Origin of the sequence: Rhodococcus sp. Leaf225 (assembly GCF_001426145.1) — a bacterium.
Taxonomy (GTDB): Bacteria; Actinomycetota; Actinomycetes; order Mycobacteriales; family Mycobacteriaceae; genus Rhodococcoides.
In genome coordinates this window covers 629,244-686,553 of sequence record NZ_LMRN01000007.1, presented here as the reverse complement: position 1 = coordinate 686,553, position 57,310 = coordinate 629,244, and the positions used below count along the sequence as shown (strand labels likewise).

General features: G+C 69.6%; 57 protein-coding genes (2 of these 57 only partly in view). 24 read left to right on the top strand and 33 right to left on the bottom strand.

All coding sequences use genetic code 11. The features are described 5' to 3' along the window. Positions 1–1,764: the 3' portion of an ABC transporter ATP-binding protein gene (locus ASG69_RS03415; RefSeq protein WP_056447438.1), read on the top strand. 42 nt of this gene lie to the left of the window's left edge; only the last 1,764 of its 1,806 coding nucleotides appear in the window; its start codon lies off the left edge, out of view; its stop codon occupies positions 1,762–1,764. Beyond that, on the top strand, positions 1,757–3,568 hold the full coding sequence (locus ASG69_RS03410) for an ABC transporter ATP-binding protein (RefSeq protein WP_056447436.1): 1,812 nt from the start codon (positions 1,757–1,759) through the stop codon (positions 3,566–3,568). Before ASG69_RS03415 ends, ASG69_RS03410 begins: the two co-directional genes overlap by 8 nt. A 15-nt stretch (positions 3,569–3,583) precedes the next feature. Here ASG69_RS03410 and ASG69_RS03405 read toward each other — a convergent pair whose 3' ends face one another. The 9 genes from ASG69_RS03405 to ASG69_RS03365 are packed head-to-tail and all read right to left on the bottom strand — an operon-like array spanning position 3,584 to position 12,909. Beyond that, complete coding sequence (locus ASG69_RS03405) at positions 3,584–4,768, bottom strand: lipase family alpha/beta hydrolase (RefSeq protein WP_056447435.1); 1,185 nt, start codon at positions 4,766–4,768, stop codon at positions 3,584–3,586. Between the two features lie 16 nt (positions 4,769–4,784). Continuing rightward, a complete protein-coding gene (locus ASG69_RS03400) occupies positions 4,785–5,801 on the bottom strand; it encodes an NADP-dependent oxidoreductase (RefSeq protein ID WP_056447434.1) in 1,017 nt (338 codons plus the stop codon). Positions 5,802–5,812: 11 nt separating this feature from the next. Further along, positions 5,813–7,210, bottom strand: coding sequence for an acyl-CoA synthetase (locus ASG69_RS03395; protein WP_056447432.1), 1,398 nt, complete (start codon positions 7,208–7,210; stop codon positions 5,813–5,815). 13 nt (positions 7,211–7,223) lie between these two features. After that, the gene (locus tag ASG69_RS03390; protein WP_056447430.1) at positions 7,224–7,436 is read right to left on the bottom strand and encodes a hypothetical protein; all 213 of its coding nucleotides are present in this window, start codon (positions 7,434–7,436) and stop codon (positions 7,224–7,226) included. A gap of 56 nt (positions 7,437–7,492) precedes the next feature. Then, positions 7,493–8,032: a DUF6584 family protein gene (locus ASG69_RS03385; RefSeq protein ID WP_056447428.1), complete on the bottom strand. Its 540-nt coding sequence runs from the start codon at positions 8,030–8,032 to the stop codon at positions 7,493–7,495. A gap of 8 nt (positions 8,033–8,040) precedes the next feature. Beyond that, positions 8,041–9,129 carry a succinyldiaminopimelate transaminase gene (gene dapC, locus ASG69_RS03380; RefSeq protein WP_056447426.1) on the bottom strand — a complete coding sequence of 363 codons (1,089 nt, stop codon included), beginning with the start codon at positions 9,127–9,129 and terminating at the stop codon, positions 8,041–8,043. Positions 9,130–9,182: 53 nt separating this feature from the next. Further along, on the bottom strand, positions 9,183–9,506 hold the full coding sequence (gene fdxA, locus ASG69_RS03375) for a ferredoxin (RefSeq protein ID WP_027503879.1): 324 nt from the start codon (positions 9,504–9,506) through the stop codon (positions 9,183–9,185). Positions 9,507–9,517: 11 nt separating this feature from the next. Further along, positions 9,518–10,345 carry a hypothetical protein gene (locus tag ASG69_RS03370; protein ID WP_056447425.1) on the bottom strand — a complete coding sequence of 276 codons (828 nt, stop codon included), beginning with the start codon at positions 10,343–10,345 and terminating at the stop codon, positions 9,518–9,520. Continuing rightward, entirely contained in the window at positions 10,342–12,909 is a 2,568-nt protein-coding gene (locus tag ASG69_RS03365; protein ID WP_056447631.1) for a bifunctional FO biosynthesis protein CofGH, read from the bottom strand. Before ASG69_RS03365 ends, ASG69_RS03370 begins: the two co-directional genes overlap by 4 nt. Before the next feature lie 60 nt (positions 12,910–12,969). On the opposite strand from ASG69_RS03365, the gene ASG69_RS03360 reads away from it, so the two are divergent. From ASG69_RS03360 to ASG69_RS03350, 3 genes are read left to right on the top strand one after another with little or no spacing between them, the layout of a single operon-like run. Then, positions 12,970–13,488 (top strand): PH domain-containing protein, encoded by a 519-nt coding sequence (locus ASG69_RS03360; RefSeq protein WP_056447423.1) that lies wholly within the window; start codon positions 12,970–12,972, stop codon positions 13,486–13,488. Continuing rightward, complete coding sequence (locus ASG69_RS03355) at positions 13,485–14,999, top strand: PH domain-containing protein (RefSeq protein WP_056447421.1); 1,515 nt, start codon at positions 13,485–13,487, stop codon at positions 14,997–14,999. The genes ASG69_RS03360 and ASG69_RS03355 overlap by 4 nt, the downstream gene beginning before the upstream one ends. Next, positions 14,996–15,754: a uracil-DNA glycosylase gene (locus ASG69_RS03350; protein WP_056447629.1), complete on the top strand. Its 759-nt coding sequence runs from the start codon at positions 14,996–14,998 to the stop codon at positions 15,752–15,754. Before ASG69_RS03355 ends, ASG69_RS03350 begins: the two co-directional genes overlap by 4 nt. Here the strand turns inward: ASG69_RS03350 and ASG69_RS03345 are convergent. The 5 genes from ASG69_RS03345 to typA form a co-directional block, all read right to left on the bottom strand. Beyond that, a complete protein-coding gene (locus ASG69_RS03345) occupies positions 15,727–16,128 on the bottom strand; it encodes a hypothetical protein (protein WP_027503883.1) in 402 nt (133 codons plus the stop codon). The genes ASG69_RS03350 and ASG69_RS03345 overlap by 28 nt on opposite strands. A 28-nt stretch (positions 16,129–16,156) precedes the next feature. After that, on the bottom strand, positions 16,157–16,309 hold the full coding sequence (locus tag ASG69_RS22710; protein WP_162246780.1) for a glycoside hydrolase family 6 protein: 153 nt from the start codon (positions 16,307–16,309) through the stop codon (positions 16,157–16,159). Positions 16,310–16,438: 129 nt separating this feature from the next. Beyond that, positions 16,439–17,320, bottom strand: a complete 882-nt coding sequence (mshB, locus tag ASG69_RS03340) for an N-acetyl-1-D-myo-inositol-2-amino-2-deoxy-alpha-D-glucopyranoside deacetylase (protein ID WP_056447418.1) — start codon at positions 17,318–17,320, stop codon at positions 16,439–16,441. Next, positions 17,317–19,071 (bottom strand): ABC transporter family substrate-binding protein, encoded by a 1,755-nt coding sequence (locus tag ASG69_RS03335; RefSeq protein ID WP_056447417.1) that lies wholly within the window; start codon positions 19,069–19,071, stop codon positions 17,317–17,319. The genes mshB and ASG69_RS03335 overlap by 4 nt, the downstream gene beginning before the upstream one ends. Before the next feature lie 2 nt (positions 19,072–19,073). Next, positions 19,074–21,005 (bottom strand): translational GTPase TypA, encoded by a 1,932-nt coding sequence (gene typA / locus ASG69_RS03330; RefSeq protein WP_037183854.1) that lies wholly within the window; start codon positions 21,003–21,005, stop codon positions 19,074–19,076. Positions 21,006–21,183: 178 nt separating this feature from the next. On the opposite strand from typA, the gene ASG69_RS22830 reads away from it, so the two are divergent. Beyond that, entirely contained in the window at positions 21,184–21,354 is a 171-nt protein-coding gene (locus ASG69_RS22830; protein WP_200933710.1) for a hypothetical protein, read from the top strand. Here the strand turns inward: ASG69_RS22830 and ASG69_RS03320 are convergent, their stop codons facing one another. Then, positions 21,355–21,747 carry a (deoxy)nucleoside triphosphate pyrophosphohydrolase gene (locus ASG69_RS03320; RefSeq protein WP_321163726.1) on the bottom strand — a complete coding sequence of 131 codons (393 nt, stop codon included), beginning with the start codon at positions 21,745–21,747 and terminating at the stop codon, positions 21,355–21,357. Positions 21,748–21,756: 9 nt separating this feature from the next. On the opposite strand from ASG69_RS03320, the gene ASG69_RS03315 reads away from it, so the two are divergent. After that, the gene (locus ASG69_RS03315) at positions 21,757–22,041 is read left to right on the top strand and encodes a 4a-hydroxytetrahydrobiopterin dehydratase (protein WP_056447409.1); all 285 of its coding nucleotides are present in this window, start codon (positions 21,757–21,759) and stop codon (positions 22,039–22,041) included. Here the strand turns inward: ASG69_RS03315 and ASG69_RS03310 are convergent. After that, positions 21,989–23,218 (bottom strand): mannosyltransferase, encoded by a 1,230-nt coding sequence (locus tag ASG69_RS03310; protein ID WP_056447407.1) that lies wholly within the window; start codon positions 23,216–23,218, stop codon positions 21,989–21,991. The genes ASG69_RS03315 and ASG69_RS03310 overlap by 53 nt on opposite strands. A 350-nt stretch (positions 23,219–23,568) precedes the next feature. On the opposite strand from ASG69_RS03310, the gene ASG69_RS03305 reads away from it, so the two are divergent. Continuing rightward, positions 23,569–24,336, top strand: coding sequence for an Rv1157c family protein (locus tag ASG69_RS03305; RefSeq protein WP_156380417.1), 768 nt, complete (start codon positions 23,569–23,571; stop codon positions 24,334–24,336). A gap of 158 nt (positions 24,337–24,494) precedes the next feature. Here ASG69_RS03305 and ASG69_RS03300 read toward each other — a convergent pair whose 3' ends face one another. The 8 genes from ASG69_RS03300 to ASG69_RS03265 form a co-directional block, all read right to left on the bottom strand. After that, positions 24,495–25,232 (bottom strand): DUF1906 domain-containing protein, encoded by a 738-nt coding sequence (locus ASG69_RS03300; protein WP_056447405.1) that lies wholly within the window; start codon positions 25,230–25,232, stop codon positions 24,495–24,497. Between the two features lie 140 nt (positions 25,233–25,372). Further along, a complete protein-coding gene (locus ASG69_RS03295; RefSeq protein WP_056447403.1) occupies positions 25,373–26,146 on the bottom strand; it encodes a site-2 protease family protein in 774 nt (257 codons plus the stop codon). Positions 26,147–26,164: 18 nt separating this feature from the next. Further along, entirely contained in the window at positions 26,165–27,499 is a 1,335-nt protein-coding gene (locus tag ASG69_RS03290) for a wax ester/triacylglycerol synthase domain-containing protein (RefSeq protein WP_056447402.1), read from the bottom strand. A gap of 1 nt (position 27,500) precedes the next feature. Further along, positions 27,501–27,980, bottom strand: a complete 480-nt coding sequence (locus ASG69_RS03285; RefSeq protein WP_056447400.1) for an SRPBCC family protein — start codon at positions 27,978–27,980, stop codon at positions 27,501–27,503. Positions 27,981–28,003: 23 nt separating this feature from the next. Next, positions 28,004–28,369, bottom strand: a complete 366-nt coding sequence (locus ASG69_RS03280) for a VOC family protein (protein ID WP_027503894.1) — start codon at positions 28,367–28,369, stop codon at positions 28,004–28,006. A 9-nt stretch (positions 28,370–28,378) separates the two neighbouring features. Next, a complete protein-coding gene (locus ASG69_RS03275) occupies positions 28,379–28,993 on the bottom strand; it encodes a class I SAM-dependent methyltransferase (protein ID WP_056447398.1) in 615 nt (204 codons plus the stop codon). Beyond that, positions 28,990–29,280: a hypothetical protein gene (locus ASG69_RS03270; protein WP_027503896.1), complete on the bottom strand. Its 291-nt coding sequence runs from the start codon at positions 29,278–29,280 to the stop codon at positions 28,990–28,992. The genes ASG69_RS03275 and ASG69_RS03270 overlap by 4 nt, the downstream gene beginning before the upstream one ends. Before the next feature lie 10 nt (positions 29,281–29,290). Beyond that, a complete protein-coding gene (locus tag ASG69_RS03265) occupies positions 29,291–30,529 on the bottom strand; it encodes an acyl-CoA dehydrogenase family protein (protein WP_056447395.1) in 1,239 nt (412 codons plus the stop codon). A 108-nt stretch (positions 30,530–30,637) separates the two neighbouring features. Between ASG69_RS03265 and ASG69_RS03260 the strand changes: the two genes are divergently transcribed. Further along, entirely contained in the window at positions 30,638–31,804 is a 1,167-nt protein-coding gene (locus ASG69_RS03260; RefSeq protein WP_082544616.1) for a lipase family protein, read from the top strand. Here the strand turns inward: ASG69_RS03260 and ASG69_RS03255 are convergent. Beyond that, positions 31,801–33,711, bottom strand: coding sequence for an alpha-amylase family protein (locus tag ASG69_RS03255; RefSeq protein ID WP_051612929.1), 1,911 nt, complete (start codon positions 33,709–33,711; stop codon positions 31,801–31,803). The two genes, ASG69_RS03260 and ASG69_RS03255, sit on opposite strands and share 4 nt — an antisense overlap. A 73-nt stretch (positions 33,712–33,784) precedes the next feature. Here ASG69_RS03255 and ASG69_RS03250 point away from each other — a divergent pair, with 73 nt between their 5' ends. Both ASG69_RS03250 and ASG69_RS03245 read left to right on the top strand, forming a co-directional pair. Further along, complete coding sequence (locus ASG69_RS03250; RefSeq protein ID WP_037183861.1) at positions 33,785–33,979, top strand: antitoxin; 195 nt, start codon at positions 33,785–33,787, stop codon at positions 33,977–33,979. Between the two features lie 8 nt (positions 33,980–33,987). Continuing rightward, positions 33,988–34,953: an SDR family NAD(P)-dependent oxidoreductase gene (locus ASG69_RS03245; RefSeq protein WP_231476100.1), complete on the top strand. Its 966-nt coding sequence runs from the start codon at positions 33,988–33,990 to the stop codon at positions 34,951–34,953. 182 nt (positions 34,954–35,135) lie between these two features. On the opposite strand, the gene ASG69_RS03240 is transcribed toward ASG69_RS03245, so the two are convergent. Next, entirely contained in the window at positions 35,136–35,489 is a 354-nt protein-coding gene (locus tag ASG69_RS03240; RefSeq protein WP_056447622.1) for a VOC family protein, read from the bottom strand. A gap of 60 nt (positions 35,490–35,549) precedes the next feature. Here ASG69_RS03240 and ASG69_RS03235 point away from each other — a divergent pair, with 60 nt between their 5' ends. Next, a complete protein-coding gene (locus ASG69_RS03235) occupies positions 35,550–37,052 on the top strand; it encodes a DUF222 domain-containing protein (RefSeq protein WP_056447393.1) in 1,503 nt (500 codons plus the stop codon). 7 nt (positions 37,053–37,059) lie between these two features. Here ASG69_RS03235 and ASG69_RS03230 read toward each other — a convergent pair whose 3' ends face one another. After that, positions 37,060–37,494 carry a VOC family protein gene (locus ASG69_RS03230; protein WP_056447390.1) on the bottom strand — a complete coding sequence of 145 codons (435 nt, stop codon included), beginning with the start codon at positions 37,492–37,494 and terminating at the stop codon, positions 37,060–37,062. Between the two features lie 71 nt (positions 37,495–37,565). Here ASG69_RS03230 and ASG69_RS03225 point away from each other — a divergent pair, with 71 nt between their 5' ends. Beyond that, a complete protein-coding gene (locus ASG69_RS03225) occupies positions 37,566–38,585 on the top strand; it encodes an LLM class flavin-dependent oxidoreductase (protein WP_056447388.1) in 1,020 nt (339 codons plus the stop codon). Between the two features lie 9 nt (positions 38,586–38,594). Here ASG69_RS03225 and ychF read toward each other — a convergent pair whose 3' ends face one another. Next, positions 38,595–39,674 carry a redox-regulated ATPase YchF gene (ychF, locus tag ASG69_RS03220; protein ID WP_056447386.1) on the bottom strand — a complete coding sequence of 360 codons (1,080 nt, stop codon included), beginning with the start codon at positions 39,672–39,674 and terminating at the stop codon, positions 38,595–38,597. A 37-nt stretch (positions 39,675–39,711) separates the two neighbouring features. Then, complete coding sequence (locus ASG69_RS03215; protein WP_235578827.1) at positions 39,712–40,146, bottom strand: CD225/dispanin family protein; 435 nt, start codon at positions 40,144–40,146, stop codon at positions 39,712–39,714. 199 nt (positions 40,147–40,345) lie between these two features. Between ASG69_RS03215 and ASG69_RS03210 the strand changes: the two genes are divergently transcribed. From ASG69_RS03210 to ASG69_RS03195, 4 genes are all read left to right on the top strand, one after another. Further along, positions 40,346–42,619, top strand: a complete 2,274-nt coding sequence (locus ASG69_RS03210) for a carbon starvation CstA family protein (protein ID WP_056447384.1) — start codon at positions 40,346–40,348, stop codon at positions 42,617–42,619. Between the two features lies 1 nt (position 42,620). Then, the gene (locus ASG69_RS03205) at positions 42,621–42,812 is read left to right on the top strand and encodes a YbdD/YjiX family protein (RefSeq protein ID WP_051612930.1); all 192 of its coding nucleotides are present in this window, start codon (positions 42,621–42,623) and stop codon (positions 42,810–42,812) included. A gap of 12 nt (positions 42,813–42,824) precedes the next feature. Then, a complete protein-coding gene (locus tag ASG69_RS03200) occupies positions 42,825–43,736 on the top strand; it encodes a DNA-3-methyladenine glycosylase family protein (protein ID WP_056447382.1) in 912 nt (303 codons plus the stop codon). A gap of 98 nt (positions 43,737–43,834) precedes the next feature. Next, a complete protein-coding gene (locus tag ASG69_RS03195; RefSeq protein ID WP_082544615.1) occupies positions 43,835–45,130 on the top strand; it encodes an AI-2E family transporter in 1,296 nt (431 codons plus the stop codon). A 4-nt stretch (positions 45,131–45,134) separates the two neighbouring features. Here the strand turns inward: ASG69_RS03195 and ASG69_RS03190 are convergent, their stop codons facing one another. Beyond that, positions 45,135–48,116 (bottom strand): AAA family ATPase, encoded by a 2,982-nt coding sequence (locus ASG69_RS03190; RefSeq protein WP_082544627.1) that lies wholly within the window; start codon positions 48,114–48,116, stop codon positions 45,135–45,137. Beyond that, complete coding sequence (locus ASG69_RS03185; RefSeq protein WP_056447378.1) at positions 48,113–49,297, bottom strand: exonuclease SbcCD subunit D; 1,185 nt, start codon at positions 49,295–49,297, stop codon at positions 48,113–48,115. Before ASG69_RS03185 ends, ASG69_RS03190 begins: the two co-directional genes overlap by 4 nt. A gap of 79 nt (positions 49,298–49,376) precedes the next feature. On the opposite strand from ASG69_RS03185, the gene ASG69_RS03180 reads away from it, so the two are divergent. Then, positions 49,377–50,555, top strand: coding sequence for a DNA recombination protein RmuC (locus ASG69_RS03180; RefSeq protein ID WP_027503918.1), 1,179 nt, complete (start codon positions 49,377–49,379; stop codon positions 50,553–50,555). A gap of 20 nt (positions 50,556–50,575) precedes the next feature. Continuing rightward, positions 50,576–51,409, top strand: a complete 834-nt coding sequence (locus tag ASG69_RS03175; RefSeq protein ID WP_235578826.1) for a DUF6542 domain-containing protein — start codon at positions 50,576–50,578, stop codon at positions 51,407–51,409. Between the two features lie 19 nt (positions 51,410–51,428). Here ASG69_RS03175 and ASG69_RS03170 read toward each other — a convergent pair whose 3' ends face one another. Next, the gene (locus tag ASG69_RS03170) at positions 51,429–52,475 is read right to left on the bottom strand and encodes a 4-hydroxy-3-methylbut-2-enyl diphosphate reductase (RefSeq protein ID WP_051612934.1); all 1,047 of its coding nucleotides are present in this window, start codon (positions 52,473–52,475) and stop codon (positions 51,429–51,431) included. An 87-nt stretch (positions 52,476–52,562) separates the two neighbouring features. Here ASG69_RS03170 and ASG69_RS03165 point away from each other — a divergent pair, with 87 nt between their 5' ends. The 3 genes from ASG69_RS03165 to ASG69_RS03155 are packed head-to-tail and all read left to right on the top strand — an operon-like array spanning position 52,563 to position 54,690. Continuing rightward, positions 52,563–53,186: a lipid droplet-associated protein gene (locus ASG69_RS03165; protein WP_027503920.1), complete on the top strand. Its 624-nt coding sequence runs from the start codon at positions 52,563–52,565 to the stop codon at positions 53,184–53,186. Positions 53,187–53,199: 13 nt separating this feature from the next. Then, positions 53,200–54,441, top strand: coding sequence for an exodeoxyribonuclease VII large subunit (gene xseA, locus ASG69_RS03160; RefSeq protein ID WP_056447374.1), 1,242 nt, complete (start codon positions 53,200–53,202; stop codon positions 54,439–54,441). A gap of 39 nt (positions 54,442–54,480) precedes the next feature. After that, entirely contained in the window at positions 54,481–54,690 is a 210-nt protein-coding gene (locus tag ASG69_RS03155) for an exodeoxyribonuclease VII small subunit (protein WP_027503922.1), read from the top strand. 9 nt (positions 54,691–54,699) lie between these two features. Here the strand turns inward: ASG69_RS03155 and ASG69_RS03150 are convergent, their stop codons facing one another. Continuing rightward, complete coding sequence (locus ASG69_RS03150) at positions 54,700–55,272, bottom strand: DUF4245 domain-containing protein (RefSeq protein ID WP_027503923.1); 573 nt, start codon at positions 55,270–55,272, stop codon at positions 54,700–54,702. Between the two features lie 193 nt (positions 55,273–55,465). Between ASG69_RS03150 and glpX the strand changes: the two genes are divergently transcribed. Beyond that, on the top strand, positions 55,466–56,506 hold the full coding sequence (gene glpX / locus ASG69_RS03145; protein WP_027503924.1) for a class II fructose-bisphosphatase: 1,041 nt from the start codon (positions 55,466–55,468) through the stop codon (positions 56,504–56,506). Between the two features lie 44 nt (positions 56,507–56,550). Next, positions 56,551–57,310, top strand: the 5' portion of a protein-coding gene (locus tag ASG69_RS03140) for a class II fumarate hydratase (protein WP_027503925.1). It continues 641 nt past the right edge of the window; 760 of the gene's 1,401 nt are visible here — the first part of the coding sequence; the start codon lies at positions 56,551–56,553; its stop codon lies beyond the right edge, outside the window.

The following is a 57,310-nucleotide window of genomic DNA, read 5'->3' as shown; positions in this document are numbered from 1 at the left end:
GAGGCGTCCTCCGCGACGGTGACCTCGTCGCTCCGCCGCTTCGCCCCGTTCCTGGCGCCGTATCGCTGGTACTTCGTCGGGTCCATCGTGGTCTCGCTGATCGCCACGCTCACCGGCCTGGTGATCCCGCTCGTCATCCAGAGCATCATCGACGGCCCGATCACCCGCGGCGACGTCGCCGGCGTGTGGTGGCCTGCGGCACTGGTGCTGCTGCTGGGAACGATCGATGCCGCCGGCATCTGGATCCGTCGCTACCTGGTGTCGGGGCCGTCGAGTCAGTTCGAGATCACGGCCCGCGCGCACGTGTTCGCGAAGCTGCAGCACGTGTCGGTGGCCGCGCACGACAGCTGGGAATCGGGCCAACTGCTCTCCCGCGCCATCTCCGACCTCTCCGCGCTGCGCCGCTTCGTCGCCTTCATCGGACCGTTCATCATCATCAACGCGGTGACCCTCGTCGTGGGTCTCGGTGTCCTGCTCTCCCGCGCATGGCAGTTCGGCGTCATCATGCTCGTCGTGGCGATTCCGCTGGTGTGGGCGTGCGTCCGGTTCGAGGAGCTCTATCGCGTCGTCGCACGCGACGCCCAGGACCAGGCCGGCGACGTCACCACCACCGTCGAGGAGTCCATCCACGGCATCCGGGTACTCAAGGCGTTCGGCCGCAGCGCCCACCTGGGACGCCGCTTCCTCGCGCAGGCCGCGACGCTCCGCACGACCGAGCTCACCAAGGTCCGATACCTGGCGATCCTGTGGACCGTCATCGTCGGACTGCCACCGGTGGCCGTCGGCGGCATGCTCGCCTACGGGACATACGCCATCGTGACGGGGACCCTGACGGCCGGAACTCTGGTGGCGACCATGGCCGTCGTCGCTTTCCTGCTGTGGCCCATCGAGTCCTTCGGTTTCCTGCTCGCCGAGCTGAACAACGCGCGGACGGCGGCGGATCGGTACTGGGAGATCATGGACACCCCGGACACCATCGTGGATCCGGTCTCCCCCGTTCCCCTGCCCGACCCGGTGCGGGGGCACATCCGCGTCGACCACGTCTCCTTCGCATTCCCGGACGCATCCGACCACCTCCTGCACGACGTCACGTTCGAGGTGCGTCCGGGCGAGACGGTGGCTCTCGTCGGCAACACCGGAACGGGGAAGTCCGTCCTGACGACGCTGATTCCTCGGCTCTTCGACGTCGACGGTGGCGCGATCACTCTCGACGGTGTCGACGTCCGGTCGATGCGGCTGGCGGATCTGCGCTCGGTGGTCTCGGTCGCCTTCGAGGAGCCGGTGCTGTTCTCGGCCAGTGTGCGCGAGAACGTCGCGCTGGGCCGCCCCGACGCGACGGACGAGGACGTCGCGGAGGCACTCGAGATCGCGCACGCGACGGATTTCGTCGAGAAGCTGCCGTGGGGCCTCGACACCCGGATCGGCGAGCAGGGACTGAGCCTGTCCGGCGGTCAACGCCAGCGTCTGGCGCTGGCGCGGGCGGTGCTCGGCCGGCCCCGCGTGCTCGTGCTGGACGATCCGCTCTCCGCACTCGACGTGGACACCGAGGCGACGGTTCAGCGCAGGCTGCGCACCGTGCTCGCGCACTCCACGACCGTGCTGGTGGCACACCGCCCCTCGACCGCCGCGCTCGCGGATCGCGTCGTGCACCTCGGCCACGGCACGGTGATGGAGACCGGGACGCACGAGCACCTGCTCGCCACCTCGGCGGCGTACCGCGACGTGATGGGCTCGATGTCGGGAGCGGAGCGAGATCATGGCTGACACCGACTGGCGCGGCGTCGGCGGTGAGGACACCGACGTGGACCGGGCAGGCAACCTCGTCCTGGCCGGTCGTTCACGTCGACTGCTCCTCTCGCTGCTGCGCCCGCACCGCCGCCGCACGGTCCTCGCGATGGCGATCATCTTCCTGGACAACCTGGCGTTCGTCGCCGGACCGCTGTTCATCGCCCACGCTCTCGACACGGGCGTCGCCGCTGCCGTCGACGGACGCTGGGCGCCGCTGGTGTGGACCGTGGCGGGATACGTCGTGGTCGGGTTCCTCGGCGCCGCCACGACGTACGCGTTCCTCATGGTCTCGGGCCGCCTGAGCCAGGACATCCTGTTCGATCTGCGCGAGCGGGTGTTCCGCCACGCGCAGGCACTGTCGCTGTCCTTCCACGAGAAGTACACGTCCGGCAAGGTGATCTCGCGACTGACCAGCGACGTCGAATCACTGCAGACGCTTCTCGAGAGCGCGCTCAACGATGCGTTGACCGCGATCCTGTCGATGGTCTCGATCGCGATCATCCTGTTCTGGCTCGACGTTCCGCTGGCCCTCGTCGTGCTCGCGGGATTCGTTCCGCTGCTACTGATCACACGCTGGTCGCAGCGCCGCCAGCGCCGCGCCTACCGACGCACCCGGGTGTCCATCGCGCGCGTCGTGGTGCACTTCGTCGAGTCGATGGTCGGCATCCGCGCCGTCCAGGTGTTCCGCCGCGAGCGCCGCAACGACGCGATCCTGCTCGCGGAGGACACCGAGTACCGGGACGCCACCACCACCGCGCTGCGCGGAATGGCGAGCTACACCGGCATCGTGCGCTGGATCGGCAACGCCACCCTCGCCGTCATCGTGGTCGTGGGCAGCATGCGGGTCATCGGCGGTGCCCTCGACATCGGCGTGCTCGCCGCCTACGTGCTGTACCTCCGCCGCTTCTACGGGCCGCTCGACGAACTCGCGCAGGTGTTCAACGCGTACCAGTCGGCCGCGGCGGCGCTCGAGAAGATCTCGGGCGTGCTCGAGGAGGAACCGACGGTGGCGCCTCCCACCACCCCGGTGCCGATCGGAATCGCGGCCGGCGACGTGGAGTTCGACCGGGTCTCGTTCGGCTACGCCGCGGACGCGCTGGTGCTGCAGCCCTTCTCGCTGCACGTGCCGGCCGGACAGGTGGTCGCCATGGTCGGCGCCACCGGTGCCGGCAAGTCGACGGTGGCCAAGCTCCTCGCGCGGTTCTACGACCCCACGGACGGCCGGATCCGTCTCGACGGCATCGATCTCCGCGACCTGGCCGACGACGACCTGCGTCGCAACGTCGTCATGGTGACGCAGGAATCGTTCCTGTTCTCCGGATCGATCGCGGACAACATCCGCCTCGGCCGACCGTCCGCGACCGACGACGAGGTGCGGGCGGCCGCCGACGCCGTGGGCCTCACCCCGTTCCTGGCCGCACTGCCGCGAGGCATCGACACCGACGTGCGCAAGCGCGGTGGACGTCTGTCCTCCGGACAGCGACAGCTGGTGGCCTTCGCGCGGGTGTTCCTCGCCGCACCGTCGGTGATCGTGCTCGACGAGGCCACGTCCAGCCTCGACATCCCCGGCGAGCGCCTGGTCCAGCGCGCCCTCGAGACGATCCTGCACGGCCGGACCGCACTGATCATCGCGCACCGCCTGTCGACGGTCGCGATCGCGGACCGCGTTCTCGTCATGGCCGACGGACGGATCGTCGAGGACGGCACCCCGGAGGCCCTCGTCGCCGGCGACGGCAGGTTCGCGCACCTGAACACGGCGTGGCAGGAGAGCCTGGTCTGACGCGGGACGGTGGTCTCAGGCCACCGTCTCGTCCGGCTCGGTGACGTCGTCGATCTCTGCCGGTGTCGCGTCCGCCATGAGTTCGGTGAGGACGTCGAGCACCCGCGGATCCGACAGCAGCGCGAGGTGCCCGGTGCCGACGAGCGTGTGCAACTCCGTCATCGGCCCCCGTGCGCTGCGCAGCGTCACCAGTCCGTCTCCCACGGCGTCGGCCCACCAGGCCGTGTCGTCGGCGGCCAGGGTGGCGGCGACCGCGACGTGCCGGATCCCGGGGGCGAGCGCCACGTCCGTGGCCAGTCTCAGGTCGTCCACGCCGCGGCTGCGGACGTCGAGCAGGTCCGCCCACACCGCCGTCTGCCGCACCTTCCGCAGAGCACGGGAGAGGTGGTACACGCCCGTCGCGAGCGGTGCGCCCTCGTGCGGGGTGCCCAGGTAGCAGGCCGTGCGCACCAGCGGCAGCCAGGTCGCCCTGCTCGCCTCGACCGCACAGGCACGCCGCACCACGAGCCCGCCCATCGAGTGCCCGACGAGGTCGATCCGCTCGACGGGGACGGGCCAGACCGCGATCAGCTCGTCGAGGAGGCCGGCCAGTGCCGCCCCGTTGTCCTCGATCCCGGCGCCCGTGTTGTACCGCAGACAGACCGCGCTGATGCCGTGCGCGGCCAGCGCCTCGCCGTAGCTGCCCCGCCCGTCGTGGCGGTAGTACCAGGCCTGCTCGGTCTCCCCCAGCCCGTGCACGAGCACGGCGACGTGACCCGTGGCCTTCGGATACGCGGTGGTCAGCATCGCGGTGTCGTTCCCGACGATGCGGCGCTCGTGATGCGGCCCGAGTTCCACCGTCAGGTCGTTGCCCTCGGCGGCGAGCCGGTCGCCCAGCAGACCGTTGACGGCGCCGACCACGACCGATCCGGCCGCGGTGGACGTGACCGCGTGGGACACGCGGTCCTCGGGCAACAGCCGGGACACCGCGGTGACAGCCTCGGCGGCCGCCACACCGCCCCCGCGCACGGCCTCGTAGACCAGGTCGGCGATGCCCTCGTTCAGGATGCGCACGGGTGCCGCGGAACGGCCCAGCACCCCGAACACCACGTCGTTGATCGCGCGGTGGGTCCCCTGGACAGGGCGGCTGAGGATGTCGATGGCCGTGGCCACGACGTCGGCAGCGCCCGCTACTTCGTTCCGATCGCGATTCGAGTGCACACGTGTACTCTAACCGTCACGCCACCTTGACGACGAGCTTGCCGAAGTTCTTGCCCTCGAGCAGCCCGAAGAACGCCTCGGGAGCGTGTCCGAGACCCTCGACCACGTCCTCCCGGTAGCGGAACGACCCGTTGTCGATCCACTCGGCGACCTCGCGCAGGAAGTCCTTGTAGAGCTCCGGGACGAACTCGCTCTGGATGAAGCCGCGGATTGTCAGGCTCTTCGTCAGCACGCGCGTGAAGAAGCCGGGCAGCCGATCCGGGCCCTCCGGTGCCTGCGTGTCGTTGTACTGCGCGATCAGACCGCACACCGGCACACGTGCGTAGAGGTTGAGCCGCGGGAGCACCGCCTTCGCGACGGCGCCGCCCACGTTCTCGAAGTAGACGTCGATGCCGTCCGGAGTCGCGGCCTTCAACTGATCCTCGAAGTCCGGGGCGCGGTGATCGACGGCGGCGTCGAAGCCGAGCTCGTCGATCAGGTACGCACACTTCTCGGGACCGCCGGCGATGCCGACGGCGCGCGCACCCTTGATCTTCGCGAACTGGCCGACGGCCGAGCCGACGGGCCCACTGGCCGCTGCGACCACGACGGTCTCCCCCGGCTTCGGCTGCCCGATCTTCGTCATGCCGGAGTACGCGGTGAAGCCCGGCATCCCCAGCACGCCCAGCGCGGTGGACACGGGCGCCTTCTCCGGATCCAGCACTCGCACGGTCGACGCGTCGACCACCGCGTGCGACTGCCACCCGGTGTAGCCGAGCACCACGGCGCCGACCGACACGGCGTCACTGCGGGACTCGATCACCTCGGAGACCGTGGCGCCCACCATCGTGTCGCCCACCTCGACGGGCTCCGCGTACGACTCGGCGTCGCTCATCCGGCCGCGCATGTACGGGTCCAGCGACAGGTACAGGGTCTTCAGCGAGACCTGACCGTCACCGACCTCGGGGAGATCGACCGTCTCGGTCCGGAAGTTCTCGGCAGTGGGTGCGCCGGTGGGACGAGAGGCCAGGACGATGCGAGTGGAGGAGGTCATGCCTCCCGACGCTACTCCAACAGGTTCTTGCGGACCTTGCCCATCCCGTTCCGCGGCAACGAGTCCACCACGCGTACCTCACGCGGGCGCTTGTGCACCGAGAGCTGTTGTGCCACAGAGTCTACGACTGCTCTCGGCTCCACCTCGTCACCCACGACGAACGCCACGATGCGTTGGCCGAGATCGTCGTCGGGCAGTCCCACGACCGCCACCTCACGCACTCCGGGAACACCGAGGATCGCCGTCTCCACCTCGCCCGCGCCGACGCGGTACCCACCGGTCTTGATCAGGTCCGTCGACTCCCGGCCGACGATCCGATGGAAGCCCGCCGGGTCGATCGCCGCGACGTCTCCCGTCCGGAACCACCCGTCGTCCGTCCAGCAGGCCGCGGTGGCCTCCGGCTTGTTCAGGTAACCGTCGAAGAACCGGCCGCGCACCTCCAACGAACCGATGGACTCCCCGTCGCGTGGGACCTCCGACCCGTCCTCACCGCGCAGCCGAGTCTCGATGCCGCGCACCGGAACTCCGACCCAACCGGGTCGTCGCTCACCGTCGGCGCGCGTACTCAGCGTGATGAGGGTCTCGCTCATGCCGTAGCGCTCGATCGGCTCGAGACCCGTGAGAGCGGCGATCTTCTCGAACACCGGCACCGGCAGCGGGGCACTGCCCGAGATCAACAACCGAGCGTGCGACAGCGCCGCGGCGGACTCCGGGTCGGCCGCCACTCGCGACCACACGGTGGGAACCCCGAAGTACATCGTTCCCCGCGCCGCGGCGTACCGCTCCGCGGAGGGCTTGACGGTGTGGATCACTCGACTGCCGAGTCGCAGCGGACCCAGGACTCCCAGCACGAGCCCGTGCACGTGATAGAGCGGGAGTCCGTGCACCAGAGTGTCGTTCGCCGTCCACCCCCACGCCTCGGCGAGCGCGTCGATGCCGGCGGCGAGCGCACCGCGGCTGAGGATCACGCCCTTCGGAGGGCCCGTGGTTCCCGAGGTGTAGAGCACGAGACCGGTCGCGTCGTCCGACGGCTCCGCGTAGCTGTGCCAGGACCGTGCGTGCATGCGGACCGGGACGACGGGCAGACCGCCGTCGTGCTCGGGCGCGACACCCAGCCACCCACGGGCACCGGAGTCCGCGAGGATGTGGTCGAGTTCGGTCGGCCCCGAGTCCGGGGGCACGGGCACCACGGCCACTCCGGCGATGAGCGCACCGACCACGGCGACGACGGTGCGGGCGGTCGGTTCGGCGAGGACGGCCACCCGGTCGACGCCCATGATGCGCTCGGCCACCGACGTGGCGGCCCCGAGCAGATCGCTTCGAGAGAGGACGACGTCACCGACGGTGACCGCGTCGTCGGCGTCGCCGCCGTGGGTGATCGCGTACGAGTTCAGAGACCGGAGCAGCACACCGAGCAGTCTCTCACGACGCCCGCAGCTGCTCCGTGACCTCGATGCACGTGCAGCCCCCGGCGACCGCGGAACAGTCGACGACGAGGGTGTGCCGGACGGCGTGCAGCAGAACACAGGCGTCGTCGGTGCACTCGACCGCACCGTGCAGGTGGACGACGAGCGTGCCGTGACAGTGGTCGAGAGCGCCGAGACACTCGACGCATCCGGTCAGCGAATCCTTCATGACTCCATCTGTACCACCGGCCCCCGACACGTCCTCGGCCTCGCGGCGGCGCGTCGTCAGAAGAAGACGGTGAGAACGGTCGCGATGGACGCGGTGCCGATCATGGCGACCACGAGGACGGCGGCGACCATCTTCACACCGGACCGGGACGCGGCGGGAGCGTCCGACCACTCGTCGAACGCCTCGACGTCGACGCCCTCCTGCGCGAAGTAGTGCACTTCGCCGGGCGGCTCCCACTCCTCGCCGCTGGCACGCACCCGCGACTCGAGCACGGCCAGCCGCTCGCGCACGCGGGGCGGATAGGCCCGCGACGGCGCGTTGATGGGCAGCCGACGCGCGAGCACCAGCGGCGTCGGGCACGCGGCGACGAACGAGTCGAGCGCGTGCCGCACCAGCGGGTCGGCGTCGTCTCGATCGGTGAGGAACCAGGCCGCACCGGCACCGGCCGGGTCGTCCATCGCCAGGCACGCGTAGCCGAGGAGGTCGAGCGCGGGTTGCGAGGCGGCGTCCTGATCCAGCAGCGCTGTCAGGCGCTTGCGCGCACTCCATGGCTCCCCGCGGGCCAGATCCTCCTGCGCACGGTCGAGCGCTCCCACGGCCGGGCTCAGACCGTGAGACGGGCGACGGCAGCGGCGATGCGCTCGTCGGTCGCCGTCAGCGCGATGCGGACGTGGGTGCCGCCGTCGGGACCGTAGAACTCCCCCGGAGCGACGAGGATGCCGCGTTCGGCGAACCAGCGCACGGTGTCCCGGCACGGTTCACCGCGCGTGGCCCACAGGTACAGGCCGGCCCCGGAGTGATCGATCGTGAATCCGGCCGCCACCACGGCGGCGGCGAGCGCGGTCCGACGATCGCGGTAGCGCTCGCGTTGCACGTTCTCGTGCTCGTCGTCGCTCAGCGCCGCGGTCATGGCCGCCTGCACCGGAAGGGGAACCATCATGCCCGCGTGCTTGCGGACCGCGAGCAGTTCCGCGACCAGGGCGGGATCGCCGGCCACGAAGCCGGCGCGGTAGCTCGCGAGGTTCGACGTCTTGGACAGCGAGTGCACGGCCAGCAGGCCTGTGTTGTCCCCGCCGCACACCTCGTCGTCGAGGATCGAGACGGCGCGTCCCTCCCAGGTGAGTCCGAGGTAGCACTCGTCCGACACGACGATCGTGCCGCGTTCGCGGGCCCACTCGACCACCTTGCGCAGGTGGGCGACACCGAGCACCCGGCCACTGGGATTGGACGGCGAGTTGACGAACATCAGGGACGCGCGTTCGGGACCGAGACGCGACACCCCGTCCGCGCGCAGCGTGCGGCATCCCGCGAGCAGCGCCCCGACCTCGTAGGTGGGGTACGCCAGTTCCGGGATGACGACGAGATCGTCCGGGCCGAGCGCGAGCAGGGTCGGCAACCAGGCGATGACTTCCTTGGTTCCGATCACCGGCAGGATCGAGCGTTCGTCCAACCCACCGATGCCGTAGCGGCGTGCGAGCGCACTGACGGCGGCCGCCCGCAGCTCGGGTGTGCCCACTGTCGTGGGGTACCCCGGCTGCGCGGAGGCCGCCGCGAGAGCGTCACGGACGACGTCGGCGACCGGGTCCACCGGCGTACCGACGGACAGGTTCACGATGCCGTGCGGATGCGACCGCGCCAGCGCGGTGACGTCGGCCAGCGTGTCCCACGGGAACTCGGGCAACAGGCTCGCCACGGATCGACGAACAGCGGGCGACCGACGCGAGACGACGGGTGCGTCCGTCACGCTCAGTTCTCACCCATGGGGGGCAGAGCCTTGATGAACGGCGGGTCGTAGTCGGTCTTGCCGACCTTGGCCGCGCCACCGGGTGAGCCCAGTTCGTCGAAGAAGTCGACGTTGGCGCTGACGTAGGCGGACCACTGCTCGGGGACGTCGTCCTCGTAGAAGATCGCCTCGACGGGGCACACCGGCTCGCAGGCACCGCAGTCCACGCACTCGTCGGGCTGGATGTAGAGCATGCGTCCACCCTCGTAGATGCAGTCGACAGGGCATTCCTCGATGCATGCCTTGTCGAGGACATCGACGCACGGTTCAGCAATCGTGTACGGCACTGAGGTTCTCCTTAGCCTTTCCGAACTCTGAGCGTGTCGCGGCCCCGCGGGGACGCGTTCAACGCGGACGTGCTGTTCTGCTCGACCCACCGGCGCCCCAGCTTCGCAGCTCGGGACAGTGCGCCGCGTTCGCCGAAGTACCCGGCGACCGCACCGACCACGGGCAGGTTACCGAGCCATCTGTAAACGGTACGGCTGCGGGGCCGCTTGTCCAATTCGTCGGTGACGGCCTTGAGGATCTTGGTGACCGACCACAAGGTCGACAGCAACGCGAACGGGGACCGGGACAAGCGACCGGACGGCTCGGTGACACGGCTGTCGTCCGTGACGCCGTCGACGTCGGGTTCGGGCGCGTGGATGCTGGCACCCTTCGGCAGCTCGCGGTTGCACAGCACCGATGCCAGCAGGCGGACCTGCTCGTCCTGCTCGGTGATGCCGTACTCGCGGGCGACGGCCACCAGGACGATGGCCTGGTTCGCGAACCCGAGGACGTCGCCGAGCGGGAGTCGGCGAGCGAGCACACCGAAGATGCCGGGGAACGCCACCGCCACGGTGCCGATCCCGCCGACGCGGCCGACCCACCACGAGACGCGCTGGTCGACGGTCATCGACTCCCACGCCTTGGTTCCCGGTGTGTCGGCGGCGTCGAACACCGACGCGACGGCGTTCAGCGCCGCGTCGACCTTCGTGCCGCTCGCGTCCGCCTGCTCGCGGAACGTGCGCTTCTTGAGGCCGAGCGGGTCACGGTCCGCGAGCAGTTCGAGGACCGGCACGATCACGCGCACCGCGGCCTTGAGAACTCCGGCGACGCGCTCGTCGCCCAATCGATCAGCGCTCATGCTGCTTCCGTCCGGTCTGCGTAGGCGGTGGTGCGCTCGACTGCGCGTCGTCCGATTCCCTCGGCGATCGCGTGTAGTTCCTCGACGGTCTTCTCCGATCCGTGCTGCGATCCCGCCATCCGCGAGATCGTCTCCTCCATCAGCGTGCCACCCAGGTCGTTGGCGCCGCCGTTCAGCATCACCCGAGTTCCCGTCACGCCGAGTTTCACCCAGCTCGTCTGGATGTTGTCGATGCGGCCGTGCAGCATGATCCGCGCCAGTGCGTGGACGGCCCGGTTGTCGCGCTGCGTCGGTCCGGGTCGTGACGCCCCCGCCAGGTACAGCGGCGAACTCTGGTGCACGAACGGCAGCGGCACGAACTCGGTGAAACCCCCGGTGCGGTCCTGGATCCGCTTGAGCACGTTCAGGTGTCCCACCCAGTGCGAGGGGTTGTCGACGTGGCCGTACATCATCGTCGAGCTCGACCGCAGTCCCACCTCGTGCGCCGTGGTGACGACGTCGATCCACGTCTGGGCGGGCAGCTTGCCCTTGGTGAGCACCCAGCGGACCTCGTCGTCGAGGATCTCCGCCGCCGTCCCGGGGATGGTGTCCAGCCCGGCCTCCCGCAGTTCGGTCAGCCAGTCGCGCACCGACTGGCCACCGCGCGAGGCCCCGTTGACGATCTCCATGGGCGAGAAGGCGTGCACGTGCATCGACGGCACCCGCGCCTTCACCGCGCGCACCAGGTCGGCGTATCCGGTCACGGGCAGCTCCGGATCGATGCCGCCCTGCATGCAGACCTCGGTGGCGCCGAGGACGTGCGCCTCCCAGGCCCGGTCGGCGACCTCGCTGGTCGACAGCGAGAACGCGTCGGCGTCGCCCTTGCGTTGGGCGAAGGCGCAGAAGCGGCACCCGGTGTAGCAGATGTTGGTGAAGTTGATGTTCCGGTTCACGACGTACGTGACGTCGTCGCCGACGACGTCGCGGCGCAGCTGATCGGCGAAGGCGGTCACCGCGTCGAGCGCCGCACCCTCGGCGGTGGCCAGCGCCAGGTACTCCTCGTCGGTGCAGTTGCCGGGATCCTTCTCCGCGGCGCGGAGGGCGGCGACCACGTCGCGGTCGACGCTGTCCAGGGTCGCGAGGTGCGCCACCTGCTCGCGGATGGACTCCCAGTCGCCGAACGCGCTGCCCATGTCGCTGCGCGTCTCGGTGTTGCGACCCTCGGTGTCGATGCCGGTGTGGAGGTCGACGCGGCCGGTGGACTCCCACACCTCGTCGGGTTCCTGCCACGGCAGACCGGACGGGATCGTCTCGGGCACCGCCAGCCCGGTCGCGTCGTCGGCGAGCGCACGCACGTGCGCCGAGATCCGCGGATCGATCCACGGTGAGCCCGCCAGGACGTACCGCGGCTGCACCGCCGTGCGTTCGGTCAGCGTGAAGCCGGCGTCCGCGGACAGCTGCGCGAGAGTGTCGAGGTTCGGCCACGGCCGCTCGGGATTGACGTGATCGGGGGTGAGCGGCGAGACACCGCCCCAGTCGTCGACGCCCGCGGCGAGCAACGCCGCGCACTCCTGCGCGGACACCAGATTCGGCGGCGCCTGGATGCGCATGGCCGGGCCGAGAAGGATGCGGGACACGGCGATGGTGGCGAGGAACTCCTCCAGGCCGGCATCGGGTGCGGACCGCATCGCGGTGTCGTCCTTGGCCAGGAAGTTCTGCACGATCACTTCCTGCACGTGACCGAATGCCTTGTGCGACTTCCGGATCGCCATGATCGACTCGGCGCGGTCACGGATCGTCTCGCCGATGCCCACGAGGATGCCGGTGGTGAACGGAACGGTGAGACGACCGGCGTCGGTGAGCACGCGCAGACGCACCTCGGGGTCCTTGTCGGGGCTGCCGTAGTGGGCCTGCCCCTTCTCCTCGAACAGTCGACGCGAGGTGGTCTCGAGCATCATGCCCATCGACGGTGCGACCGGCTTGAGGCGCGACATCTCCTCCCAGCTCATCACTCCGGGATTGAGGTGCGGGAGCAGACCCGTCTCCTCGAGCACGCGGATCGACATCGCCCGCAGGTAGTCCAGCGTCGAGTCGTAGCCGCGCGCGTCCAACCACTCCTGCGCCTCGGGCCAGCGGGCCTCGGGGCGGTCGCCGAGCGTGAACAACGCTTCCTTGCATCCCAGTTCGGCACCGCGCCGCGCGATGTCGAGCACCTCGTCGGCCTCGAGGAACATCCCGTGCCCCTCGGCGCGCAGCTTGCCGGGGACCGTCACGAACGTGCAGTAGTGGCACGTGTCCCGGCACAGCCGGGTGAGGGGAATGAACACCTTGCGCGAGTAGGTCACCGTGCCGGGGCGGTTCTCGGCGAGCAGTCCCGCGTCCCGCACCCGCGCCGCGGACGCGCACAGATCGGTCAGGTCGTCGCCGCGGGCGTGCAGCAGCGTGGTCGCCTCGTCGACACTGATCACCACACCGTCGCGGGCACGGCGCAGCGCACGCCGCAGCGCCGATGCGGTCGGTGCCGGGCTGTCGGGAGGCGTCACTCGGGTGTCGGCGCGCGCGGGAGTACTCGGATCGGGCAACATCGTCACCGTTCGATCATGCGCCCTCCGGCCGGAGGCGTGCCACAGCAGGGGTGATGCGACGTGTCCGACAACAGTCCCGGTGTGGTCCTCACCGATCCCGCGCATCGCCCCGATCCGCGGGCGAAGATTCTGTGGGCCGTGGCAGCCGCCCTGCTGTGGCTCCCGGTGGTCGTCGCCGTGATCGTGTGGGCCGTGGTGCTCGCGGTGAACGTCGAGCGCCCGTCCTGGACGCCCGTGGTGGCCGCTGCCGTCGCCGTGGTGGTCCTCGCGGGAGCGCACGTGACCATCGCGCCGCAGTGGCGCTATCGGGTGCACCGCTGGGAACTGAGCGACACCGCCGTCCACACGCGCACCGGCTGGGTGACTCAGGAACGGCGCATCGCTCCCCTGTCCCGAGTGCAGACCGTCGACACCGAGCGCGGGCCGCTCGACCGGGCACTCGGACTGGCCACCGTGACGGTGACGACCGCGTCCTCCGCGGGAGCTCTGGAGATCGCGGGGCTCGACCTCGCGACCGCCGATCGCACCGTCGCCGCCATCACCGCGGCGGCCGCACGCTCACGAAGCGACGCCACGTGACGCAGGACGCCGGCCTGCGCGTCGACGAGTTGCCGTGGCTGCGACTCGACAAGCGCATGCTCCTGATCCACCCGGTCACCGAGCTGGTCCGCCTGCTGCCGGTGCTCCTGGTGTCCCTCGTCCTCGGATCGCAGAGCGGCACGCACGTCTGGGGCCTGATCGTCGTGGTCCTCCTCGTGGGCGCGGCGATCCTGCGCTGGTTCACCACCGGGTACCGCATCGGCTCGGACGACGTCCAGCTGCGCCGCGGGCTCTTCCAGAAGAAGGTGCTCTCCATTCCGCGTGGTCGCATCCGCAGTGTGGACGTGCGAGCCGGGCCGCTGCACCGACTGCTGGGACTGTCGATCCTCACCGTGGGCACCGGTCAGCAGAAGTCGGACAAGGCCGACTCGTTCGAGCTGAACGCCCTCGCCTCGAACCTGGTCCCCGCCCTGCGTGAGGAGTTGCTGGCGGGCACCGGCCGGACGGTGGGAGTGGATCCGGTCGCAGTGACCGAACCCGCCGTGACGCCCGAACGTGAGATCGCCCACTTCCGCACCGGCTGGGTTCGATTCGCCCCCTTCACGGCCACGGGCATCGTCGTCGTCGGTGCGGGATTCGGGCTCGTGTTCCAGTCCGGGTTCGCCGGTGACATCGCCTCTTCGCCGGCCCTCGACGACACCTATCAGGCCGTTCTGCGCCTCGGCATCGTGGTCGCGGTGGTCGTCGCCGCGGCCCTGCTGCTCGTCGTGTCGAGCATCGTCTCCGTGGTGCGCTACCTGGTCGTCTACGGCAACCTCTCCGTGACCGACGACGGCACCAGGCTCCGCGTCGGCCACGGACTGCTGTCGACGCGGCACACGACGCTGGACCGCGACCGCCTCCGCGGCGCGACGCTGCGTCGACCGCTGGTCCTGCGGTGGGCGCGCGGAGCACGCCTGGATGCCGTCATGACCGGGGTGTCCGCTTCGGAGAAGGAGTCGTCGCTGCTCCTGCCACCCGCTCCCCTGCCGGCCGCCCGCCACACGATGGACGACGTGCTGGCGGGTCTGCCGGAGAGCGCGCCGGCCACGGTGACACTGCAGAAGCACGGACCGGCGGCTTTGCGGCGCAGGCTCACCCGCGCCGTCGGGCCGGTCCTGCTGGTCGCTGTCGCACTCCTCGTGGTCCGGTCGACCGGCCGGGACGTCCCGATCGCCGCGTGGATCGGCGTCGCGCTCCTCGTAGTGGCCGCCGTCGCCCTGGCGCTCGATCGGTACGCCGCCCTGGGCCACCGTGCCCACCCGGGAGTTCTGATCACCGAGCACGGCAGCCTCGACCGGCGACGCGTCGTCCTCGACACCGACGGCGTGGTCGCCTGGGGTGTCCGGCAGACCTTCTTCCAGCGACGGGCCGGTGTCGCGACCATCGTCGCCGCCACCGCGGCCGGCACGGGCCGCTACACGGTCCTCGACGTACCCGCCGACCACGCGTGGTCGATCGTCGAGAGCGCTCAGCCCGGTGCCGGCGACGTGTGGGTCGAGCGCCCGTGACACCCGCCTCCGGTACACCCCGGAGCATCCCCGAACTCGATGTGGCGGTGTCGGAGTGCCGCGCGTGTCCGCGCCTGGTGGAGTGGCGTGAGCTGGTGGCGCGCGAGAAGCGTGCCGCGTTCCGTGACGAGACCTACTGGGGCCGACCGGTTCCGGGTTTCGGCCCCGTGGACGCTCGGCTGCTGATCGTCGGCCTGGCGCCGGCGGCTCACGGCGCGAATCGCACCGGGCGGATGTTCACGGGCGACCGCAGCGGCGACGTTCTCTACGCGGCCATGCACGCCGTCGGCCTCGCCACGCAGCCCACGGCGACCCACATCGCCGACGGCCTCGAGTTGATCGGCACGCGCATCACGTCGCCGGTGCACTGCGCTCCCCCGGCCAACAAGCCGACACCGGAGGAGCGCGACCGGTGCCGTCACTGGTTGGAGACGGAACTGCACATCCTGGCGCCGACCGTTCGGGCCGTGATGGTCCTGGGCGGGTTCGGCTGGCAGGCACTGCTTCCGGTCCTCGACGGCGCGGGGTGGACGATCCCCCGACCGCGCCCGAAGTTCGGCCACGGTGCGCACGTCGTGCTGACGTCACCCGAGAAGGAGTTGCCGGACCTGCATCTGTTCGGGTGCTTCCACGTCAGCCAGCAGAACACCTTCACCGGACGGCTCACGCCGGCCATGGTGGAGCAGGTGCTCGCCGCGGCGGCCGACGCCGCCGGAATCGACAGGAGTCAGCCGCGTCCGAGTTCGGCGAACTGACCCATGCGCAACGCGAACAGTTGCACCACAGCGGGAAGCAACCCGCCTGCCACGAGGACCAGGGTGCGCCAGTCGGCCACGACGAGCACGTCTCCACCCGGTCCCCCCAGCATGGCCAGCACCAGACCCACGAAGAATCCCGCGACCGGGAGAGCGGCGCGGGAGACGTTGTGCGTCACCGAGAACGCGACCCGCACGAGGATCACGTTGACGATGCCGGCGAGGACACCACTGACGGGGAACGGAGTGCTTCCGAGATACAGCGGGAGGAACAGCACTGCGGTCACGGCGCACAGGAACCCGTCGAGCACCAGTGCGCCGACGATCGACGCCTTGATGCCGGACACCACGCCCTCCCCGGCGTGGCCCGTCATCGCGCCGATCCTGTCGGCGCCGTGAACGTCAGCGAGGAGGGAACCCGATCGACGTGAGGTAGTTGCTCACGAACGTCGCGAAGCCGCCCACGGAGTTCAGGTAGATCTCGCGCTGCAGATCGGCTGTGGGTCGCAGGGAATCCACGAACGCCACGATGGCGTACTGAAGATCGAAATTCATGGGAAGAGCTCCTTCGAGTCGAACTCACCGGGTACGTCCGACCCCGTCCGGTGATGCCGCTCACAGCATAACCCGGCACCGAGCCCGGTTCGGACCCGCACACCGTCCCCGGGCAGACACTGGGGGCCGTCACACGATCCCCGCGAACAGGTCGGTCTCGCGCCCCGACGAGTCGACCGGTCCGAGATCGCCGCGGACGAGGATGTACTGCTCGTCCTCGAGGACTGGCTGCGCGATGTCGTTCGACAGGGCGTAGACCCGACCGGACTCCGCGACGGTGACCTGAGTTCGGTGCGCGCGCAACGCGAGTCGTTTGAGATCGAGCACCGGGCGGACGTCGACGGACGTGGTGATCGTGTCGTCGGGCACGCTCGGCAGCTCGCCCTCGACAGGCATGCGCCACTGCTGGGGGACGTCGCCCAGGTCGCTCAGGCCTGCGGTCAACTGATGCAGACCGGTGACCGTCCAGTACATCTTGTCCACCGACCAGGCCGGCCCCGTCTCGGCGAACCGGGCAGGGTCCTCCGCCGCCTCGACGGCCAGTCCAGCCAGCCGGTGCACCTGCATGTGGTCCGGGTGGCCGTAGCCGCCCTCGGGGTCGTAGGCAACGAGGACCTGCGGGCGAACGTCACGGATGACCTCGACCATCGCGCCGATGGCCTCGTCCGGGTCGGCGTTGACGAAGGCACGCGGGTGGCGTGCCGCGGGGGTTCCGGCCATGCCCGAGTCGCGCCAGTGCCCGGCACCGCCGAGAAACCGCGGCGGCCGGCATCCGAGCGCCTCGAGCGCCACGGTCAGCTCGTGGATGCGGTACCCGCCCAACTGATCCGCGCGATCCGCGACCAGTCCGGCCCACGTCTCCCCGATCACCTCACCCTCCTCGCCGAGCGAGCAGGTCAGGACCGTCACGTCCACGCCCGCCCGGACGGCGCGGGCGATGGTGCCGCCGGTGGTGATGGTCTCGTCGTCGGGGTGCGCATGGACGACCAGCATCCGGGGCCGCTCCGTCACGGCGTCACCCGCATCCAGTCGTCCGCGTCGCCGAAGACACCGAGTTCGACGGGCCCCGCGAGCGTCGCGCCGCTCACGCCGGGACCCACGGCGACGACGGAACTGTCCTGCGCGATGGGGAGCACGGTGTGCAGGTTCCACAGCTGCGGCTGCGCCGCGATGACGGCCTCGGTCGGGTTCACGTCGCCTCTCAGGCTCTGGTCCATCACCGGCTCGAGCGACGGATCGCAGACTCCGGACAGGTTGCTCGCCGCCACCGGGTCGGCGTCGGAATCGGGTGCCGTCGTCGTCGACGTCGCGAGATCGGTTGCTGCACATCCGTAGCGCGACGACCAGGCGGTGGCCACATCGGTACCCACGTGGCTCCACCCGACGACGGCGTCGACCGTGCCCTCGAGCAGCGCGGTGCCGTACAACTCCTCCGGATCGGTGGGAGCGACGCTGGCGTCGACGCCCGCGTCGCGGAGTTGATCGGCGGCCGTGTTGGCCACCGCGACCGCGACCGCGTCGTTCTCGGGAGCGCCGATCACGACGGTCAGCGCGCGCGTGCTACCCGGCACCGGCGTCGTCGTCGCGGTGGGTTGGCCCGAGGTGGGAGCCAGGGCCGGCGGCAGCGGCACCGGCACGAATCCCGCGTCGGCGAGCAGCTGCAGTGCCTCGTCCCGCGGGAGAGTCTGCGGAGCCGTGGGGACGTAGCCGGGCTGGGACGGCGAGAGAACCTGCGCGCGAACGGTGTTCGCGGCCGTGCCGGTGCCCGACGCGACGGTGGACAGCAGGTCCACGTCCAGCAGACCCATGACGCCGCGGCGCACGTCGGCGTCCGTGAGCTCCGGCACCCGGCCGTTCAACGTCAGTTCGAGGGTCCGCGAACGGAACCGGGTGTCCGTACGGACGTTGGGGATGGCGCCCAGTTGCGCCAGTGTCGCCGAACCGCCACGCACCTCGGCGATCTGCGCGTCGCCGGAGCGCATCGAGTCGGCGAGCTGGGCGTCGCTGCCCCCGCGTCGGAGGAGGATCTGATCGGGCGTGGAGGGTGACCCCCAGTAGCGGTCGTTGCGCTCGAGCAGGATCTCGTCGCGGCCACGATCGATCGACTCGATGCGGAAGTGTCCGCCGGAGACGGACACGTTGTCGCGCAGTCCGCGCTCGAACCCGCCCAGCGAGTCCTTGAGCAGATGGGAGGGCAGCAGATTCTCGAAAAGCTCGCGCCACGCGGGGTACGGCGTCGCCATCGTGACGGTGACGGTCTTGCCGCCGTCCGAGGACGCGATGTCGTCGATCGCTTCGTAGCCTGCGGGATCCACCACGCCGGGCGCGTCGATCATCTGTTGCCACAGGTAGCGGAAGTCCTCGGCCGCGATGGGCGCACCGTCCGACCACTGCGACTCGTTGCGCAGCCGGTAGGTGATGGTGAACGGGGCCTGCGACGTCACCTCGGCCGAGAGCACCAGCGACGCGTCGGGCAGCCACTCGACTCCTGTCCCCACCGACGCGGGGCGGAAGGGGCTGGGGAACACCAGTGTGGACACCGCGGTGTTCGCGGGCGACTGGTCGGCCAACAGGTGCGGGTTGAATCCCGTACCGACGTCGTCGATGGCCACCACGACCGGATTACCCGTGGCCGCCGGCGCTGCGGGAGGCGTCGTCGTGGCCGTCTCGGTGCTCTGGATCGGCGGCGGTGGATCGGCCGTGCACGCGGACAGCGCGAGCAGGGCAGCGGCCAGCGCCGCACCCACCCGCGCCACCGACATGATTACAGAGCAGCCTTGTCACGCGACTTGCTGCGCGAACGCTCGCGCGCACGCTCGTTGGAGTCGAGGTGCACCTTGCGCACGCGGACGACCTCCGGCGTGACCTCGACGCACTCGTCGCCGGCACAGAACTCCATCGCCATCTCGAGGTCGAGCTTCTTCGGCTTGGCGAGGGTCTCCATCACGTCGGCGGAGGACTGACGCATGTTGGTCAGCTTCTTCTCGCGGGTGACGTTGATGTCGAGGTCCTCCTGGCGGGGGTTGATGCCCACGACCATGCCCTCGTAGGTGTCCGCACCGGGCTCGACGAAGAACGTGCCGCGGTCGGCCAGCTGGATCATGGCGAACGGGGTGACGCTGCCCTGACGGTCCGAGACGAGCGAGCCGGTGTGGCGCGCGCGGATCTCGCCGGCCCACGGTGCGTAACCGTGGAAGACGGCGTTGGCGATGCCGGTGCCGCGCGTGTCGGTGAGGAAGTCCGTGCGGAAGCCGATGAGACCGCGCGAGGGGACGATGAACTCCATACGAACCCAGCCTGCGCCGTGGTTCGTCATCTGGACCATCTTTCCCTTACGGGCGGCGAGCAGCTGCGTGACGCCGCCGAGGTACTCCTCGGGAGTGTCGATGGTGAGCTCCTCGAAGGGCTCGTGCAGCTTGCCGTCGACCTGGCGGGTGACCACCTGCGGCTTGCCGACGGTGAGCTCGAAGCCTTCGCGGCGCATCTGCTCGACCAGGATGGCGAGCGCGAGCTCGCCACGACCCTGGACCTCCCACGCATCGGGGCGACCGATGTCGAGGACCTTGAGCGAGACGTTGCCGATGAGCTCCTGGTCCAGACGCGACTTGACCATGCGGGCGGTCAGCTTGTGGCCGCTCACGCGTCCCACCAGGGGGCTCGTGTTGGTACCGATGGTCACCGAGATGGCCGGCTGATCGACGGTGATGCGCGGCAGGGCGACCGGGTTCTCGAGGTCGGCCAGCGTGTCACCGATCATGATGTCCGGGAAGCCGGCGACGGCGACGATGTCACCGGCGACACCCTTCTGACCGGGAACGCGCTCGACACCGATGGTGGTGAGCAACTCGGTGATCTTGGCCTTCTGGACGACGGGCTCGCCGTCGACCTCGCGCATCCAGCTCACGGTCTGACCCTTGTTGAGCTCACCGTTGTGGATGCGGACCAGGGCGAGACGGCCCAGGAAGGCGGAGGCGTCGAGGTTGGTGACGTGAGCCTGCAGCGGCGCCTCGACGTTGCCCTTCGGTGCCGGGATGTAGCTGAGCAGGATCTCGAACAGCTCGTCGAGGTTCTCCGCGTCGGGAGCGTGTCCGTTCTCCGGCTGCTTCGTCGACGCCTTGCCCTCACGGCCGGAGGCGTACAGGACGGGGAGGTCGAGGGCCAGCTCGGCAGCTTCGGAGGCTTCGTCGTCGAGGTCCGACGCCAGGTCGAGGAGCAGGTCGTGGCTCTCGGAGACGACCTCCTCGATGCGCGCGTCGGGACGGTCGGTCTTGTTGACCACGAGAATGACGGGCAGCGACGCGGCGAGCGCCTTGCGGAGCACGAAGCGCGTCTGCGGCAGCGGGCCCTCGGAGGCGTCGACGAGCAGCACGACACCGTCGACCATGGACAGGCCGCGCTCGACCTCGCCACCGAAGTCGGCGTGGCCGGGGGTGTCGATCACGTTGATGACGGTGGTGCTGCCGTCGGCGTTGCGCTTGTGCACGGCCGTGTTCTTGGCCAGGATCGTGATGCCCTTCTCCTTCTCCAGGTCACCCGAGTCCATCACGCGGTCGATGGCCTCGGCGCGTTCCTCGAAGGCACCGGACTGGCGCAGCATCGCGTCGACGAGCGTGGTCTTGCCGTGGTCGACGTGCGCGACGATGGCGACGTTGCGGAAGGTGGTGGGTACGGTCTGACTGGCGGTGGGGCTGGTCACGCGTGAAATCTCCTGGGTCGAATGCGGGGTGAAGAGCGAGCGGCTTCCTCTCCCAGAGAGCGCGCTGCGTCGCCGACGAGAAGCGCGACCGGATCAGTTTACTCGGTCGGCTCGGGTGACGGCGGTCACGCAGGCCGGGACGGTCGGCACGGGCTCCACCTCAGGGTACCCTCACCCGATGTCCTCGGCATCGAAGGTCGCTCGCGGCAAGGCCAAGAAGAAGTGCTGCCGCAGCAAGACTCGCTGTCTGACGTGTCCGGTGGTGATCATGCGGATGAGGGAACTGGAACAAGCAGGTGTCACGGGCAAGGACCTGAAGAAGGGTCTGAAGAAAGCCCGCGCGGCCTGACTACAGCAGCGCCGCGAGATCCGGCAGCCACGCGGCGTCCGCCGGCACCAGATCGACTCCGTGCAGATCCGCCGCGTCGACCCAGCGGAGGGCTTCGTGCTCGAGTGCCGTCGCCGTCCCGGAGAACCGTGTGACCGCGTAGGCGCGCAGTGTCAGCGTCGCCGAGAGTGCGACGTCGACACCGACGGGCTCGCCGACGGTCACCTCGATACCCAGTTCCTCGCGCAGTTCCCGGACCAGTGCGTCCTCGGGGGTCTCGCCGGGGTCGACCTTGCCGCCGGGCAGTTCCCACAGTCCCGCCAGTTCCGGCGGGGAGGCGCGACGCGCGAGCAGCAGGCGCCCGTTCTCCACGAGGGCGCCCGCGACCACCAGCGCGGGCTCGGGAACTGGCACCATCGCAGTATGGCCGACTTGCTGAACGACACGGAGATCGACGACGCACTCACCCGCCTGAGCGACTGGCAGCGAGACGGGGACACCCTGGTCCGCACCGTCGAGTCGGCGAGCTTCCTCGAGGCGATCGACCTCGTCCGGCGCGTCGCGGAGGAGGCAGAATCGGCGGATCATCATCCGGACATCGACATCCGATGGCGGTCGGTGACCTACCGGCTGTCGACGCACTCCGCTGGTGGACTCACCGGGAAGGACGTCCTGCTCGCGGCCGCGATCGACCGCCTGGCGAGGTGACGCGGCGGCCCACCACCGCGATCCAGACGAACAGTGCCAGGGTGCCGACGGCGTAGACCGATCCCGCCAGAGCGAGTGGCCACGGGCGCGAGATGTCCCAGATGGACGGTTGTTCGAAGCTGAGGATCCACGGCACGCCGATCAGGGTGACCACGAGCCAGTACCCCGCGAGCACGCGCGCTCCCGGCGCACCCGACAACGGACCGTGCATCAGCCAGATCGACATGGGCACCACCCAGACCCAGTGGTGGGACCAGGAGATCGGCGAGATCATCAGGCCCACGAACGAGACGACGACGAGCGTCCCCAGGCGATCGTCGCGTGCCAGCGTCCGCCAGGCCAGGAATGCCGCGGCCAGCACCACGGCCGCCGCGACCAGCCACACCGGCCCCTGGCCGACGTCCTGCCCGGCCACGCGTGACAGCGTTCCGCGCAGGGACTGGTTCCACACCGAGCCGACGGGACCGATCCGGTCCGCGTCGCCCAGCAGGGTGGTGAAGTACGTCGTCGCGGCGGACCCCACGAGCAGGAAGCTGATCGCGACCGTCGCCGCGAAGGCGACGGCGGAGAACGCGGCGGCCGCCCACCGACGCTGGGCCAGGAAGTAGAGGCCGGTGATGGCGGGGGTGAGCTTCACGCCTGCCGCGACGCCGACCAGGGCACCCGACAGCCACCAGCGGGCGCTGCGGGCCGCGAGCATCGCCAGCAGAACCAGGAACACGTTGACCTGGCCGTAGTCCAGGGTGGTGCGCATCGACTCGGTCCACAGGCCCACCGTCGTCCAGAGCAACGCCGCCCGGTGTCCGGACCAGAGGCCCGACCCGACCATGCCCTGTGCGAGTCGGACCACCGCGTACAGCGCGGCGATCGTGGCGATCATCCAGGCAGCGCCCACCACCGGGAACGGCAGGAAATGCAGCGGATAGAACACGAGCGCGGCGAACGGTGGGTACGTGAAGGGCAGGGGGAAGTCGGGAGTCTCCTCCGAGTAGGTGAAGTCGTAGAGGTCGCCGCTGAACAGGCGGGCCGAACCGTCGACGTACACGTGGAGATCGACCCAGTTGCTGCCGTTGGGGGTGGCGACGGTCCACACCACACGCAGGATCAGCGAGATCACGAACAGGGCCGGTGCTGCTGCCAGCAACGTGCGCCCGGCCGATCGCCGTACTTCACTCACGAGTGTTCTTCCGATCGACGGGGGTCGCAGCCAGAGCGCAGCCTATCCGCACCGTGCGACGTGACTCTTCTGCACCACGGAGCCGCCGCGTTGTCACGCGACACGGCTCACAGCAGTAACGATCGCATCACTGTTCACTCTGACAACACCAGACACTCTATTAACAGACTACCGTTCGAATCGGAGCGAGCGACACGGGTCGATCGACCGGTGAGCTGCTGTACAACCGTCACTCCGTGTACATAGAGTGACCCCGCGCCCGACTGCCTCGCACGGCGGTGACGGGCAGATAGTGCATCGTGGGTCGCCTCGGATCGGTTCGAGGCGGCCGGAGGAGAAACGGGGACATCATGCGGGACATCGGGACAACGGGAACGCGCGTCGCAGCGCGACGTGTTCTGGGCGGAGTGGCCGTCGCCGCCGCCTGCGCCTTCGTCGCACCCGCTGCGGCAGGCGCGGCACCCGCCCCCGTCCTGCCGCTGCCCGCCGAGGTTCCGGTGGTGCCGGGCTACGAGGCACTGGCCGCCCTGGCCCCCACCCTGCTCGACGCCGCGGAGCGCGACGCAGCGTCGCCGCAGAGCGATCTGCTGGTGCGCGCGAAGGCGCTGCTGGCCACGGCCCCGCTGTCGGACCAGGCGAAGCGCATCCTCACCAGCATCATCACGTTCCTCGACGGCAGCGGTGGTGGCGGCCCCGAGATCCCCGAGAACGGCCCGGTCATCTCGCAGTTCTTCTACCCCACCGTCGGCAAGGGCTGCATCTCGGCCACGGCCGACTCCGTCGCGAGCGCGCTCGCGGTACCCGGCCCGGCACAGTTGCCGCCTCCCGGACCCGCAGCCGGTCAGGCCGGCTTCGTCTTCACGGCACTCGGCACCGCACCGCTCGCCGACGTGCAGGCAGCGCCGCTGACGGCGAACTGGGTCAACGTCGACACGGGTCGCACCGGAGCGACCGTGCTCACGGGTGCCGCGGGGATCAACCCCGACGGCCCGGCCACGCTCTCGGCACTCGCGGACACCGGGACCGGTCGCGTCCTGGCCGCCGTCTCCGGGTCGATCAGCACCGAGGCCGGCATCACGTGCAGCTTCCTGCCGACCATCGGCGCCTTCATCGTCTGACGATCGGGACGAGACCGGCGTTCAGGAACCGAACGCGGTCGAGATCTGGGTGTAGATCGCTCCGGCGATCGCGTACAGGTAGTCGATGAACTCCATGGTGGTGCCTCTCCGTAGGTGTGACTGCTGTGACAGGTGTGTCGTGCGAGGTCGCCGCCGCGTTACGCGGACAGGCTCCACTGCCCGTAGTCCTCGCGCAGCACGGTGTTGACGTCCACACCCACTCCGTCGATCGCTCGCTTGTCGATCTCGATCTGATGCAGGTGGGCAGCCGGGTTCACGTAGCCCTTCGGCGTCCCCCAGTTGTGCTGCCAGTACCAGGCACCGAGTCCCGCTGCCGCCGCGAGGTCGATGGTCGGCGAGTTGGCGTACACGCCCGTGTTCTCGGCCCCGACCACCGACTGCCAGCCGAGCAGGTACGGCGCGATCATCGCGGCGAACTCGACCGCGGTCGGGTTGTCGTCGATCGACGCGTAGATGGGTCGGTCCGCCGGTCCGCCTGCCTCCGTGTGCAATTCGAGGCCGCGCGTCGCGTGCTTCACGCCGGCGGCGAATCCGCCACGCCAGTCGGCCGTCGCCCCCTTGCCGAACTGGTAGCACGACACCACCTGGAGACCGGCCGCGGTGAGCTCGTCCGCCTCGGCGGCGGTCATCGGCTTGCCCGTCATCCAGGCGGCACCGGGTCGACGGTCCGAGACGTAGCGGATGGCGCCCAGATGGCCGGCGGCGGCGATGGCAGAGGCAGACGGCACTCCCCCGGCGTAGTCGATGATCGTGCCCAACGCTGCGGGTGCTGCGGGCGCGGCAGAGGCGACGCCGCGAGCGGCGACACCGGTGACCCCGACCGCGACGGAACCGGCGGCGGCATAGCGGAACAATTGACGACGCGACACGTGCACTGGGGTCTACCTCTCGATTCGCCCGGCGCGCCTTCCTCGACATGGCGGCCCGGGCTGGTAACTTCTCACGATTTCCGGCGCTATTGCACCACAGACCTCAGGGACCCCGCTAGTCCCGTGAGTCCCCTCGTCCCCAGCGATCAGTACCACTGCGTCCAGAACCGCGTGAGCACGCCGCCGCTCTGGGCCCACCCCGCGGGGACGCCGGACAGCTCGTACAGGGAGTACACCGCTTCGAAGAAGACGCGGTTGACCTGCGGCACGAACAGCAGGGCCACCACGATGAGAACCCCGTAGGGCCCGATCTGCGCGAACGACCGCCGCGCACCGGGCGACAGGTAGGGCTCGATCGCCCCGAAACCGTCCAGGCCCGGCATCGGGATCAGGTTCAGCACCACGGCGACCACCTGCAGGAAGGCGAGGAAGCTCATGCCGAACCAGAAGGAGGCGTGCTCGCTGCCCGGTGCCCACACCGCGACGATCGCCAGAAGGATCACCGCGAGAACGAGATTGGCGAACGGGCCGGCCAGGGACACCGTCGTCCGCTGCCGCCTGGGCATACCGCTGGTGTTCAGCCACACGGCGCCGCCCGGCAGACCGATCCCGCCCAGCGCGACGAAGATCAGCGGCAGCACGATCGACAGTCCGGGCACCGTGTACTTCAGGGGGTTCAGCGTGAGATAGCCGCGCGCGGCGGTGTCGTGATCACCGAAGCGCCAGGCCGTCACCGCGTGGGCGAACTCGTGGAGACACAGGGACACCACCCATCCACCGATGACGAGGACGAAGACACCGGCGTACGACAGGACGTCGCCCGGCCTGGTCGAGTTCCAGGCCAGAACACCGCCGATCACGGCGACGGCGACGACCGCGAGGAAGACGGGGCTGGGTCGTACCGACGTGGACAGTGCCATGTCAGCAGCGTAGGCGGGTCACCTGAGCGCTTCCCGCACTCGATAGACGGCCTCCCGCAGGCAGTCGGTGTACGCGTCGGCGTCCATGACGTCGTCGCTCGTCACGATCGAGAGGGTCACCACGTCGCCGATTCCGTGCACTCCGTGCGTGACGCCGACAGTCGGCGAGAGGGCCGGGAACCCGGCGCTCAGCACGACGGGCCGACCGCTCAGCGTGAGGTCGGCGACGCCTCGGTTCACACTGGAGACCACGGTGTGACCCGCCACCGTCGTCGGCGCCACCGACAGGTCGGCGCGGTCGACGTCGCGCCGGACGATCACCGCGGGAACGGTCTCCGTCGCACGATCGCCGACCCCGAACGCGGGGTGTTCCAGCCGTCTTCGCCGATCTTGCAGGGAGTCGTCGATCGCCCGCGCCCGCGCGCGGAGATCCTGCACGGACGGGTGCAGATCCACCCCCGCGTTGTGAAAAGCATTGGCAGCAGCGGTGGTTCGACTCTCCCCCGGTATGGCGATCATGACCTCGGCCCCGAGGTCGTCCGGAACCGGCTCGCCCAGGGACGCGAGATGCCGACTCATCGCGTCCGACACCACGACGAGCGCGGCCACGGTGACACTGACGGTGTCGGTGCGGAGGTCCGACGCCGGGCACACCACGCACCGGATGCGGGTGGTTCCGCCTGCCGGGCGGGACAGCAGCGTCGGCGCTCGGGGAAGCGGCGGGCCGGGGATGACGCCGGCCGCCGTGTCGGCCGTGCGCCGACGATCGGCCACCACCGCCTCACGTGCCCGACGCACCATGCCGATCACCCGTGCGGGAAGCTCGACGGCACCACGCGCGACCGCGAGGGGCGCCGGCACCACCACCGTGCGCACCGCCGCTGACGGCTCGTCCGACAGCAACGCGCGAGCCAGCGCCGACACCCGCCCGCCGTCCCCGAGAGCGTGCGCGATCTGCAGGACGAGCACCGTCGCCGACCCCGTCGTGCCGGGCACCCCGTGGACGCACGGGTACAGATGCACGCGCCACGGCTCGCGGCGCGGCTCGACCTGATCCCCGAAGGTCTCCGCCACCCGGTCGAGGCAGTCCTGCCACGTCCCGCCGGCGTGGACGCGGACCCGGTCGCGGGTCACCCCCGTGGGCACCCAGTAGGGGTAGTCGGCCGTCCACCGCGTCTCGCGAAGACGGACCGACAGCCCGTCCACCACACGCGCCCGACGCACGAGTGCCGTGGCGACGGCGTCCGGGTCGTCGAGCACACCGTCGAACGCGTAGAGCAGGAACTGGTCGCTCGGCAGGCGCCGCGACAGCCAGTACATGCGGGCGTCGGTGGCCGTGAGCCGACCGGTCACGTCAACGGTCCTGCTGCTCCGCCTGCAACTTCAGCGCGGCGAGTCCCTTCTCGAAGTCCCTGCCGATGAACCTGTCCATCGGCACGATCCTGCCGACGAGACGCGCGACGAGGTTCTGCTGTCCCGTCATCCGCCACGTCACCTCGGTGCCGCTTCCTGCCGGCGACAGCAGGAATATGGTCACGTTCGTGGCCTTGAACGGTTTCGTGAACAGCAGATCGAGCACGACACGATCGTCCGTCGAATCCACGACGGTCATCGACCCGGCACCGGCCTTGCGATTACCCGACCAGGCGTAGGACGCCCCGACCCCGGACTCCGAGCCGCTGTAGGTGCGGGACAGATCGGGGTCGCTGCCCTCCCACGGCGACCAGGACGTCCACCGGTGCAGATCGTCGAGGAAACCGTGCACGGTCGACGCTGGAGCGTCGACGAGGACGGAACGTTCGATCACGAACTCGTGGACCCTGTCGGTGGTCATGGGGTGATGGTAGGGCGCAGCAGTCAGTCGCGCCTGCACAGGCAGAAGAGGTGACCGACGGGATCCTGCAACACGCGGAAACCCGGGTGTTCGCCGTCGTCGTCCAGCACGCGGGCACCCTGCTCCACAGCGAAGGCCTGCGCCGCCTCCATGTCGTCGACCACGAGATCGAGGTGGATGCGGATGCCCTCCCGGGGCCAGTACAGCGGGACGAAGTCGGGCGCCTTCTGGAAGGCCAGACGCGAGCCGCCGGTGCCCTCGATCACGGTCCAGTCGGGATCGTCCTGCACCACCTTCCACCCCAGCAGAGCGGTGTAGAAACGCCCGAGCGCCACCGGATCGGGACAGTCAAGAACCGTGTAGTCCATGTCGATCGTGGGTCGTGTCATGTCCGAATTCTAGCCAGGCGTGCCGATGCCCGAGAGACTTCCCGCTTGTCGGTACCCGGTCAGGACAACCCATTCCGCACCCTCGCGCCACGGTGCCACCGACCAGGTGGAGAAGCGCTGCACGGCCGTGAAGCCGGCGTCCCGGACGTCTCGTTCGGCCCGGTCGGCGGTGTACTCGCGGTCCGTCGCGAACCCCAGGATCACCACCCCGCCCGGGACCACCGCGTCGTGCCAGCGCCGGAGCACCGTCGGCTCGGTGCCCGGGGCGAGGAAGACCATGACGTTGCCGGCGGCCACGATCGCGTCGAACGACTGCGGTTCCAGATCCATGGTCGCCAGGTCGCCCTCCACCACCGTGATGCCGTGCTGTCGACGCGCCTCCTCGACCAGGACCGAGTCGAGATCCACGGCGGTCACCGTGTGTCCGCGCCGCGCGAGTTCCGCGCCCAGTCGTCCGGTTCCGCATCCTGCGTCGAGGACACGCGCGGCCCGGGGCAGCACGGCGTCGACGAAGCGGGCCTCCCCGTGCATGTCCGCGCCCGACGCCTCCAGTTCCCGGAAGCGCGCGACGTAGGCGTGCGAGTCCTCGGCGCTGCGCTCGGCCGACCACCGCGTAGCGGTCACCGGTCGAGGTAGAAGCGCGCGGTCTCGGTCGCCACGTCGGACACCGCGGACGCCAGCCCGGGCTCGAGATCCAGGGCATCGGCGAGTTCGCTGCCGCGCAGCCCCTGCGAGCGCAGCAGGTCCCAGGCCTTCTCCACCAGACGTACCGACGTCGCGTGATCGAGTTCCGGCCGGTTCGAGCGCAGGGCCGTCGCCGCCCAATCCGCGTCGAACGTGCCGTTGGGCGGACCGAACACCCGCTCCCCCGTGGAGTAGGGCTTCGGGTCGGTGCCACCGGCGTGTGTCATGCCCGTGACGCTATCCCCTGCCGGTAGCGGGCGCCGCGATGCTCGTCTTGTTCCCCGCCGACCAGGCGTAGGGCAGGTCATCGCCGTTGAGCACGTGAGCACCCACCGAGCGCAATTTGTAGAGCACCGGGTTGTGCACGGAGATGGTGCGCGCGTTGCGCCAGTGCCGGTCGAGGGCCAGGGTCTCCGACACGATCGATGCTCCGCCGACCTCGAACAACTGCGTCGTCGCGTCCAGCACGAGGTCGACGACCACGGCCTGGGCGTGCGACGTGCTCAGCTCGGCCCGGTCGAGCGATGCGTCGTCGCCCACCTCGACGGCGCTCTCGACGTCCGCGGCCGCCGACAGGACCAGGGCGCGGGAGGACCAGGCGGCAGCTTCGAGCCGCCCGATGAGCTGCTGCACCACCGGATCGTGTCGCGGCAGGTCGGCGGCGGCGTGGGTGTAGCTGCGGGTGCGGGCGCGGACCCACGCGGTGATGTCGTCGGCGGCGCGGCGCGCGATGCCGGCCAGGACCGCGAGCTGGACCAGCTGCAGGTACGACGTCGCGTACGTGCGTCCGGGTGCGCCGTACCCCGGTCCGAGCAGGCGCGACTCGTCGACGGCGACGTCGGTGAACGTGGTGGTGCCGCTGACGGTGAGCCGCTGCCCGAAGCCGTCCCAGTCGTCACGCTGCACGACGCCGGGAGCGTCCGAGTCGACGAGCACGGACACCCGCTCGCCGTCGAGGTCGGCAGCGACCAGGATGTGGTCGGAGTAGAGACTGCCCGTGCTGTAGAACTTCTCGCCGTTCAGACGCAGACCGTCCGGGCCGCGCGTGACCGTCGTGCGGTAGTGGTCCACCGCCCCGACACCCGGCTCGGTGATCGCGTTGCCGACGAGAGTGCCGTCGGCGATCGCCCGCAGCCACGCGTCGCGGTCGGGTCCCGGTTCTGCCGCCACCTGGTCCTCGACGAAGCTCCAGTGCACGCGCAGCGCCTGCGGCAGATTCGACTCGGCGGCCGCGAGATCGACCAGCAGCGAGAACAACTGCGTCACCGAGGCGCCGGAGCCACCGTGCTCGACCGGCACGCGCAGTGCGCCGAAGCCGGCCTCGCGCAGCAGCGCGATCTCGTCGTGGGCGAGCCGTCTGTCCTTCTCGCGGGCCACCGCGCCCTCGGCGATGCGGTCGAAGACGGGCTGGAAGCGGGCGCGGAGGGCCTCGTCGGTCGCCGGGCCGTCGGTCACTCGGTCGTGTGTCGTCGTCACGGGAGACGAGACTGCTCGTCGGCGCCGTCGGCCGACACCGTTGGACTCGAGGAGATTCTTGCCACGCCCGCTGCCCGAGGCAGTACGGTGACCCGAACGGGGGGAACCATGGCGCTGTCGCGCAGCATGAATCGACTGATCGCGGGGCGGATCACACCGGAGATGGCGGCGGATCCGCACGCCGCCATCCTGCCGACCCCCATCGCCGACGACTCCTTCTTCGACACGCCTGATCACGACCTGTCACCGGGTGTCCTCGTGCGCCACCGCGATGCGACGGGATGGTTCCCGCGACCACGAACCCGCCTGCGCCAGTTCATGGTCGGCTCCACCGACGCTCTCGGTCGTTCGGTGCCCGTCACCGCCACGCTGATGGAACCGAGGAGGCCGTGGCGCGGGTCGGGTACCCGGCCCGTGGTCGTGCACAACGTCGCGATCGACTCGCTCGGCACCCGGTCGACACCGTCGTATCGCATCGTCCACGGCGTCGGCCAGGACTTCCCCACGGTGGTTCCGCTCTGGCTTCAGCGCGGGTACGCGGTGCTGATCCCGGACCATCAGGGACCGCGTATGGCCTACGCCGAGGGGACCATGGCAGGGCACGCCGTGCTCGACAGCATCCGCGGACTCGTCGCGCTCGACCCGTCCTACGCGACGAGCCCGACCGCCCTCTACGGCTACAGCGGCGGTGCCATCGCGACGGCCTGGGCCGCGCAACTGCACCCCTCCTACGCGCCCGAGCTCGTCCTGCGCGGCGCCGTGGCCGGAGGATCACCGGTCGACGTCGGCTTGCTGCGCGGGACCATGAACGGCACTCTCGGAGCCGGCCTCTTCGGGGCGGCGATCATCGGCATGGCTCGCGAACACCCAGCCCTGGTCGAGCAGTTCAGCCCCACCGGCATCGTTCTCGCGTCGATGATCAAGGACCTGTCCGTCGTCCCGCTGGCCTTGTCCGGGCTGGCGCGGTTGCGACTGGAACGGCTGTCCGTGGACCCGGGCGTGTTCGAGTCCGCCACCGCGCGCGCCGTCATCGAGGCGAACACTCCGGGGGCGGACGCGCCCGTCGTACCCGTGGCGTTCTATCACGGTGCTGCGGTGCCCCGGTTCGCCGATCGGTGGATCCCCGAGCAGGGCGTCCTGAACCTGGTCGACGCGTGGCGCGGACGCGGCGCGGACGTGGAGTACCGGCCCGTGTTCGGCGACCACTTCGTGGGCGCGCTGTCCGGTCTGCCGTTCGCGATGCGGTGGATCGACGCGAGGTTCCGGGACGGCTAGCCGTCCACCACCCACCAGGCGGCGTACGGCGGGAGCCAGACGGTGTCGTCGTCGACCGACCCGACGCCCGTCAGCACCTCCCGAGGAGCGACGATTCCCGAGCGGCCGAGGACGGACACCGCCACCGGGCGGTGTGTGTCGCTCACGTTGAACAGGGCGACGAGTGTGCCGCTCGGGTGCCGACGGCGGACACCCAGCACTCCGTCGTCCAGATCGCCCAGAACGTCGACCGGCGCCTCGGCATGCAGCATGGGCAGATCCGACCGCACGCGGGCGATGTGCGCGATGCCGTCGAACACCCGCTGCGCGTCGGAGCCCTGCTCGTGGCGTCGCGCCCTGTCGGCGTCGGTCACTCGCGGTCGGTGCACCCACCGGTTATCGTCCTCGTGGCCGGGTTCCGCCGCCCAGTCGGGATCACCCGGCGAGCCGATCTCGTCCCCACTCCACACCACGGGGATCCCGCCCCAGACCGCGACGAGGGCGTGGGCGAGGAACAGCCGGGCGAACGCGCCGTCCGGATCCCGTCGCTCCGCACCGAGGCCCGAGAGCGCCGCCGCCGTCCCGCTGATCCGACGGTCGCCGGTGTCCGGATTGTGTTGGAACACCAGACCTTCCGCCCACGACTGCGGGAACTCTCCGGAATACCAATCGGCGAGGAAGTGTCGGTGGCCGGCGCCGGACAGACCCATCGCGGCCGCGTCGCCGTCGTCGATCGCCCATCCGATGTCGTCGTGGCACCGCACGTACGTCACCCACGTCCCGCCGGGCGGAGTCGGTGGCAGTGTCGACAGGGCGTGGCGCGCCAGCTCGGTGCTGCCCGAGGCCAGCATCGACCACACCTGGACCATGAGGCTGTTGTGGTAAGCGATGTCGGACACCCGACCGGTGTGCGATCCGGTTCCCAAGTAGGGCAACAGATCTCGTGGTCCGACGATCGCCTCGGCCTTGAACAACAGCGCAGGCGAGGCCATGCGCGCCGTCGCCCGCAGGATCTGCGTGATCGCGTGCACCTCGGGCTGATTCTGACAGTTGGTTCCCAGCCGCTTCCACAGGAAGGCGATGGCGTCGAGACGGACCACCTCGATGCCCAGGTTCGCGAGAGCGGCGACGATGTCGACGAACTCGACCAGCACCGCGGGATTGGCCCAGTTCAGATCCCACTGCCACTCGTTGAAGGTCGTCCAGACCCAGCCGTCGACGCCGTCGTCCCACGTGAAGTTCCCCGGTGCGAAGTCGGGGAACACCTCGGGCAGCGTGCGCTCGTAGGCGTCGGGCGTCGACCTGTCGGGATGGATGTGGAAGTAGTCGCGGTGGACTGCGTCGCCCTGTTGCGCCAGTTCCGCCCACTCGTGTTCGCGAGCAACGTGATTGAGGACCAGGTCGATCACGGGACTGATCCCGCGCTCGCGCAGGGTGGTGGCGAGCGCCCGCAGATCGTCGACCGTCCCGAGGTCCTCCCGCACCGTGCGGTAATCCATGACCGCGTACCCGCCGTCGTTGTCGCCCGGACGCGGCGTGAGCAGCGGCATCAGGTGCAGGTAGGTGACACCGAGATCCGTCAGGTGGTCCAGCCGATCCGCCAGACCGGACAGAGTGTCACCGAAACGGTCGACGTAACAGGCGTACCCGAACATGGTGGGCTGCTGGAACCAGTCCGGCTCCAGCAGACGCCGCTCGTCGAGCCGGTGCAGCTCGTCGGGCCGGTCCGCGAACGCGTGTGCCGCGCGCTCGACGAGGGTGCGCGCCACCGCATCGGGCTCCGCGTACAGGGCGGTGACGGCCTCGTGGAGATCGGGCCACCAGCGCTCGACACGGAGAGTGAAGGTGTCCCGCCGGTGCGGCGGGAGCGGGGCGAGTGCCGCACCGATGATGTCGTGGATCGCGTCGGGTACGGCGGTGCGCGGCATGGTCGGGATTCTTCCACGCCCGGCAGTGGGTAGCCTCGAACTGCAGCTCACACGATCAACGAGAGGACGACCGATGGTGAACTTCGGCGAGATCAAGCGCAAGCTCGACCAGAACGAGGAGAAGGTCGAACAGGCACTGGACAAAGCGGGCGACGCGGCCAAGAAGAAGTTCGCCGGGCACGACTCCCAGATCGACGGCGCGCTGGACAAGGCCAAGGACGCCATCGGCGAGAAGAACAGCGACCGCACCGACGGTCCTCCCGCCTAGTGGTCGCGGTGGGGAACTTTCTGACAGGAGTGCTGGACGAGGCGCTCGACCGGACGGTCGTGCCCGGCTACTCCCGTATCGGGTCGGCCGTCCGTCGTCGATTCTGGGCGGCCGATCCGGCCCCGTTCCCCGCCCCCATCGACGTGATCGTCACCGGCGGCAGCTCGGGTCTCGGCGCAGCTGCCGCCCGACAACTGGCCGTCCTCGGTGCGCGGGTGCACCTGGTCGGGCGTTCGGCGCGGCGGCTCGACGCCTCCGCGACCGAGATCCGCCACACCGTGCCCGGCGCCGAGCTCGTCGCGCACGAGTGCGACATGAGCGACCTCGATGCCGTGGCTGCGCTGGTCACCACACTGACCGCTCAGCTGACGTCGATCCACGCGGTGGTGCACTGCGCCGGCGTCATGCCGCCCGAGCGCACCGAGACCGCACAGAAGCACGAGATGGCCTTCGCGACCCACGTGCTCGGGCCCGTCGCGCTCACGGTCGGGCTACGCGAGCTGTTCGACGCGGGGTCCCGCGTGGTGTTCGTCTCCAGCGGCGGCATGTATCCGGTTCCGCTGCAGACCACCGACGTCGAGTTCGCTCACGGCGACTACTCGGGCCTCACCGCGTACGCCCGCACCAAGCGCATGCAGGTGGTGATCACCGAGCAACTGGCGGAGCGCCTCACCGGGCCCGACGATCCCGTCGTGCACAGCATGCACCCGGGGTGGGCGGCCACACCCGGTGTCACGGACTCCATTCCGATGTTCGGCTCGGTGATGAAACCCATCCTCCGCACCGCCGACGACGGAGCCGACACCATCGTGTGGCTCGCAGCCGCCGATCTGCCACTCGCGTCCACGGGGATGTTCTGGCACGACAGACGACCGCGCCCCACGCACTACCCGTCCTGGCGGCGGGACTCGCCGGAGGCACGGGACGCACTGTGGGGCGCGGTCGTGGAGGCCACGGGTATCGACCTCGGCTGACGTCTCCGTCAGAGGAGATCGGTCAGGTTCGACACGATCGAGGACCAGACCCACGGTTGATTCCAGATCCAGAGCGAAAGCATGGCGGTAGTCCTCACTGCAGGGAACATCTGTCCCCGACAGTCAAGACGCGTCGTTGCAGGCGTGCACCTCGGACGGCGGATGTCGGTGACGAGTCACTGTCACGCTCGGTGCATCACGACATTCACGACGTTTCCGTCAGGAGCGCGCACGAGGAATCGTCGGACTCCCCACTCCTCCGTGGTGAGCGGATGCACGATCTCGTGACCGCGACGGACGGCCTCCTCGTACGCCGCATCGACGTCGTCGACGTGAACCGACATCGCCGACTCCACCGGACTCGTCGCATCTCGCGTCACCAGTTGTACGTGCGCACCGGTCTCCGGTGACGTGAAGCGGGCGACCCAACCGAGATCGAACTCCTCGACCGCGAGTCCCAGGAAATCGGTGTAGAACGACTTCGCGTCGGCGATGTCCTCGACCGGCAGGTTGGTGGTGATGCGCTCGACTCGCATGGTGCGCATTCTGCCCCTCTCGGCCTGTTCGTGTCGGTGCCCGCTGCTACCTTCGCACACATGTTCGAACAGGGGTGGGCGACGCGCGATCCGGAGGCCATGGGCCTACCCGGACACCTCGCCGACGTCACGGTCGACGGCGTCCTCGGCGCACTCACCCACGCCACCGCCGGCGCCGCGTACCTCGAATGGACCCGCTACCGGGCCGCGGCGGAACTGCACACCCGACTGGTCGCGCCGCTGGACACCGCCGACCGCCGCCGATTCGACGCCACCACTCACTGCGCCGCCCGCATCGCCGCAGTCCTGTCGATCACCCAGGGCGCAGGCGAGGGCATCCTCACCCGTGCCGTGGCCCTGCGAGATCGTCTGCCCGACGTTGCCGCCTGCCTCCGCGACGGCCTCGTGACCCCGAAGTACATCCACACCATCATCGCCCGCACCGACCTCGTCGACGGCACCGACCATGCCCACCTGGTCGATGCCGAGATCGCGGCGGCACTACGGCGACGCGGCTCCTGGTCAGTGGCCCGGATGCGCGACATGGTCGACCGCATCGTCTACCGCCACGACCCCGACGCCGTCCGCGAGCGTCGCACTCGCGCGAAGGACGACCGCGGCTTCTGGATCGACCCCGCACCCGACGGCATGGCTTATCAGTGCGCCACCATGCCCGCCGAGAACGCCGTCCTCGTCGCCGCTGCTGTCGACGACCTCGCCGGACGCGTCTGCCCGAAAGACCCGCGCAGCGCCGGCGCCCGACGCAGTGACGCCCTCTTCGCCCTCGCCACGCGCACCCCCTTCGAATGCCAGTGTGACCGTGACGACTGCGACGCTCCCGGCTGGACCGGCGAGGACGGTCTCCTGACCACCGTCATCGTGCACGTCGTCGCCGACGCCGCCACCGTGAACGGGGACACCGCCTCCGCGCAGCAGGGCAACCCGGGTTTCCTCGCGGGCCACGGCGTCATCTCCGCCGACCACGTCGCCGACCTCGCTGCGCGCCCCGACGCGGTTCTGAGGCCTGTCGCCGCCACCAACCCCGCCTCGCAACCCGCGGATCCCTACCGCCCGTCCAGTGCCCTCGACACGTTCGTGCGCATCCGCGATCAGTACTGCACCTGGCCCGGCTGCAGCAACGCCGTCTGGACCGGCGACCTCGACCACATCACCGAGTACGACCACGACGATCCCGCGGCCGGTGGACAGACGACCGACGTCAACCTCGGCGCCAAGTGCCGCTTTCACCACAACCTGAAGACGTTCGGCGACTTCGTCGACGACCAGTACCTCGACGGAGACACCGGACGAGTCGTCTCCACCATCGCCACACCCGAGGGACGCGTGATTCCGGGCCCGGCGCACAACGGGTACGACCTGTACCCCGGACTCGCCGACATCACCTTCGAACAGCCGGCGCAGGCCCCACCGGATGCCCCGCGCACATCACCGACCAGGCGAAGAACCCGCCTGGCGGACAAGCATGCGCGGCGGCGGTCCGAACGCTCCCGAAACCGACGCAGACGAGAGTTCGCCGACAACGACGACCCACCACCGTTCTGACGGGACGTCAGTCCAGGCAGAATTCGTTGCCCTCGACGTCCTGCATCACCATGCAGGACTCTTCTCCGTCGCCCGCGGGCAGGAGCCGCACTCGCGTGGCTCCGAGGTCGACGAGGCGTGCGCATTCCGCTTCCAGAGCCCCGAGGCGCTCGTCACCGACCATGCCGACGCCCACACGGACGTCGAGGTGGACGCGGTTCTTGACGGTCTTCGCCTCGGGTACCCGTTGGAAGTACAGCCGTGGGCCCACCCCGTTCGGGTCCACGCATGCGAAGGCCGACCCCTGTTTCTCGGCGGGGAGCGAACGGTCGAACTCCGCCCAGTCGGCGAAGCCCGCGGGCGCCGGCGGCACCACGTATCCGAGAACCTCGCACCAGAATCGGGCGACTCGCTCGGGGTCCGCGCAATCGAAGGTGACCTGCACCTGTCTCACCTGAGCCATGGATCCACGCTAGGCGACAGTGGCGGCCGTCGGAAGGGAAATATTCGGGCGCCGTCAGCGTTCTCCGGTGCATGAAGAACATCGGGTTCCTGTCGTTCGGGCACTGGTCACCGTCGCCGCACTCGCAGACGCGCTCCGCATCGGACGTGTTGCTGCAGTCGATCGACCTCGCGGTCGCCGCAGAGGAACTCGGTGCAGACGGCGCGTACTTCCGCGTTCACCACTTCGCGAACCAGCTCGCGTCGCCGTTCCCTCTACTCGCGGCCGTCGGTGCCAAGACCAGTCGCATCGAGATCGGCACCGGCGTCATCGACATGCGCTACGAGAACCCGTTCTACATGGCCGAGGACGCCGGGTCCGCCGACCTGATCTCCGGCGGGCGGCTGCAGCTCGGTGTGAGCCGGGGATCGCCCGAGCAGGTCATCGACGGCTTCCGCTACTTCGGCTACGCCCCGGCCGAGGGCACCGACAGCGGAGACATGGCCCGTGAGCACACCCGCATCTTCCTGGACCTGTTGGAGGGCAAGGGCTTCGCGGAGCCGAACCCCTCCCCCATGTTTCCCAACCCGCCCGGCCTGTTGCGCCTCGAGCCGCACTCCGACGGGTTGCGTGAGCGCATCTGGTGGGGTGCAGGTACTCGTGCGACCGCCGAGTGGACGGCGCAGCAGGGCATGAACCTCATGAGCTCGACTCTGCTCAGCGAAGACACCGGCGTGCCGTTCCACGAACTGCAGGCCGAACAGATCGAGCGCTTCCGCAAGACGTGGTCCGACGTCGGCCACTCGTTCGAACCGCGAGTGTCCGTGAGCCGCAGCATCTTCCCGATCGTCGACGACGTGGATAGTGCGTATTTCGGCCGCGAGGGCGGCAGCGGCGATCAGGTCGGCTACATCGACGGCGGCATCGCTCGTTTCGGCAAGACCTACGCCGGCTCACCAGACAAGCTCATCGCGGAGCTGGCGAAGGACGAAGCCGTCGCCGCGGCCGACACGCTGCTCCTGACCGTGCCCAACCAGCTCGGCGTCGAGTATTGCGCACACCTCATCGAGTCGGTGCTGACGCACGTGGCGCCGGAGTTGGGCTGGCGGTAGCAGTCCCGCTCAGACGTTGAAGCGGAACTCCACCACATCCCCGTCGGCCATGACGTATTCCTTGCCCTCGATGCGGACCTTGCCGGCCGACTTGGCGGCGGCCATGGATCCGGCGGCGACGAGGTCGTCGTAGGACACGACCTCGGCCTTGATGAAGCCCTTCTCGAAGTCGGTGTGGATGACGCCCGCTGCCTGCGGTGCGGTGTCGCCCTGGTGAATGGTCCACGCGCGGGACTCTTTCGGGCCTGCGGTGAGGTACGTCTGCAGCCCGAGGGTGTGGAAGCCGGCGCGCGCCAGAGCGTGCAGGCCGGGCTCCGACTGGCCGATGCTCTCGAGCAGTTCCATCGCCGACTCGTCGTCGAGTTCGACGAGCTCCGACTCGATCTTGGCGTCGAGGAAGACGGCGTCGGCGGGAGCGACAGCTGCCTTCAACTCGGCAACCTTCGCGTCGTCGGTGAGCACCGACTCGTCTGCGTTGAAGACGTAGAGGAACGGCTTGGTGGTGAGCAGATTGAGCTCACGCAGTGACGACGCGTCGAACGTGTCCTTCACCGAGTACAGCGTCGTGCCGCTGTCGAGAATCGTCTGCGCTTCCTTGGCCGCGGCGACCATCGGCGCGCGATCCTTCTGCGTGCGAACTTCCTTCTCGAGACGCGGGATCGCCTTCTCGAGGGTCTGCATGTCCGCGATGATCAGCTCGGTCTCGATGACCTCGATGTCGGCGGCCGGATCGACCTTGCCGTCGACGTGCACCACGTCGTCGTCGGCGAACACGCGCACGACCTGGCAGATGGCGTCGGCCTCACGAATGTTCGCGAGGAACTTGTTGCCCAGGCCGGCGCCCTCGGACGCGCCCTTCACGATGCCGGCGATGTCGACGAACGTGACGGGCGCCGGAAGGATCTTCTCGGAACCGAAGATCTTGGCCAGCTCGTTCAGCCGCGGATCCGGCAACGGTACGACGCCCTCGTTCGGCTCGATGGTGGCGAACGGATAGTTCGCCGCCAGCACGTCGTTGTTGGTCAGTGCGTTGAAGAGGGTGGACTTGCCGACGTTGGGCAGTCCGACGATTCCGAGGGTGAGGCTCACAGGGAGGAGAGTCTACGTGCCGCCCCCGACCGCCCTGTCAGTACGTGTAGTCGGTGCCCGATCCCGCCGAGATCGCGAAGGCGATGAGCAGCACGTAGAAGAGGATGAACAGCGCGAAGAGCCCCACGAAGATGTAGAGCGAGTACTTGCCCAGCTGCTTCGTGCGCTCCGACGCGTAGTGCGCACCCTGATAGTCGCCCAGCGACCACCGCGGGAACACCGAGCTCGAGTGGTTGAACGCCGAGAACGCCAGCGGCCAGAAGAAGATCAGCGCGGCGGCGGCCCAGCCGGCGTTGGTCGGCGGCAGCGGCGGCGGGCCGTACTGCTGCTGGGGATAACTCGGCTGTTGCTGCTGCTGCGGGAAGGCTCCGCTGGTCGGGAACGCTCCGGTGTCCGTCGGCCCCTTCGTCAGGTCGGGCTCGTACGACGAACCGGTGTACGGCTGCTGCGGGTACTCGGGGTGGTCTGACACACGAGCATCGTAGGCAGTCGGGGCGCGCGAGTGGGGTCTCGTTGTCATGTCGTGACGTTCGGCGACGGTCCCGGACCGCTCGGCGCAACGATCCGCACACGCCAGGCTCACAACCGCACGAAATGTCGGTCGGTCTGCTTACAGTGACTGCGATCACACGATGATCGCCGCCCCTCCACCGCATGCCAGGAGCCCGCAGATGACTGCCGTGTCCGACAGGGGGAACTCGCACGTCGAGTTCCTCAAGACCGACGACGACCTTCCCCCCGTGGGCGTCGTCGACCGCTCACCGATGACGGTGCCCAAACGCATCGTCTTCGTCATCATCGGTCTGCTGGGCGCTGTCGCCTGGACCGTGATCGCCGTGATCCGCGGCGAGCAGGTCAACGCGGTGTGGTTCGTCGTCGCGGCGGTCTGCACCTACATCTTCGCGTTCCGGTTCTACGCACGCCTCATCGAGAACCGCATCGTCCATCCGCGGGACGATCGGGCCACACCCGCCGAGATCCTGGAGAACGGCAAGGACTACATGCCGACGGACCGTCGGGTGCTGTTCGGCCACCACTTCGCCGCGATCGCGGGCGCCGGTCCCCTCGTCGGTCCCGTCCTCGCTGCGCAGATGGGATATCTGCCCGGCACCATGTGGATCATCATCGGCGTCGTCTTCGCCGGCGCGGTGCAGGACTTCCTGGTGCTCTGGATCTCCACGCGCCGACGCGGCCGCAGCCTCGGTCAGATGGCCCGCGAGGAGCTCGGCGTGGTCGGCGGTATCGCCGCCCTCATCGGCGTCTTCGTCATCATGATCATTATCATCGCGGTGCTCGCACTCGTCGTCGTGAACGCACTCGCCGAGAGCCCGTGGGGCGTCTTCTCCATCGCACTGACCATTCCCATCGCCCTCTTCATGGGCGTCTACCTGCGGTACCTTCGCCCGGGCAAGGTCTCCGAGGTCTCCCTCATCGGCGTCGTCCTGCTGCTGCTCGCCATCATCTCGGGCGGCTGGGTCGCCGAGACCGAATGGGGCGCCGACTGGTTCACGCTGTCCAAGGTCACCGTCGCGTGGTTGCTCATCGCCTACGGTCTCGCCGCGTCGATCCTCCCCGTGTGGCTGCTGCTCGCCCCGCGTGACTACCTGTCGACGTTCATGAAGATCGGCACCATCGTGCTGCTCGCCGTCGGCATCCTCATCGCTCGACCCGTCCTGCAGATGCCGGACATGACGTCGTTCGCCAGCGAGGGCAACGGACCCGCTTTCTCCGGATCGCTCTTCCCGTTCCTCTTCATCACCATCGCCTGCGGCGCGCTCTCCGGTTTCCACGCGCTGATCTCCTCGGGCACCACGCCGAAGCTTCTCGAGAAGGAGAAGCAGATGCGGATGATCGGCTACGGCGGCATGCTCACCGAGTCCTTCGTCGCCATCATGGCTCTGGTCACCGCCTGCATTCTCGATCAGCACATCTACTTCGCGCTCAACGCACCGACCGCACTCACCGGCGGAACACCCGAGACCGCCGCGGCGTACGTCAACGGGCTCGGACTGTCAGGCGGGGACGTCAGCGCGGCCGAGCTGTCGCAGGCCGCGACGGACGTCGGTGAGGAGTCGATCATCTCGCGCACCGGCGGCGCCCCCACGCTCGCGTTCGGCATGTCCGAGGTGCTGCACCAGGTCTTCGGCGGCGAGAGCCTGAAGTCGTTCTGGTACCACTTCGCGATCATGTTCGAGGCGCTGTTCATCCTCACCACCGTCGACGCAGGCACGCGTGTCGCTCGCTTCATGCTGTCGGACTCGCTCGGCAACCTCGGCGGCGGCGCGAAGAAGTTCCGCGATCCGTCGTGGCGCGTCGGTGCCTGGATCTGCTCGGTCATCGTCGTCGCCGCCTGGGGCGCCATCCTGCTCATGGGCGTCACCGATCCGCTGGGCGGCATCAACACGCTCTTCCCGCTGTTCGGCATCGCGAACCAGTTGCTGGCCGCCATCGCGCTCACGGTCGTCCTGACCGTCGTGGTGAAGAAGGGTCTGCTGAAGTGGGCCTGGATCCCCGCGCTGCCGCTGGCCTTCGACCTCGTGGTCACCATGACGGCGTCGTACCAGAAGATCTTCTCCGACGTTCCGGCCATCGGCTACTGGGCGCAGCACAGCGACTTCAAGGAAGCGAAGTCGCAGGGCCTCACCGAGTTCCGGTCTGCCGCCACACCGGAGGCCATCGACGCCGTCATCCGCAACACCTTCATCCAGGGCACGCTGTCCATCGTCTTCGCGGTGCTCGTCCTCATCGTCGCGCTCGCCGGATTCGCCGTCTGCTTCAAGGCGATCCGCGCCGGTGGACTGCCCAGCAGCGAGGAGGCGGACGTACCGTCGAAGCTGTTCGCGCCCAGCGGTTTCCTCCCCACCGAGGCGGAGAAGTCGGTGCAGGCGGAATGGGACGTGCTCATCGCGGACGGCACGGTGCGCCGGCCGGGAACGGGCCACTGACATGAACGCCGTCCTGAAGTCCGTTCGCGCCGCGACGTGGTGGATCACCTCCGTCATGGGTGATCACGACTACGAGCGTTTCGTCGAGCACCGGAACCGGGTCCATCCCGGGCACCCGGTGCCGTCCGAGCGCGAGTACTGGAAGGCACGTCATGCGGAGGCGGACGCGAATCCGGGCGCACGCTGCTGCTGAGATCATGACGGGGTGACGTCGCCGCGCTGGACCCTCGACACCTCCGAGCTGCCGTACTCCGCTCCGTACGACACGGGGTGGATGCGGTGGTTCCTGGCGGGTCACGCGGTTCCGGGCATGGAGACCTTCACGGACGGCGTCTACCGCCGGGCTCTGCGCCTCGATCACGGCCCCGCCGTCGTCACGTGCCGGTTCGTCCCGGGTGACGGCGGCGCGGGAGTCGTCCGGGTGGAGACGCGAGCCCGGGACGAGTCGGACGTCCCCACCGCGCTGTCCCGAGTGCGGCGGGTACTGGCCCTGGACGTCGACGCGGCTCCCGTCGACGCTGCGCTCGCGGCAGATCCTGCGCTCGCCGCGTCGGTGGCCGCGGCCCCGGGGATCCGCGTTCCCGGGGCGTTCGATGCCGCGGAGGTGCTTCTTCGCACGATGATCGGTCAGCAGATCTCGCTCGGTGCCGCGGCCACGCACACCGCCCGGCTCGTCGCGGCCCTCGGGGATCCGGTGGGCGACGACGAGGGCGAAGCCGACCACGGCATCACTCGCCTGTTCCCCACTCCCGAGGCCGTGGCCACACGCGGCACCGAGATCCTCACCGGTCCGGCGCGGCGGGTCGCCGCGATCGCGTCGACGGCCGACGCTCTGGCATCGGGCGCCGTGGACGTGCGCCACGACGGCGACGCGGCCACCCAGGAGCGTGCACTGCTGGCACTGCGCGGTGTCGGCCCGTGGACCGCCCGCTACGTGTCGATGCGGTTGCTGGGCGACCCCGACGTGCTGCTCGACACCGACCTGGTGGTCCGGCAGGGCGCGGCCCTCCTCGACATCGATCTGTCGGACACCGCCCACTGGTCACCGTGGCGGTCCTACGCCTCCATGCACCTGTGGCGTACTGCCCTTCTCGCCCGCGGGCTCACCATCGGGTAGTCCCTCCGTCGCCATGCGTGTGGAATCGGCTTCCCGGGTACAGTCACAGCGCGTTCGACTCTGCGTTCGCCGCATCAACGTCAGACGAGAGGACACACGTGAGCGAGAACGCGCCCACCACTTCCGCAGGCTCCGCGTCGGGCCGTGATCGCAGCGACCTGTTCGGCGCCGGCGGACTCTGGCTGGCCAAGTGGTCCGCCGTGCTCCTCGTCGTCTCGGCAGCGCTGTGGATCGCCGGCTGGCTGGTCGGCCAGCTGTGGGTGATCATGCTCCCGGTTCTGCTGGCACTGGTGGTCGCGACGGTGCTCTGGCCGCCCACCAGGCTGCTGCGCCGCATCGGCTTTCCGCCCGCGCTCGCCGCACTGACCACACTCCTCGGCTTCCTCGCGGTTCTCGCCGGTGTGGTCGCGTTCATCGTCCCCTCCGTCATCAGCCAGGCTCCCGATCTCGCGGACAGTGCCACCCTCGGCGTCTCGCAGGTCCAGGAGTGGCTCGAGGGCCCGCCCATCAATCTGGACGACGAGCAGATCGACAGCGCCGTCGAAGCCATCGTCACGCAGCTGCAGGACAGCGGCACGGCGATCGCCTCGGGCGTCTTCGCCGGCGTCGCCACCGCCGGGTCGATCCTGGTCACGCTCGGTCTGGTGCTCGTCCTGAGCTTCTTCTTCATCAAGGACGGCCCGCGCTTCCTCCCCTGGCTGCACGGACTGGCCGGACGCAAGGCCGGTGGTCATCTCGCCGAGGTACTCCGACGGGTGTGGGACACCCTGGGTGGCTTCATCCGTACCCAGGCCATCGTCAGCGCGATCGACGCGATCTTCATCGGCATCGGCCTGGTGATCCTCGGCGTGCCGCTGACCCCGGTGCTGATGACGCTCACCTTCCTCGGTGGCTTCATCCCCATCGTGGGTGCCTTCGTCGCCGGTGCCCTCGCCGTCCTGGTCGCGCTGGTGGCCAACGGGTTCACCACCGCGGTCATCGTCCTGGCGATCATCCTGGCCGTGCAGCAGATCGAAGGCAATGTCCTGCAGCCGATCCTGCAGAGCAAGTCGATGAACCTGCATGCCGCGATCGTGCTGCTGGCCGTCACCGCCGGCGGTTCCATCTTCGGCATCATCGGGGCGTTCCTCGCGGTCCCGGTCGCTGCGGCCACCGCGGTGCTGCTGCGCTACATCAACGAGCAGATCGAACTTCGGTCCGACGAGGATCCCGGCGCGAACGACATCGCCGAACGCATCCACGACGATCTCGGCACACCCGGTGACGACGCGCCCGTCGTCGTCCACGACGAGAAGACCCGATACGCGCCGGCGCCCTCGGACCAGTCCGACGACGTGGCACCGACTCCGATCGACGTCGACACGCACGAGGACGACGAGAAGAAGGACGACTGAGCGGTCACACTCCCGCGTGCACTCGTACCGTGGATCCGTGACGTTCGCGGATCACCTCGAGGCGTGAGGGGACCCGGTCACGGATCTCGTCGACGTGACTGACGATGCCCACCGTGCGCCCACCGGACCGGAGTTCGTCGAGGACTCCCATGACGGCGTCCAGTGATCCCGAGTCGAGGCTTCCGAACCCCTCGTCGATGAACATCGTGTCCAGGGTGATGCCGCCCGCCTCGGCCGCGACGACGTCGGCGAGACCCAACGCGAGCGCGAGCGACGCGCAGAACGCCTCGCCGCCCGACAGGGTGCCCGCCGACCGGACCACCCCGGTGTAGTCGTCGCGTACGTCGAGACCCAGCCCGCCGCGGGTGCCTCGGGGGCCCACGTCGTCGGAGTGCACGAACTCGAACCGGCCCTGCGACATCAACCGGAAGCGCACGGATGCCGCGGTGGCGACGTCCTCGAGCCTCGCGGCCAGCACGTAGGACCGCAGCGACATCCGACGCGCGTTGGCGCCCTTGCCGGCCACCACCTCCGCCAGCTGCTCGAGTTCCGCGTGCTCGAGGTGGGCAGGTCCCAGACGGTCCGCAGCGGCCCACAGTTGGGCGACGAGGTCCTCGAGCATGCGTAGCCGACTGTCGGCGTCTCCGGCCGAGGCGATGGCCTCGTCCAGCAACCCCCGCAGTCGGATCTCCTCCGCATCGACAGCAGCGGTGTCGACGGTCTCCCCCACCATCGCCTCCGCCACGTCCGGCTCCGCGAGCACGGCCGCAGCCGCGGAGCGCTGCTTCTCGGCGTCGAGAACGGAGTTCTCCAGCACCGTGCACCGGGCCCTGTCACGGACCGCCGCCAGGGCTTCCGTGACCTCGGTGAATCCGTGCTCGCGCGCGCACTCCACCAGGTCGGTCTCGAGCCGCATCACCGCCTGATCGGCCGAGTCGGCGTCGCGGCGAGCATCGCGCCACGCCACCGCGGCTGCGATGGCCGCGTCGAGTGCGGCACGCCGTTCCGCAACGGTGGACGTCGTCCCCACGGCGGCCGTGATGCGCGCGGTGGCCTCCGCGATCCGAGTCTCCAGCGCCTCCGTCCGCCCGCGAGTGACGCCCAGTTCGGCCGTGATCGCGTCGGTCCGCACCCGCAGACCGGCGGTCTCCTCGTCCAGCGCCGCCAACGCGGAGTCGATCGCCGCGAGACGATCCGCGGCACGCCGCGCCTCCGCCAGTGCCGTCGTGGCCGCGTCCAGTTCGGCCGCAAGTTCCGCTGCGGTGCGATCCGCGCACCGGGTCGCGAGCTCGTCCACACGCTGTCGGCAGCGCTGCACCGCGGCGTCCGCCGTGGTGCGTTCCGCCTCGGCTGCACCGACCCGCTGTCCCGCGCGGTTCTCGTCGTCCCGGGACACCCGCCCCGCGGTCGGAGATGCGGGCGCCGGATGTTCCGTCGCGCCGCAGACTCCGCAGGGGGCGCCGTCCTCGAGTCCCGCCGCGAGCTCCGCGGACATCCCCTCGAGACGGCGTTCCCGCAGGTCCAACCATTCGGTGCGCAGATCGTCGTAGCGGGTCCGGGCACGCTCGGCCGTCGTGACGGCCGCAGCAAGGCGCTCGGACTCGCGGGCCCACTCGACGTGTGCGCGTGCCGCGTCCTCGGCGCCGTGATGCCGCGCCTCCAGGCCGGCGAGACCCGCACGAGCCGCGACGGCTACTCGATGCTCGGCGTCCAGTGCCGCGCGCTCCGCAGGTACCGCGTCGAGACGTACCCGTACCGCCCGCAGGTCCGTCTCCAGACCGCGCACCCGAGCGACGGCGCGTTCCCGATCGGCCACCGCCGTCCTTCGATCGGACTCGTCGCCCGCGACACTGTCCAGCACCGCGCACTCGCCGCTCCACCGGTGCACCGCGGCATCGAGCACCTCCGCATCGGCAGGACGGGGCGGCCACGACAACGTCCCGACCAGCACGGAGGCCTCGGTCTCGGCAGCCGCCCGCTCCCGGCGCCGCATCGTCGCGGCGGCGGCGGCCGCGCGCTGACGGTGCTGGTCGAGGGTGACGGCGCGATCGCGCACCGGCAGCGCCCGACGCGCACGGTCCAGCTCAGCGATCTGCTGCGCGCGCTCGGCGTCGCCGTCCGCCAGCACCGTGAGTCGCGCTGCTGCCGCGGCCCCCCGCTCGCGTGCCTCCCGGCGGCGGTGCGCGATCCGAGCGTGCTCACGAGACGCGGCGTGCTCGGCGCGCGCTGCCCGCAGATGCTCTGTGCGCACACGGGCCAGCTCTCGGGCACCGCCCAGAAGATCGGTCCCCCACTCCACCACGTCGGTGCCCGTGAAGAGGTCCACGCCGGCGGCGGTGGCCACCTGGGCAGCCAGTCTGTCGACGGACTCCGATCGCCCGGCGAGACGCTCCGCGCTGGCGCGACGCTGATCCTGGAACCACGTCTCGATGTCGCGGAACCGATCGGTGTCGAACAACTGCTCGAGCAGCGCACCCCGTTCTTCGTTGCGCGCCCGCAGGAACCGCGCGAAGTCCCCCTGCGGCAGCAGGACGACCTGGAAGAACTGGTCCACCCGCATGCCGAGCAGGCGCTCGACCTCGAGCGCGATCTCGTCGATGCGCGTGAGGTTCTCGCCCCGGCCGTCGTGCCACGTCAGCGTCGCCTTGGCGTTCTGTTTCGTGGTTCCCACCCCGCGCCGCTTGGGGCGCAGGAACTCCGGCTGCCGGACGATGGTGAGGCGGCGGCCACCCAACGTCGCGTCGAGTTCGACGCGCGGAACCACACCCGGCGCAGCGTGATCCGACAACAGGCGTCGACTCTCTCGGCGCGAGCCGGGGAGAACGCCGTAGAGAGCGAAGGCGATGGCATCGAGAACGGACGTCTTTCCCGCTCCGGTGGGGCCGTGCAGGAGGAAGAGGCCGTCGGCCCCGAGATCGTCGAAGTCGACGTCGACCGTGCCGCCGAACGGCCCGAACGCGGTGACCGACAACGCATGCAGTCTCACGCCGAGCGCACCCACTCGTGCTCGACGGGCGATGCGGACGTCGAATCCCGTTGACCCGTGACGTTCTCGACCGCACGATCGAGCAGCTCGACCTCGGACGACGAGGGCGCGCTGCGCACGTCTGCGAGAAAGCTGCTGAGCACCTCACGGTCCGACCTACCCTGCACCTTCTCGCGATAGCTCCCGGAATCGACACCGGCCGGCCGCTTCCACTCGAGGTGCACCGCGTGCGGGAAACGCTCCTGCAGACGGCGCATCGCGTCGACGGGCCGCACCGCATCGGTGAGCACAGCGGAGACGTAATGCTCTGTCGCGGAGTCGAACCGGTTCTCCGTGCCGAGCTCCTCGAGCGTTCCCTCCAGGACGGACAGGCCCCGCACCACCGGCAGATCGACACGCGTGACGACGCGGCCACCCGAGCCGTCGATGTCGACGAGCCACGCAGCCTTGCGATGCGAACGCTCGCCGAACGAGTACGGCAGCGGCGATCCCGAGTACCGGATGTGGTCGTCGATGGTCTGCGGAGAGTGCAGGTGGCCCAGCGCGACGTAGTCGATACCGCCGAAGATCGAAGCCGGCACGGTCTCGACGCCACCGACGGAGATCGAACGCTCGGAACCCGTACCCTCGCCGCCGATCACGAAGGCGTGGGCCAGCACCACCGAGCGGACCGACGAGTGCCGCGTCGCCAGATCGGCCGCGATGCGGGCCATCGCCGCCTGCAACACCGCGGCGTGCGAACGAGCGCCGGGTACCCCGAGCTCGGCGCGGGTGGCGTCCGGCTCGAGGTACGGAATGCCGTAGAACGCCACGTCACCGTGCTCGTCCGCCAGCACGACCGGTCTATCGACGGCGTCGACGGTGGTGAACAGATGCAGACCGCCGGCAGCGGAGAACGCCGACCCGGCACCGAGCCGGGCGGGCGAGTCGTGATTGCCCGACGTGGCGACGATGACGGCCCCCGCGTCGCGGATGGCCTCGAATGCCTTGTTGCACAGCCGGACCGCGTCCGCATTGGGCACCGCACGGTCGTAGATGTCCCCGGGGACCACGACGACGTCCACACTCTGTTCTCGGACGACGGTGGCGAGAGCCTCCAGAGCACGACGCTGATCGGCCAGCAGGTCGACACCGTGGAAGGTGCGCCCGATGTGCCAGTCCGAGGTGTGCAGGATTCTCATGTCGCCGACGCTAACGGAGACCTACGACAAAGACGCTCGGGCCGAAGGTGTGTCGGTACCCCGGTTCATAGTGAGCCTCATGACCGCCCTCACTGCCGTGACCACTCTCGTCACCCTTCTCGTCGGCCTGGGGTTGGGCTGGTGGTTGCGGGCCGCACGCGGCGACGTCGAACTCGCCCGTGCGGGTGAGCGGCTCGCGGTCTCCGCGGACAACGAGGAGACGCTGCGGCGGTCGTTGTCGCTGCTCAACGAGGACTCCGCGCGGCGCCACTCCGGCGCCATCGGTCAACAGGTCTCCCACCTGGTCGACCCGCTGCGGGAGGCGGTCGACGCACTCGAGGAACACGTACGGCTCGTCGAGCGCGACCGTGTTCACGCATACGCGGGACTGACCGAGCAGGTCGCCGGGATGCACCGCGCCTCGCGGCAGTTGGCGTCGCAGACGGACCAGCTCGTCACCGCGCTGCGGGCGCCACAGATTCGTGGCCGGTGGGGCGAGATCCAGCTCGAGCGGGTCGTGGAGCTGGCCGGCATGACGCGCCACTGCGACTTCGACACCCAGGTCGCCGCACCCGGCGTGCGCCCCGATCTGGTGGTCAAGCTCGCCGGTGGCAAGCGCATCGTCGTCGACGCCAAGGTTCCGCTGGTCGCCTTCCTCGACGCGAGCGCCGAGCAGGATCCCGAGACCATCGATCGGCATCTCGAACGCCACGCCAAACACCTGCGCACACACGTCGACCAGCTCGCCGACAAGAAGTACTGGCACGCGTTCGACCCGTCGCCGGAATTCGTCGTCCTCTTCGTTCCGGGCGACCCGTTCCTCGATGCCGCGCTGACGCGCGACCGCGGCCTGCTCGAACACGCCTTCTCCCGCAACGTGGTGCTCGCCACCCCGACCACTCTCATCGCCCTGCTGCGGACCGTCGCCTACACGTGGAAGCAGGACGCACTGGCCGAGGACGCCGCTCGCGTGCGTGTGCTGGGCCGTGAGCTGTACGAGCGCCTCGGCACGGTCGGAGCCCACGTGGATCGCTTGGGATCACAGCTGGGCAAGGCCGTGGACTCGTTCAACGCAGCGGCGGGATCGTTGGACGCACGGGTCTTCGTCACAGCACGCAAGCTCCACGAGATGTCCCTCTTCGACGGCGAACCGCCGCAGGTCACGAGTGTGGACCAGCGGCCACGAACCATGACCGCGACTGCGATGGAGGGCACCTCGTCGACGTGTCGCGGGCATGCCGACGACGCAAGTCGTTGAATCAACGCTAACCTCGCTGTGTGTCTTCCCCCCAACGCGCACGCTCGGGAGTGCCTCTCGACCAGCGCTCCGCTGTGCCGTCGGTACCCGGAATCCCCGCATGGGGCGCCGTCGCGGTGGCAGTGGGCGCAGCCGTCCTGGGCTTTCTCGTCGATGCCATGCGTGGCGACGAACTGGGATCGACGTTCGCCGTCCTGTACGTGCTCGGTGCACTCATCGCCGTCGTCGCGGTCCGCCATCGTGGACTCTTCACCGCCATGGTTCAGCCGCCGCTCATCATGTTCCTCGGCGTCCCCATCGCATACCAGATCCTCACCGACGGAGCGGGCACCTCGATCAAGGACATCGTCCTGACCGTCGCCGTGCCGCTCGTCGATCGCTTCCCGCTCATGGCGCTGACCACGCTGTTGGTCCTCGGCGTCGGTGGCGCCCGGCTCGCGCTCGATCGTCGCCCCACTCCGGTCCGGAAGCCGGCGCGCGCAGCGCGACCGGCCGCGGCAGCGCGTGACGCCGCACCCCGACGGTCGCGCTCCGAACGTCCCGCCACTCGCGAGACGGCGGGACGGGCGGAGGAACGCCGCAGGACCCGCCAGGAACCGCGGACGGACGCACCCGACGCTCGACACGACCGCACCCGCCGTGCACGGCCCGCCGCACCGCAACCGCGCGAGGAGTCACGCGCTGCTCGGCCCGCCCCGCGCGCCTTCGAGGGCCAGGTCGCGGCTTCCGACAACGGTCGCCCACGGGAAGCTCGCCCCCGGTACGAACCCACGCCGTACGAACCCCGGCGCACCGGTGCGGAGAATCTGTCGCCGTACCCCGCACCACGGGTGCGCTACCGCGACCGGGACTGATCTCCCGGCCGCGGTCGGCTCACACCCGGCTGGTGGTCCGCAGCTCGCGAGGAAGCGCGAAGACCAGCGTCTCGTTGGCCGTCGTCACCGACTTCACGTCGCCGAAGCCATGTGTCTCGAGCAGGTCCAGCACTCCACGCACCAGCACCTCCGGCACGGATGCGCCGGACGTGATGCCCACCGTGCGGACGCCCTCGAGCCAGGCGAGATCGATGTCCTTGGCGTAGTCGACCAGGTAGCTCGCGCGCGCGCCCGCAGCGAGGGCGACCTCGACCAGACGGACGGAGTTCGACGAGTTCGTCGACCCCACCACGATCACCAGGTCGCATTCGGGCGCCATAGCCTTGACCGCCACCTGCCGGTTCTGGGTGGCGTAGCAGATGTCGTCGCTGGGCGGATCCTGCAGGTTGGGGAACTTCTCCCGCAGTCGCGCGACAGTCGTCATGGTCTCGTCGACACTCAGCGTGGTCTGCGACAACCAGATGACGCGGTTCTCGTCCCGGACGGTGACGGCGTCGACGGAATCCGGCCCGTCCACGACCTGCACGTGGTCCGGGGCCTCGCCCGCGGTGCCCTCGACCTCCTCGTGACCCTCGTGGCCGATGAGCAGGATGTCGAAGTCGTCGCGAGCGAAACGCTTGGCCTCCTGGTGCACCTTCGTCACCAGTGGGCACGTCGCGTCGATGGTGCGCAGGTTCTTGGCGGCCGCGGACTCGTGGACCGCCGGTGAAACACCGTGCGCGGAGAACACGAGCAGTGCGCCGTCCGGCACCTCGTCGGTCTCGTCCACGAAGATGACGCCCTGATCGGACAGCGTCTCCACCACGTGGCGGTTGTGCACGATCTCCTTGCGCACGTAGATCGGGGCGCCGTGCTTCTCGAGCGCCTTCTCGACCGTCTCCACCGCTCGATCCACACCGGCGCAGTACCCGCGCGGCTCGGCGAGCAGAACGCGCAGCGGGCCGTCGTAGACCTCACCTGTGACCGCCGGCCGGGCGATACCCAGCTCGAGCGGGATGGCGGAGGAGGTGGTGGAGGACGAGGACACCGGAAGAGCCGAAGACATACCACGAGGATACGGGTAGTCGGGTGGGCGTCGCTTCCCGCGCACGTCGACTGGGAAAAATGCGCGACGTGGGGCACTCTGTGAGACATGATCCGTCCACCCTTCGCCGCCCGCGTCGCGCTCGGAATCGCCGTGACCGTCGTCGAGGAGGCTCGGCGTCTCCCCACCACCGCCATCTCCCTGCCGATGACCGCCGTGAGCGAGGTCCTCCAGACCGCGATGCGTCTGCAACAGACCGTCACCGAGCTGGCCATCAAGGGCGACCAGGTGTTCTCCCTGATCGGCTCCCGCCCGGTCGAGACCGCGGAGTGGGCGACCTTCGACGACGACGCGGACGTCGCACCCGCGCGGTACACGCAGGTGCCGCTGTCCACCGAGCCCGAGCCGGTCGGTGACCCGGCCGGAGAGATCGACGTGCCGGAGCCCGGTGCGCCCGCAGGGCGGTTCGCCCTGTACTCGACCCCGCCGTCGGAGATCGAGACGACCGAACCCGTTCCGGCCCCGGCTCTCGCGACCGCGCCGACCGCGACTCCCGAGATCGTGGAGTACCTCGACTACGACGCCCTGACGCTGGCTCAGTTGCGTGCCCGTCTGCGGTCGCTGTCGGTCGAGGACCTCACGTCACTTCTCGAGTACGAGACGTCGGCCTCGGACCGCGCGCCGTACCGGACCATGCTCGAGAACCGCATCACCACCGCCCGAGCGAAGTGATTCTCGGACCACGATGACCACGGCCGCCACCAGCACCGCCGAGAACCCGCTCCCCGTCCGCACGGTCGCGACCAAGGTCGCCGGGTGGATCGATCGCCTCGGCAGCGTGTGGGTCGAGGGCCAGATCACGCAGATCTCGGTGCGTGCGGGAACGCGCACGGCGTTCCTGACGCTCCGCGACCCGTCCGCCGACATGTCGCTGTCGGTGACGTGCTCACCGATGCTCATCCAGAACTCTCCTGTGCCGTTGACCGAGGGCGCTCGCGTCATCCTCTACGGCAAGCTCAGTTTCTTCACCGGTCGCGGCACACTGTCGTTGCGCGCCACGGAGATTCGAGCGGTGGGAGTCGGCGAGCTGCTTGCCCGCATCGAGCGCCTGCGCGGTCTTCTCGCGGCCGAGGGACTGTTCGATCCGCGACTCAAGCGGCCGCTCCCCTTCCTGCCTCGCGTCGTCGGGCTCGTCACCGCACGCGCCAGTGCTGCCGAACGGGACGTGCTCAGCGTCGCGGAACGGCGGTGGCCGGCGGTGCGCTTCGAGGTACGCAACACTCCCGTGCAGGGCCCGTCGGCGGTGCCCGGCATCCTGCGCGCGCTGGCCGAGCTGGACGAGGACCCCACGGTCGACGTGGTGATACTCGCCCGTGGCGGCGGCAGTGTCGAGGATCTGCTGCCGTTCTCCGACGAGGCGCTCTGCCGCGCGATCTCCCGTGCGACGACGCCGATCGTGAGCGCCATCGGACACGAACCGGACAGTCCGCTCAGCGATCACGTGGCGGATCTTCGTGCGGCCACCCCCACCGATGCCGCCAAGCTCGTCGTGCCCGACGCCGTGGCCGAACGGGAACTGGTCGCCGAGCTGCGGAGCCGCAGCGCCGCAGCGCTCCGCAGTTGGGTGCAGCGCGAGGCGCGCGCACTGGACGCCCTGCGGCACCGGCCCGTGCTGGCCGATCCCCTCTCCGCGGTCGCCCGCCGCGAGGAGGAGATCGCCGAGATGCGACGCGTCGTCCGCCGTGACGTGGAGCGGGCGGTGTCGCGAGAGGCGACGACGGTGGAGCACATGCGCGCCCGTCTGACCACGCTCGGACCGGCGGCGACTCTGGCGAGGGGCTACTCGGTGGTGCAGCGCATGGTCCCCGGATCCGACCCCGAGGTGCTCCGGTCGGTCGACGACGCGGCGCCGGGTACGCAGCTCCGGGTCCGCGTCGCGGACGGCGTGGTCACGGCCGTCACGATGGGTCGTAGTTCCGCCACCTGACTCGTCCGCTGTCGGACTCTCGAGGCAGCATGGGGACTCATGAACGAGACACCGATCGCCGAGCTGGGCTACGAGGACGCGCGCGACGAGTTGGTCGACGTGGTCAAGCTGCTCGAGCAGGGCGGCCTGGATCTCGATGCCTCACTGGCGCTGTGGGAGCGCGGCGAAGCACTGGCGACGCACTGCGAGCAGCACCTGGCCGGCGCGCGCACGCGCATCGAGAAGGCGCTGGCCCGCGACGAGGAGTGAGCGAGCGCGTCAGCGCTTGTCGAGTACCGGAGCCGTGGCCGTGGCGGATGCCAGCGCGACGAACTCCTCCTGCGACCCGGAACCGGTGAGCATCGCGCGGGTGTCGCCGAGATCGGCCACCCAGTACGGTTCCGTGTCGTCGTTGCCGTAGACCACCCAGTTCAGGCCGGCGATGGCCTCCGCGCCGCCGGCGGACACCCGTGATCCCTCGGTCTTCGAGCGGACCAGCTCGTCCTCGGAGGCGTCGCTCTGGGTGAGCGAGAGGAAATTGCCGTTCTCGGTGACGAAGCCGACGGTGCTGGACTGGAACTCCGAGCCCGAGACCGGGCCACGGTTCGCCGAGTTCGGGATCCACTGATCGGGCACGTCGGGACTGCGCACCGGGAAGGTCAGCGCATTCGCGTCCGCCTGCAGGGACGCCCCCAGATCGATGCGAGGAACCTCACCCGCCTCGGGGCCGCCCACACGCAACGAACACTGACCGGCGATGGCCGCGATCACCAGGCATGCGAGAAGAAGCGGGATCAGGGACCAGGCCATGTCCTTGTTGTTCTGCAGGTACCTGGGTTTCTTGTCGGCCACCTCTCCAGTATCGCACCGAGCGCGCGGGGGCTCGCCATCCGCGCAGCTCCGCGCTTCCCCCGGCAGGCCGGGGCCGTGCGACTAGTGCGACAATCACGCCGAGTCTTTTTCGCCCGAGTCGATGTTCATTCCGTGCGGACGACGCCCGTCAGTCGGGCTGCGAACCGCGCCATGTGCAAGGAGGCACAGCCCCATGACGGCCAACACCGACGTTCCCACGCAGATGGCGCCGGATCGAAACCTCGCGCTCGAACTCGTCCGCGTCACCGAGGCCGGGGCGCTCGCGTCCGGGCGTTGGGTCGGCCGCGGCGACAAGGAGGGTGGCGACGGCGCTGCCGTGGACGCCATGCGCCAGCTGGTGAGCTCGGTGTCGATGCGCGGCGTCGTGGTCATCGGAGAGGGCGAGAAGGACGAGGCGCCCATGCTCTACAACGGCGAGCAGGTGGGCAACGGCAACGGTCCCGAGGTCGACTTCGCCGTCGATCCCGTCGACGGCACGACGCTGATGGCCAAGGGCATGCCCAACGCGATCTCCGTGCTCGCGGTGGCCGAGCGCGGTGCGATGTTCGATCCGTCGGCCGTGTTCTACATGGAGAAGATCGCCGTCGGCCCCGACTACGCCGATGCCATCGACATCACCGCTCCGGTCGCCGAGAACATCGCCCGGATCGCGAAGATCAAGAAGGGGTCGTCCTCGGACGTCACCGTGTGTGTGCTCGACCGTCCCCGCCACACCGAACTGATGCAGCAGATCCGCGACACCGGTGCCCGCATCCGGTTGATCTCGGACGGTGACGTCGCCGGCGCCATCGCGGCCGCCCGCCCCGATTCGGGCACCGACATCCTGATCGGCACCGGCGGCACGCCCGAGGGCATCATCGCCGCGGCGGCCATGCGCTGCATGGGGGGAGCACTGCAGGGCCGGCTCGCCCCGACGGACGACGACGAGCGCCAGAAGGCCGTCGACGCAGGCCACGATCTCGATCGCATCCTGAACACCAATGATCTGGTCGCCGGGGAGAACGTCTTCTTCACCGCGACCGGCGTCACCGACGGCGATCTGCTGCGCGGAGTGCGCTACTCCGGCGGCGGTGCCCACACGCAGTCCATCGTCATGCGCTCCAAGTCGGGCACCGTGCGGATGATCGACGCGTACCACCAGCTGAACAAACTGCGGGAGTATTCGTCCGTGGACTTCGACGGTGACACCTCCGGCGCCGTCCCGTCCTTCTGACGCGCACTCCGACTTCCCGACCCATCTACCGAGGCACGAGGTACATGACAGACAACGATCAGCAGTTCCGCATCGAGCACGACACCATGGGAGAGGTTCGCGTACCCGTCGACGCGCTGTGGCGTGCGCAGACACAGCGCGCCGTCGAGAACTTCCCCATCTCGGGCCGCCCCCTCGAGCGCACCCAGATCCGCGCGATGGGTCTGCTCAAGGCCGCATGTGCACAGGTCAACAAGGACCTGGGTCTGCTCGATGCGGACAAGGCCGACGCCATCATCGCGGCGGCCGGCGAGATCGCGGACGGCAAGCACGACGATCAGTTCCCCATCGACGTGTTCCAGACCGGCTCGGGCACCAGCTCCAACATGAACGCGAACGAGGTCATCGCGAGCATCGCGAAGAACGCGGGCGTCGAGGTGCACCCCAACGACCACGTCAACATGTCGCAGTCGTCCAACGACACGTTCCCCACCGCGACGCACGTCGCCGCGACCGAGGCCGCGGTCACCAGCCTGATCCCGGCCCTCGAGTACCTGCACACCGCTCTGGCGGCCAAGGCGACCGAGTGGAAGACCGTCGTGAAGTCGGGCCGCACCCACCTCATGGACGCGGTGCCCGTCACGCTCGGCCAGGAGTTCGGCGGCTACGCACGTCAGATCGAGGCCGGCATCGAGCGCGTGCAGTCCACGCTCCCCCGCCTCGGCGAACTCCCCATCGGCGGCACCGCCGTCGGCACGGGTCTCAACGCCCCCGACGGCTTCGGCCCGAAGGTCGTGACCGAGCTGGTGAAGTCGACCGGTGTCG

Excerpts from the sequence above, each read along its gene's own strand:
- ASG69_RS03410 (WP_056447436.1), top strand. The coding sequence starts at position 1,757 with ATGGCTGACACCGACTGGCGCGGCGTCGGCGGTGAGGACACCGACGTG.
- ASG69_RS03400 (WP_056447434.1), bottom strand. The coding sequence starts at position 5,801 with ATGACCTCCTCCACTCGCATCGTCCTGGCCTCTCGTCCCACCGGCGCA.
- ASG69_RS03390 (WP_056447430.1), bottom strand. The coding sequence starts at position 7,436 with ATGAAGGATTCGCTGACCGGATGCGTCGAGTGTCTCGGCGCTCTCGAC.
- ASG69_RS03370 (WP_056447425.1), bottom strand. The coding sequence starts at position 10,345 with ATGAGCGCTGATCGATTGGGCGACGAGCGCGTCGCCGGAGTTCTCAAG.
- ASG69_RS03365 (WP_056447631.1), bottom strand. The coding sequence starts at position 12,909 with ATGTTGCCCGATCCGAGTACTCCCGCGCGCGCCGACACCCGAGTGACG.
- ASG69_RS03345 (WP_027503883.1), bottom strand. The coding sequence starts at position 16,128 with ATGACGGGCCACGCCGGGGAGGGCGTGGTGTCCGGCATCAAGGCGTCG.
- ASG69_RS22710 (WP_162246780.1), bottom strand. The coding sequence starts at position 16,309 with ATGAATTTCGATCTTCAGTACGCCATCGTGGCGTTCGTGGATTCCCTG.
- ASG69_RS03335 (WP_056447417.1), bottom strand. The coding sequence starts at position 19,071 with ATGTCGGTGGCGCGGGTGGGTGCGGCGCTGGCCGCTGCCCTGCTCGCG.
- ASG69_RS22830 (WP_200933710.1), top strand. The coding sequence starts at position 21,184 with ATGTCCTCGGCATCGAAGGTCGCTCGCGGCAAGGCCAAGAAGAAGTGC.
- ASG69_RS03315 (WP_056447409.1), top strand. The coding sequence starts at position 21,757 with ATGGCCGACTTGCTGAACGACACGGAGATCGACGACGCACTCACCCGC.
- ASG69_RS03305 (WP_156380417.1), top strand. The coding sequence starts at position 23,569 with ATGCGGGACATCGGGACAACGGGAACGCGCGTCGCAGCGCGACGTGTT.
- ASG69_RS03295 (WP_056447403.1), bottom strand. The coding sequence starts at position 26,146 with ATGGCACTGTCCACGTCGGTACGACCCAGCCCCGTCTTCCTCGCGGTC.
- ASG69_RS03285 (WP_056447400.1), bottom strand. The coding sequence starts at position 27,980 with ATGACCACCGACAGGGTCCACGAGTTCGTGATCGAACGTTCCGTCCTC.
- ASG69_RS03280 (WP_027503894.1), bottom strand. The coding sequence starts at position 28,369 with ATGACACGACCCACGATCGACATGGACTACACGGTTCTTGACTGTCCC.
- ASG69_RS03270 (WP_027503896.1), bottom strand. The coding sequence starts at position 29,280 with ATGACACACGCCGGTGGCACCGACCCGAAGCCCTACTCCACGGGGGAG.
- ASG69_RS03260 (WP_082544616.1), top strand. The coding sequence starts at position 30,638 with ATGGCGCTGTCGCGCAGCATGAATCGACTGATCGCGGGGCGGATCACA.
- ASG69_RS03255 (WP_051612929.1), bottom strand. The coding sequence starts at position 33,711 with ATGCCGCGCACCGCCGTACCCGACGCGATCCACGACATCATCGGTGCG.
- ASG69_RS03250 (WP_037183861.1), top strand. The coding sequence starts at position 33,785 with ATGGTGAACTTCGGCGAGATCAAGCGCAAGCTCGACCAGAACGAGGAG.
- ASG69_RS03240 (WP_056447622.1), bottom strand. The coding sequence starts at position 35,489 with ATGCGAGTCGAGCGCATCACCACCAACCTGCCGGTCGAGGACATCGCC.
- ASG69_RS03235 (WP_056447393.1), top strand. The coding sequence starts at position 35,550 with ATGTTCGAACAGGGGTGGGCGACGCGCGATCCGGAGGCCATGGGCCTA.
- ASG69_RS03230 (WP_056447390.1), bottom strand. The coding sequence starts at position 37,494 with ATGGCTCAGGTGAGACAGGTGCAGGTCACCTTCGATTGCGCGGACCCC.
- ASG69_RS03225 (WP_056447388.1), top strand. The coding sequence starts at position 37,566 with ATGAAGAACATCGGGTTCCTGTCGTTCGGGCACTGGTCACCGTCGCCG.
- ASG69_RS03210 (WP_056447384.1), top strand. The coding sequence starts at position 40,346 with ATGACTGCCGTGTCCGACAGGGGGAACTCGCACGTCGAGTTCCTCAAG.
- ASG69_RS03205 (WP_051612930.1), top strand. The coding sequence starts at position 42,621 with ATGAACGCCGTCCTGAAGTCCGTTCGCGCCGCGACGTGGTGGATCACC.
- ASG69_RS03185 (WP_056447378.1), bottom strand. The coding sequence starts at position 49,297 with ATGAGAATCCTGCACACCTCGGACTGGCACATCGGGCGCACCTTCCAC.
- ASG69_RS03180 (WP_027503918.1), top strand. The coding sequence starts at position 49,377 with ATGACCGCCCTCACTGCCGTGACCACTCTCGTCACCCTTCTCGTCGGC.
- ASG69_RS03170 (WP_051612934.1), bottom strand. The coding sequence starts at position 52,475 with ATGTCTTCGGCTCTTCCGGTGTCCTCGTCCTCCACCACCTCCTCCGCC.
- ASG69_RS03165 (WP_027503920.1), top strand. The coding sequence starts at position 52,563 with ATGATCCGTCCACCCTTCGCCGCCCGCGTCGCGCTCGGAATCGCCGTG.
- xseA (WP_056447374.1), top strand. The coding sequence starts at position 53,200 with ATGACCACGGCCGCCACCAGCACCGCCGAGAACCCGCTCCCCGTCCGC.
- ASG69_RS03155 (WP_027503922.1), top strand. The coding sequence starts at position 54,481 with ATGAACGAGACACCGATCGCCGAGCTGGGCTACGAGGACGCGCGCGAC.
- glpX (WP_027503924.1), top strand. The coding sequence starts at position 55,466 with ATGACGGCCAACACCGACGTTCCCACGCAGATGGCGCCGGATCGAAAC.